The organism is Rhodococcus sp. T2V (assembly GCF_029269925.1).
GTDB classification, from domain to species: Bacteria; Actinomycetota; Actinomycetes; order Mycobacteriales; family Mycobacteriaceae; genus Rhodococcus_F; species Rhodococcus_F koreensis.
Genome location: NZ_JARJBD010000016.1, coordinates 1 through 57,671, shown reverse-complemented (window position 1 = coordinate 57,671; position 57,671 = coordinate 1). Strand labels below are relative to the sequence as shown.

The 57,671-nt window shown below is 68.9% G+C and carries 48 protein-coding genes and 1 pseudogene (1 of these 49 running past the window's edge); 30 read left to right on the top strand and 19 right to left on the bottom strand.

Translation table 11 applies throughout. The features are described 5' to 3' along the window. Positions 1-41, top strand: partial view of an SLC13 family permease gene (locus P3H15_RS15915; protein WP_346348782.1) — the end only. It extends 1,399 nt beyond the left edge of the window; the window shows 41 of its 1,440 coding nt (coding positions 1,400-1,440); its start codon lies beyond the left edge, outside the window; its stop codon occupies positions 39-41. Between the two features lie 187 nt (positions 42-228). After that, positions 229-570 carry an Lsr2 family protein gene (locus P3H15_RS15910; RefSeq protein WP_276138136.1) on the top strand — a complete coding sequence of 114 codons (342 nt, stop codon included), beginning with the start codon at positions 229-231 and terminating at the stop codon, positions 568-570. Between the two features lie 80 nt (positions 571-650). Here P3H15_RS15910 and P3H15_RS15905 read toward each other — a convergent pair whose 3' ends face one another. Further along, positions 651-1,055: a C40 family peptidase gene (locus P3H15_RS15905; RefSeq protein WP_276138135.1), complete on the bottom strand. Its 405-nt coding sequence runs from the start codon at positions 1,053-1,055 to the stop codon at positions 651-653. Positions 1,056-1,339: 284 nt separating this feature from the next. Between P3H15_RS15905 and P3H15_RS15900 the strand changes: the two genes are divergently transcribed. Further along, entirely contained in the window at positions 1,340-1,561 is a 222-nt protein-coding gene (locus tag P3H15_RS15900; protein WP_072943100.1) for a hypothetical protein, read from the top strand. On the opposite strand, the gene P3H15_RS15895 is transcribed toward P3H15_RS15900, so the two are convergent. Further along, positions 1,558-3,882, bottom strand: a complete 2,325-nt coding sequence (locus P3H15_RS15895) for an ATP-binding cassette domain-containing protein (protein ID WP_276138134.1) — start codon at positions 3,880-3,882, stop codon at positions 1,558-1,560. The genes P3H15_RS15900 and P3H15_RS15895 overlap by 4 nt on opposite strands. 130 nt (positions 3,883-4,012) lie before the next feature. Between P3H15_RS15895 and P3H15_RS15890 the strand changes: the two genes are divergently transcribed. Further along, on the top strand, positions 4,013-4,777 hold the full coding sequence (locus P3H15_RS15890; RefSeq protein ID WP_276138133.1) for an ABC transporter permease: 765 nt from the start codon (positions 4,013-4,015) through the stop codon (positions 4,775-4,777). 102 nt (positions 4,778-4,879) lie between these two features. Continuing rightward, positions 4,880-6,496, top strand: coding sequence for an FAD-dependent monooxygenase (locus P3H15_RS15885; RefSeq protein WP_276138132.1), 1,617 nt, complete (start codon positions 4,880-4,882; stop codon positions 6,494-6,496). Here P3H15_RS15885 and P3H15_RS15880 read toward each other — a convergent pair. The 3 genes from P3H15_RS15880 to P3H15_RS15870 form a co-directional block, all read right to left on the bottom strand. Further along, positions 6,465-8,489 carry an APC family permease gene (locus P3H15_RS15880; RefSeq protein WP_276138131.1) on the bottom strand — a complete coding sequence of 675 codons (2,025 nt, stop codon included), beginning with the start codon at positions 8,487-8,489 and terminating at the stop codon, positions 6,465-6,467. The genes P3H15_RS15885 and P3H15_RS15880 overlap by 32 nt on opposite strands. 74 nt (positions 8,490-8,563) lie before the next feature. Next, positions 8,564-9,829, bottom strand: a complete 1,266-nt coding sequence (locus P3H15_RS15875; protein ID WP_276138130.1) for an amidohydrolase — start codon at positions 9,827-9,829, stop codon at positions 8,564-8,566. Between the two features lie 28 nt (positions 9,830-9,857). Further along, complete coding sequence (locus P3H15_RS15870) at positions 9,858-11,333, bottom strand: MFS transporter (RefSeq protein WP_276138129.1); 1,476 nt, start codon at positions 11,331-11,333, stop codon at positions 9,858-9,860. A 141-nt stretch (positions 11,334-11,474) separates the two neighbouring features. On the opposite strand from P3H15_RS15870, the gene P3H15_RS15865 reads away from it, so the two are divergent. The 3 genes from P3H15_RS15865 to P3H15_RS15855 all read left to right on the top strand — a co-directional run bounded on the left by P3H15_RS15865 (position 11,475) and on the right by P3H15_RS15855 (position 16,107). Continuing rightward, on the top strand, positions 11,475-12,494 hold the full coding sequence (locus P3H15_RS15865) for an Lrp/AsnC family transcriptional regulator (RefSeq protein WP_276138128.1): 1,020 nt from the start codon (positions 11,475-11,477) through the stop codon (positions 12,492-12,494). A gap of 89 nt (positions 12,495-12,583) precedes the next feature. After that, entirely contained in the window at positions 12,584-15,037 is a 2,454-nt protein-coding gene (locus P3H15_RS15860) for an ATP-dependent Clp protease ATP-binding subunit (protein ID WP_276138127.1), read from the top strand. 284 nt (positions 15,038-15,321) lie between these two features. Further along, a complete protein-coding gene (locus tag P3H15_RS15855) occupies positions 15,322-16,107 on the top strand; it encodes an IclR family transcriptional regulator (protein ID WP_276138126.1) in 786 nt (261 codons plus the stop codon). A gap of 36 nt (positions 16,108-16,143) precedes the next feature. On the opposite strand, the gene P3H15_RS15850 is transcribed toward P3H15_RS15855, so the two are convergent. From P3H15_RS15850 to P3H15_RS15835, 4 genes are read right to left on the bottom strand one after another with little or no spacing between them, the layout of a single operon-like run. Next, entirely contained in the window at positions 16,144-17,139 is a 996-nt protein-coding gene (locus tag P3H15_RS15850) for a D-glycerate dehydrogenase (protein WP_276138125.1), read from the bottom strand. After that, positions 17,136-18,074 (bottom strand): hydroxymethylglutaryl-CoA lyase, encoded by a 939-nt coding sequence (locus P3H15_RS15845; protein ID WP_276138124.1) that lies wholly within the window; start codon positions 18,072-18,074, stop codon positions 17,136-17,138. The genes P3H15_RS15850 and P3H15_RS15845 overlap by 4 nt, the downstream gene beginning before the upstream one ends. Then, positions 18,071-19,324, bottom strand: a complete 1,254-nt coding sequence (locus P3H15_RS15840; RefSeq protein WP_276138123.1) for a CaiB/BaiF CoA-transferase family protein — start codon at positions 19,322-19,324, stop codon at positions 18,071-18,073. Before P3H15_RS15840 ends, P3H15_RS15845 begins: the two co-directional genes overlap by 4 nt. Positions 19,325-19,349: 25 nt before the next feature. Beyond that, the gene (locus P3H15_RS15835; protein WP_276138122.1) at positions 19,350-20,780 is read right to left on the bottom strand and encodes a GntP family permease; all 1,431 of its coding nucleotides are present in this window, start codon (positions 20,778-20,780) and stop codon (positions 19,350-19,352) included. Positions 20,781-20,927: 147 nt separating this feature from the next. On the opposite strand from P3H15_RS15835, the gene P3H15_RS15830 reads away from it, so the two are divergent. Together P3H15_RS15830 and P3H15_RS15825 are read left to right on the top strand one after the other, a co-directional pair. Beyond that, entirely contained in the window at positions 20,928-21,935 is a 1,008-nt protein-coding gene (locus P3H15_RS15830) for a helix-turn-helix transcriptional regulator (protein ID WP_276138121.1), read from the top strand. A gap of 272 nt (positions 21,936-22,207) precedes the next feature. Further along, positions 22,208-23,296 (top strand): 3-deoxy-7-phosphoheptulonate synthase, encoded by a 1,089-nt coding sequence (locus P3H15_RS15825; RefSeq protein WP_276138120.1) that lies wholly within the window; start codon positions 22,208-22,210, stop codon positions 23,294-23,296. On the opposite strand, the gene P3H15_RS15820 is transcribed toward P3H15_RS15825, so the two are convergent. The 3 genes from P3H15_RS15820 to thpD form a co-directional block, all read right to left on the bottom strand. After that, positions 23,297-23,944, bottom strand: a complete 648-nt coding sequence (locus P3H15_RS15820; protein WP_276138119.1) for an alpha-ketoglutarate-dependent dioxygenase AlkB — start codon at positions 23,942-23,944, stop codon at positions 23,297-23,299. Positions 23,945-24,001: 57 nt separating this feature from the next. After that, positions 24,002-26,152, bottom strand: a complete 2,151-nt coding sequence (locus P3H15_RS15815; protein ID WP_276138118.1) for an MMPL family transporter — start codon at positions 26,150-26,152, stop codon at positions 24,002-24,004. 172 nt (positions 26,153-26,324) lie between these two features. Then, complete coding sequence (gene thpD / locus P3H15_RS15810; protein ID WP_276138117.1) at positions 26,325-27,236, bottom strand: ectoine hydroxylase; 912 nt, start codon at positions 27,234-27,236, stop codon at positions 26,325-26,327. A 145-nt stretch (positions 27,237-27,381) separates the two neighbouring features. Between thpD and P3H15_RS15805 the strand changes: the two genes are divergently transcribed. From P3H15_RS15805 to P3H15_RS15795, 3 genes and pseudogenes are all read left to right on the top strand, one after another. Continuing rightward, on the top strand, positions 27,382-28,029 hold the full coding sequence (locus tag P3H15_RS15805) for a LysE family translocator (protein ID WP_276138116.1): 648 nt from the start codon (positions 27,382-27,384) through the stop codon (positions 28,027-28,029). An 87-nt stretch (positions 28,030-28,116) separates the two neighbouring features. Next, positions 28,117-28,245: pseudogene (locus P3H15_RS15800) on the top strand (zinc-binding dehydrogenase); the annotation flags it as partial. A 77-nt stretch (positions 28,246-28,322) separates the two neighbouring features. Further along, a complete protein-coding gene (locus tag P3H15_RS15795; RefSeq protein ID WP_124392660.1) occupies positions 28,323-28,748 on the top strand; it encodes a VOC family protein in 426 nt (141 codons plus the stop codon). Positions 28,749-28,760: 12 nt separating this feature from the next. Here P3H15_RS15795 and P3H15_RS15790 read toward each other — a convergent pair whose 3' ends face one another. Both P3H15_RS15790 and P3H15_RS15785 read right to left on the bottom strand, forming a co-directional pair. Beyond that, the gene (locus tag P3H15_RS15790) at positions 28,761-29,792 is read right to left on the bottom strand and encodes an AraC family transcriptional regulator (protein ID WP_276138115.1); all 1,032 of its coding nucleotides are present in this window, start codon (positions 29,790-29,792) and stop codon (positions 28,761-28,763) included. After that, positions 29,789-30,976 (bottom strand): pyridoxal phosphate-dependent aminotransferase, encoded by a 1,188-nt coding sequence (locus P3H15_RS15785; RefSeq protein ID WP_276138114.1) that lies wholly within the window; start codon positions 30,974-30,976, stop codon positions 29,789-29,791. The genes P3H15_RS15790 and P3H15_RS15785 overlap by 4 nt, the downstream gene beginning before the upstream one ends. Positions 30,977-31,096: 120 nt before the next feature. On the opposite strand from P3H15_RS15785, the gene P3H15_RS15780 reads away from it, so the two are divergent. Beyond that, positions 31,097-31,696, top strand: coding sequence for a carboxymuconolactone decarboxylase family protein (locus P3H15_RS15780; RefSeq protein ID WP_276138113.1), 600 nt, complete (start codon positions 31,097-31,099; stop codon positions 31,694-31,696). On the opposite strand, the gene P3H15_RS15775 is transcribed toward P3H15_RS15780, so the two are convergent. Beyond that, positions 31,671-32,591: a sigma-70 family RNA polymerase sigma factor gene (locus P3H15_RS15775; RefSeq protein WP_276138112.1), complete on the bottom strand. Its 921-nt coding sequence runs from the start codon at positions 32,589-32,591 to the stop codon at positions 31,671-31,673. The genes P3H15_RS15780 and P3H15_RS15775 overlap by 26 nt on opposite strands. A gap of 277 nt (positions 32,592-32,868) precedes the next feature. On the opposite strand from P3H15_RS15775, the gene P3H15_RS15770 reads away from it, so the two are divergent. From P3H15_RS15770 to P3H15_RS15735, 8 genes are read left to right on the top strand one after another with little or no spacing between them, the layout of a single operon-like run. After that, positions 32,869-33,939, top strand: a complete 1,071-nt coding sequence (locus P3H15_RS15770) for an ABC transporter substrate-binding protein (RefSeq protein WP_072944870.1) — start codon at positions 32,869-32,871, stop codon at positions 33,937-33,939. Between the two features lie 38 nt (positions 33,940-33,977). Beyond that, the gene (locus tag P3H15_RS15765; RefSeq protein WP_276138111.1) at positions 33,978-35,066 is read left to right on the top strand and encodes an ABC transporter substrate-binding protein; all 1,089 of its coding nucleotides are present in this window, start codon (positions 33,978-33,980) and stop codon (positions 35,064-35,066) included. Further along, a complete protein-coding gene (locus tag P3H15_RS15760; protein ID WP_005244194.1) occupies positions 35,063-35,899 on the top strand; it encodes an ABC transporter ATP-binding protein in 837 nt (278 codons plus the stop codon). Before P3H15_RS15765 ends, P3H15_RS15760 begins: the two co-directional genes overlap by 4 nt. Further along, the gene (locus P3H15_RS15755) at positions 35,892-36,767 is read left to right on the top strand and encodes an ABC transporter permease (RefSeq protein WP_276138110.1); all 876 of its coding nucleotides are present in this window, start codon (positions 35,892-35,894) and stop codon (positions 36,765-36,767) included. Before P3H15_RS15760 ends, P3H15_RS15755 begins: the two co-directional genes overlap by 8 nt. A 24-nt stretch (positions 36,768-36,791) precedes the next feature. Then, positions 36,792-38,135 carry an LLM class flavin-dependent oxidoreductase gene (locus P3H15_RS15750; RefSeq protein WP_276138109.1) on the top strand — a complete coding sequence of 448 codons (1,344 nt, stop codon included), beginning with the start codon at positions 36,792-36,794 and terminating at the stop codon, positions 38,133-38,135. Beyond that, positions 38,132-39,358: an MFS transporter gene (locus tag P3H15_RS15745; RefSeq protein ID WP_276138108.1), complete on the top strand. Its 1,227-nt coding sequence runs from the start codon at positions 38,132-38,134 to the stop codon at positions 39,356-39,358. Before P3H15_RS15750 ends, P3H15_RS15745 begins: the two co-directional genes overlap by 4 nt. Before the next feature lie 13 nt (positions 39,359-39,371). Beyond that, positions 39,372-40,361 (top strand): LLM class F420-dependent oxidoreductase, encoded by a 990-nt coding sequence (locus P3H15_RS15740; RefSeq protein ID WP_276138107.1) that lies wholly within the window; start codon positions 39,372-39,374, stop codon positions 40,359-40,361. Positions 40,362-40,392: 31 nt separating this feature from the next. Then, entirely contained in the window at positions 40,393-40,956 is a 564-nt protein-coding gene (locus P3H15_RS15735) for a GNAT family N-acetyltransferase (protein ID WP_276138106.1), read from the top strand. A gap of 7 nt (positions 40,957-40,963) precedes the next feature. On the opposite strand, the gene P3H15_RS15730 is transcribed toward P3H15_RS15735, so the two are convergent. Beyond that, complete coding sequence (locus P3H15_RS15730; protein ID WP_276138105.1) at positions 40,964-41,632, bottom strand: DUF3239 domain-containing protein; 669 nt, start codon at positions 41,630-41,632, stop codon at positions 40,964-40,966. Between the two features lie 37 nt (positions 41,633-41,669). Then, the gene (locus tag P3H15_RS15725; protein ID WP_276138104.1) at positions 41,670-43,349 is read right to left on the bottom strand and encodes a DNA repair helicase XPB; all 1,680 of its coding nucleotides are present in this window, start codon (positions 43,347-43,349) and stop codon (positions 41,670-41,672) included. A 172-nt stretch (positions 43,350-43,521) separates the two neighbouring features. Between P3H15_RS15725 and P3H15_RS15720 the strand changes: the two genes are divergently transcribed. The 7 genes from P3H15_RS15720 (at position 43,522) to P3H15_RS15690 (ending at position 53,703) form a co-directional block, all read left to right on the top strand. Continuing rightward, a complete protein-coding gene (locus P3H15_RS15720) occupies positions 43,522-44,283 on the top strand; it encodes a hypothetical protein (RefSeq protein ID WP_276138103.1) in 762 nt (253 codons plus the stop codon). 147 nt (positions 44,284-44,430) lie between these two features. Further along, positions 44,431-45,642, top strand: coding sequence for an ROK family transcriptional regulator (locus P3H15_RS15715; RefSeq protein WP_276138102.1), 1,212 nt, complete (start codon positions 44,431-44,433; stop codon positions 45,640-45,642). A gap of 292 nt (positions 45,643-45,934) precedes the next feature. Continuing rightward, positions 45,935-47,002 (top strand): PhnD/SsuA/transferrin family substrate-binding protein, encoded by a 1,068-nt coding sequence (locus P3H15_RS15710; protein ID WP_276138101.1) that lies wholly within the window; start codon positions 45,935-45,937, stop codon positions 47,000-47,002. Then, positions 46,999-47,868: an ABC transporter permease gene (locus tag P3H15_RS15705; protein ID WP_276138100.1), complete on the top strand. Its 870-nt coding sequence runs from the start codon at positions 46,999-47,001 to the stop codon at positions 47,866-47,868. The genes P3H15_RS15710 and P3H15_RS15705 overlap by 4 nt, the downstream gene beginning before the upstream one ends. Beyond that, the gene (locus tag P3H15_RS15700; protein ID WP_276138099.1) at positions 47,844-48,578 is read left to right on the top strand and encodes an ABC transporter ATP-binding protein; all 735 of its coding nucleotides are present in this window, start codon (positions 47,844-47,846) and stop codon (positions 48,576-48,578) included. The genes P3H15_RS15705 and P3H15_RS15700 overlap by 25 nt, the downstream gene beginning before the upstream one ends. An 11-nt stretch (positions 48,579-48,589) precedes the next feature. Then, entirely contained in the window at positions 48,590-49,951 is a 1,362-nt protein-coding gene (locus P3H15_RS15695) for an LLM class flavin-dependent oxidoreductase (RefSeq protein ID WP_276138098.1), read from the top strand. Further along, positions 49,948-53,703 carry an ABC transporter ATP-binding protein gene (locus P3H15_RS15690; protein ID WP_276138097.1) on the top strand — a complete coding sequence of 1,252 codons (3,756 nt, stop codon included), beginning with the start codon at positions 49,948-49,950 and terminating at the stop codon, positions 53,701-53,703. The genes P3H15_RS15695 and P3H15_RS15690 overlap by 4 nt, the downstream gene beginning before the upstream one ends. Positions 53,704-53,745: 42 nt before the next feature. Here the strand turns inward: P3H15_RS15690 and P3H15_RS15685 are convergent, their stop codons facing one another. Further along, positions 53,746-54,729: an alpha/beta hydrolase family protein gene (locus P3H15_RS15685; protein WP_276138096.1), complete on the bottom strand. Its 984-nt coding sequence runs from the start codon at positions 54,727-54,729 to the stop codon at positions 53,746-53,748. 147 nt (positions 54,730-54,876) lie between these two features. Continuing rightward, positions 54,877-57,195 (bottom strand): helicase-associated domain-containing protein, encoded by a 2,319-nt coding sequence (locus tag P3H15_RS15680; RefSeq protein ID WP_276138095.1) that lies wholly within the window; start codon positions 57,193-57,195, stop codon positions 54,877-54,879. Between the two features lie 60 nt (positions 57,196-57,255). On the opposite strand from P3H15_RS15680, the gene P3H15_RS15675 reads away from it, so the two are divergent. Beyond that, the gene (locus P3H15_RS15675) at positions 57,256-57,444 is read left to right on the top strand and encodes a hypothetical protein (RefSeq protein ID WP_015888783.1); all 189 of its coding nucleotides are present in this window, start codon (positions 57,256-57,258) and stop codon (positions 57,442-57,444) included. Positions 57,445-57,671: the final 227 nt, after the last annotated feature.

The window sequence follows — 57,671 nt, the reverse complement described above, 5'->3', positions numbered from 1 at the left end:
TGCTGGTGGTCGGTGTGGTCCTCGGGCAGATCCCCTGGTGACCTAGTCCTCCCCCGGTGACCTGATCGCCGGAGTCGGCGTCGGTGGCGGGCCCCTCGGGGGTTGCGCCACCTTCGCCGCTCCGGTCGGCGCCGGAACCCGCAGTTCGAAAACTCTGTCGGGGATTGGCAGGTGAACAATACTTCGACGTAGTGTTCCCCGGGTTATCGACGATGAAGGAGTGGAACTGTGGCGCGCAAAGTTGTTGTCGAACGCATCGACGACATCGACGGAACTCCGATCAAGAGCGGTAAGGGGGAGACCATTCCGTTCTCAGTCGACGGCGTCGACTACGAGATCGATCTGAAGCTCAAGAACGCCAGGGAATTCCACAAGACTCTCGAGTTCTACATCGAGCATGCGACCCGGGTCGGGGGAAGGAAGCGCCGGTCGACCACTGCGGTGGATCCGTCGCAGGGGCGGGGGCAGGCGAAGGAAATCCGGGAATGGGCGACGGCGCAGGGCTATGAGTTGTCCGCGCGCGGACGTATTCCCGCCCAGATCGAGGAAGCGTACAACGCGGCGCACTGAGACCGCGTCGTCGCTTGGTGGTCGAACGCCCCCAGCCGCCCCCGACCGGGCCGGCTGGGGGCGGTCTTCGGACGCAGCCGTCAGTACCGTCGCGCTGCGTGAAACGTCATGGAGTTCAAGGCTACTCGCGTGACCGGTCGCCCCGGGGCGGGAGCGTGGACGACGGTGTCGTTACCCGCGTAGATCCCGGCGTGGCCGCCCCCGTAGAAGAGGACGACGTCACCGGGCTGCAGGTCGTCCCGGTCGACGGCGGTTCCGTGCAGGAGTTGCTCGTGGGTGGTGCGCGGAACCGATATGCCCGCCTGTTTGTACGCCCACTGGACGAGGCCGGAGCTGTCGAAGGCGCTGTGGTCGCCGGCGCCGCGGGTGCAGGCGATGCCGATTCTGGTGGTGGCGGCGCGCAGGGCGTGGCGTCCCGGCCGTACCGGATCGGCGCGAAACGTCTGAACCAGGTGAAGTCCGTGGTTTCCGGTGTGGGGGTTCATGCCGTCGGTACTCCCGTGCGCTCGGTGTGGTGTCGCGTCTGCGGGGCGCGCTCTGATTACAGGGTGGCCCCGACACGGGCCGGACGCACCGGCCGAATTACCTGGATATGTGCCTGTCTTCCTGTCATGTGTCGCCGGGTTCGCGGTCCGGCGACAAAATTATGCGATCTGGTCGGTTTGGTACTCGCGAGTAGTGCATGCCCCAATTAACGTCGACAGGTAATAATTAAGCAAAGAGGAGTGGTCCGCTGCGTCCTGTGGGCTGGGATGGAGGAAGGCGGACGATGACGATCCGACAAACCGCGAACTGTGCCCTCGGCGTCGCGCGGCTGGCGTTCGACGCTGGAGCCGCCCTCCTGTCCGTTGCCGTGGCCGTACCGGTCGCCTTCGTCGCGGGCGAGGCGAGAACGATGGCTCACACAGCGCGCGGCGACATCACGCCGGACCCCGAACATTCGGACCGGGAGCACGTGCACGACCTGGGGACAGTCGTCGAACTGAGCTAGCCGGCACGGCGGGAACGGCGCAGCCGCAGCCGGGCGTAGGTGACGACCCCGAGCACGCAGCTGATGAGCACCAGCATGGCGATGCTGAGCAGCCACCACGACGCGGCGTGCTGCCACAGTGTGTCGGGCTCGGTGCCGGTGGCGTTGGTGCGCAGGTCCACCGTCGAGGCGGCGGCCGCGAACCCCCAGCGGGACGGGAAGAGCCACGACAGCTGTTCGAGGACTTTGCGTCCGGTGATGGTGATCAATCCTCCGCACATCACCAGCTGCACCATGATCGTGACCACCAGCATCGGCATCACCTGCTCGTTGGAGCGCGCCACCGAAGACAACGCCAAACCGACGAGGACGCAGGAGCAGGTGGTGACGGCGATGTCCACGATCAGTTCGACGGAGCCGGAGGGAATCAGGCTGCCCCGGCCCGGAAAACCCTTGCCCACGAACACGATCACCACCATGATCACCGACTGCACGATCGCGGCGGCGCAGAACACGACGATCTTCGCCGTCAGGTAGGCGGACGGGAGCAGCCCGGCGGCACGTTCGCGGTGATAGATCATGCGCTCGCCGACCAGGTCACGGATGGTCAGTGAGCATCCCATGAAGGCGGCGCCGAGGATCAGCACGACCAGGATCTGGGTGAGTTCGCCGGATTCGTCGAGGCCGGACGGGCCGAACCCGGTGTCGCCGGGCACGAGCACGGCCAGCCCGCCGAGCACGAACGGCAGCAGGGACAGGAAGATCAGGTACCCGCGGTCGGCGCGGATCAGCCGCGCCTGGCGGCGGGCGACGGTGCTCAATTGCTTGCGCCGCGAGGTGTGCGCCGGACTGCCGAGCGGTCCCGGCGGGCTCGGGGCCGGCGCCTCCACCGACGGGCGGGTGGCGCGGTAGTCGGCGAACACCCCGTCGGGGTCGGCCGCGACCCGGGCGAAGATGTCGGCCCAGTCGGTGCTGCCGAGCGCCGCCCCGACCCGGTCCGGCGGGCCCACGTACGCGGTCTTGCCGCCCGGTGCGAGGAGCAGCACCTGATCGCACATCTCGAGGTACGACAGCGAATGGGTGACGATGACGACGACGCGGCCCGAGTCGGCCAGCCGGCGCAACGTCGCCATGATCTGCCGGTCGAGCGCGGGGTCGAGGCCCGACGTCGGCTCGTCGAGGATCAGCAGGGACGGGCCGGTGAGCAACTCCATCGCGACGGACGCGCGTTTGCGTTGTCCGCCGGACAGCCGGTCGACTCTCGTGTCGGCGTGTTCGGTCAGTTGCAGTTCGTCGAGGACCGTCGCGATCACCTCCTCGCGGTCCTCTCGGCTGGTGTCCGGCGGCAGTCTCAGCTCCGCCGCGTAGCCGAGTGCCTGACGGATGGTCAGCTGGCGGTGCACGACGTCGTCCTGGGGAACCATCCCGATGCGGGAGCGCAGCACCTGGTATTCGGCGTGCACGCTGCGTCCCTCGAATTCGACCACACCCTCCGTCGGACGCTCCGACCCGGAGATGATGGTGGCCACCGTGGTCTTGCCCGCGCCGGAGGGGCCGATCACGGCGGTGAGACTGCCCGGCTGGGCGGTGAACGTGACGTCCTCGAGCAGGCGTCGCCCGCCTTCGATGGTGAGTCCGACGCCGTCCACGCGCAGACCGCCCGCGGTCGGGGCGACCACCCGGCGGGGAACGAGTTGCCCGTCCCGGACGCCGAAATCGGTGTTGCCGATCGTGACGACGTCGCCGTCGGTCAAGTACGCGCGCGACACCCGGGCGCCGCCGACGAACGTTCCGTTGACGCTCCCCAGGTCGTCGATCTCGAGGCCGGACGGCACGTGGTGGACGATGGCGTGATGGCGTGAGGCCAGCACGTCCCGGACGACGATGTCGTTGTCGGGTGACCGCCCCACCGTGAGTGATCCCGCCGGAGTCTCCTCGTGCGGTGGCTCGGCCGGGGGGCGGGGTGTCCCGACGCTGATCGTCGACTCGTCCCATCGGGCGCCCACGTCCTGTCGCGTCGCGTCCGGATCCTCGACCGAGATCCGGACTACCGGGCCCTCGGTCGCGTCACCCAGGCGGACGCGGACGGGACTCGTGACGGGGACGTTCTCGCGGCGCTCACCGTCGACATAGATCCCGTTCTTGCTGCCGGAGTCGACGAGCTGCCAGCCGTCGTCCCAGGTGAGCTGCGCATGTTCGCGCGACACCACGGGGTCGACGATCGTGACCTCCAGCTGCGGATCCCGGCCGATGCGTACGGTTTTGCCCGCGCTGTGGCTCGTGCGGCCGTGTTGGGTCTCGACCACGACCCGCGGGTGAGCTGTGTTCGCCCGGTCGTCCATCGCCACGGCCTCCGGTCAGCGTCATCGGGCGTAGAGCGTCGACTCCTCCATGGTCGCACGCACTCCCCGGGCCGCGTGGGCAGAACGGGTACTCCCGAACCGGGGCCGTGAGTGAGGAACACTGGGCCGGGTGAGTACGTCCCTGGCGAATCCCGGTGTCGGACTGGCCGTGCTGTGCACGGTGATGGTCGTGTGCGCGGCCGTGGTCTACCGCTTCACCCGACTCGGTAGTCCCCTGACCGTGCCCGCCGCGGCGATCCGGGGCGCCGCCCAGCTCGCCGCGGTGTCCCTGATCCTGGCCGCCGCTCTCGCTCAGCTGTGGTCCTCGGTCCTCGTGCTGGTCGTCATGTTCGCGGCGGCGGTGGCGACGTCCGCTCGTCGCGCGAAGGCCGGGCGGTCCGCCTGGTGGCTGGCGCTGTCGCTCGCGGCGGGAGTGGGCACCGTTCTGCCGTTGATGCTGGTGAGCGGGGTGGTTCCGCTCGAGGGTGTCGCTCTCGTTCCGGTCGGCGGGATCGTGCTCGGCGGCGCGATGACGGCCACCTCCCTCGCGGCGCGGCGCGGGCTCGATGCGGTCGAACAGCGGTGGGGTGAGGTGGAGGCGGGGCTCAGTCTCGGACTCAGCGTCCGCGACGCCCGCCTGGAAGTGGTCCGGTCCGCCGCCTCGGACGCGTTGCTTCCGGGGCTGGACCAGACCCGGACCGTCGGGCTGGTCACCCTGCCGGGGGCGTTCGTCGGGGTGCTGCTCGCGAGCGGGTCCGCCGTTCAGGCCGGCGCCGTCCAGATCCTCGTACTGGTGGGGCTGCTGCTCGCGCAGACCTGCGCGGTGGCCGTGACGATCGAACTGGTGGCCAGGGAGGCCGTCCGCCGGCCGCGAGCGCACGCCGTGCCCACCTGAAATCTCCGGCTACTGCCTCGGTCTGGCCCGAACCCCGGTCGATCCCGTGGCCGGTCCCGCATACTGGGCGGTGGTCGGTCCCTGCTGACGAGGCGGTGTCGCGTGGTGCTTCCCGAGGTATTGGTGGTCGGAGCGGGTCCTGTCGGTCTGACGGCGGCGATCGAACTGCGCAGGCGCGGCGTCGCCTGCCGCATCATCGATCCGCTGCTCGAGCCGCCGCAGTACGCGAAGGCGGTGGGAATCCAGCCGCGCACCCTCGAGGTGTTCGAGAGCATGGGTGTGCTCCGGAACATCCTGGACGCGTCGATCGAGATGCTCGGGCAGATCGTGTACGTCAACGGCGACGAGGTCGCCCGAATGGACCTGTCGCTCCCGGCGGACATCCCGTTCGAATTCATCGGGCTGCCCCAGTACGAGACCGAACGCATCCTCACCGGGCACCTGGCCACGTTCGGCACCACGATCGAACGCGGAAGGAGACTGACGGCGTTCGAGCAGGACGATGACGGCGTCGTCGCCACGGTCACCGGGGCGGACGGCGACGAAACCGTCCGAACCCAGTACCTTTTCGGCTGCGACGGCGCCCACAGCGTGGTCCGCAAGGGCCTCGGCCTCACCTTCGAGGGCGGTGCGTTCGTCGAGCAGTACATGCTCGGCGACGTCGAGGTCGACTGGGCGATGCCGCGCGGCTACGGAATCCGGTCGATGCATCAGACCGACGGCGAGACCGACGACCTGCTCGTGTGCATCCCGCTGCCCGGGCGCCGCCGCTACCGGATGTCGATGCTGGTGCCCAGCGACCTCGCCGGCACCGGAACTCCCGCGGCCGACAAGATCGCGCACGGATTCGAGGCCGGACCGGCACCCGAGCTGAGCCACATCCAGGCCGTGCTCGACCGGCTGTCGCCCCAGCCGACGCGGGCGTCGAACCTTCGCTGGTCGTCCGTCTTCCGAATCAGCCACCGCATCGTCGACTCGTACGGTCGCGGACGGGTGTTCGTCGCGGGCGACGCGGCGCACATCCATCCGCCGACCGGTGCGCAGGGCATGAACACCGGCATCCAGGACGCCCACAACCTGGCGTGGAAGGTCGCGCTGGCGGTGTCCGGTGCCGCGGCCCCCGATCTGCTGGACAGCTACGACGCCGAACGGCGTCCGGTCGGGGAGGAGGTGGTGGGACGCACCGTGCGCAGCGCCCGGGAGGGGATCGGGGCGGGGTCTTCGGATCCCGACTACGTGATCCGCCGCGAGGCGCAACTGCTCATCAGCTACGCGGACAGTCCGATCGTCGGCCGACCGGCGTCGAATGCGGGCCTTGCGCCCGGCAGCCGGGCGCCGGACGCCCGCGGGCTGACCCGCACCACCGTCGCGTTTCCCCTCCGGCTGTTCACGCTCCTCGCGGGACCGAACCACACGCTGCTCCTGTACGCCGACGACTCGGTCGACGCGCGCGGGCTCGAACTGCTCGAGGCCGCCGCGACGTCGGTGGACGCGGCGACCGGCGGACTCGTCGACACGTATCTCGTCGCGTCGCCCGCCGCCGAGGTCGGAGAAACGGTGCTGCCGTTGATCCGGGATCGCGACGGCGAGTTCGCCCGCGCCTACGGCGCCGAGGGTTCCGCCGCGTTCGTCGTCCGTCCGGACGGCTATCTGGGATTCCGGCAGAGTCCGGTCGCCGTCGACGGCCTCACCGAGTATCTGAAGCCGACTTTCCGCTGAGTTCGACGGTCGTGGGCAGGCCGCGCCGGATGTCACCCGGCGCGGGCTTGCCGAGCGGTGCCCCGGCCCGGGTCGCCGAATCGAGCAGCCACGGCACGCTCGTGACCATCACCCCGGACGTGAACAGCAACCGGCCCTTGAGGCGTAGCGCATTCTGGTTGTGCAGCAGGTGTTCCCACCAGCGACCGACCACGTACTCGGGGATGAAGATGGTGACGACTCCGCCGGGAATCCGTTTCCGGACGGATTTCACGTATCCCACGATGGGGCCGGTGACTTCCCGGTAGGGCGATTCGAGGACCTTCAGCGGCACCGGAATCTCGTATTTCTCCCACTCCCGCTGCAGTGTCGTGGTGTCGGCGCCCAGCACGGTGACGGCCTCGAGCGTCGTCGGATGGGTGGCGCGGGCGTACGCCAGGGCGCGTGCGGTGGGTTTGTTGAGCACGGACACCAGCACGATGGTGTGCACCGCGGAGGGGAGGGTGAAGCTGTCCTCGTCGACGACGAGGAGCGCCGCGGTCCGGTCGTAGTGCCGGCGCACCCCGCGCATCAGGAAGAACAGGATCGGCATCGCGATGACCACCAGGTAGGCGCCCTGGGTGAATTTCGTGATCGTGACGATGACCAGGACGGTGCCGGTGAGGAGGGCGCCGGTGCCGTTGAGCGCCCGCCTGCCGTGGATGCGTCGCCGTTCGCGGGAGTCGGATTCGGTTGCCAGCACACCGTTCCAGTGCCGGACCATGCCCGCCTGGCTGAGGGTGAAGGACGTGAACACGCCGAGGATGTACAGCTGGATGAGGTGGGTGACGGACGCGTGGAACAGGACGATCAGTCCGCCCGCCGTCACCGCGAGGAGCACGATGCCGTTGCTGAACGCCAACCGGTCGCCGCGGGTGTTGAGCTGGACGGGAAGGTAACGGTCGCGGCCGAGCACCGACGCGAGCAGCGGGAAGCCGTTGTACGCGGTGTTCGCGGCGAGCACGAGGATCAGCACGGTCGCGGCCTGCACGTAGAAGAAGCCGAAGTTGGTGGTGCCGCCGAACACCGCGGCCGCGATCTGGGCGATGACGGTGCGCTGCGGGTCGGTCTCGCAGTTTCCGGCGAACCCGATCAGATCGCACGGGTTCACCGCGACGTGCACCTTGGTGACGATGGCCAGCGCGGTGATTCCCGCGAACATCACGATGGCCGTCGCCGCCATCGCCATGAGGGTCTTCGCGGCGTTGGCGCTCTTCGGTTTACGGAACGCGGGCACCCCGTTGGAGATGGCCTCGACCCCCGTCAGCGCGGTACATCCGGACGAGAACGCGCGCAGCGCGAAGAACACGAGGGCCAGACCGGTCAGCCCGGACAGTTCCGGTTCGATGGTGTAGCCGGCGCTTTCGGCGACGGGCGTCGAACCGGCCGCGACGCGGATGAACCCCGTCACGATCAGGATCATCACACCGGCGATGAACCCGTACGTCGGGAAGGCGAACGTGGTCCCCGATTCGCGGATCCCGCGCAGGTTCATCACCGTCAGCAGCACCACGAACGCCACGGCCAGCGCCACCCGGTGCGTGTTCAGCGCGGGCACCGCCGAGATCAGATTGTCGACGCCCGCCGAGACCGACACCGCCACCGTCATCACGTAATCGATGAGCAGCGCGGACGCCACCGTCAGGCCCGCGGACGGGCCGAGGTTCTTGGTGGCCACCTCGTACGAGCCGCCGCCGCTGGGATAGGCATACACCACCTGGCGGTACGACAGGGCGACGACCGCGAGAAGCACCACCACCCCGACCGCCAGATACGGTGTGAGATAGAAATACGCGAGACCGCCCAGGGACAGGATCAGCAGGATCTCCTGCGTCGCATACGCGACGGACGACAGCGGGTCGGACGCGAAGATCGGCAGCGCCAGACGCTTGGTCAGCAACTGCTCGCCGAGATCGTCACTGCGCAGCGGGCGTCCCAGAGCCAGCCGCCGGACCGCTCGAACGAGAGCCACCACCAGTTCAGCGTAGAACCGCGGCGGGGTGCAGCGCGGGTTTTCGCTCTCAGGCCGCGCCGCACCCCGCCGGAGGGCTACACGTACGCAGGCCGGCGTGTGGCGCCGGGTGCCCGGGTGCGCTGCCGCTCCAGAACCTCGGCCCGCGCCTCGTCGTCGGTGGCGAGGTCGACGATCGCCGCGGCCAGGGCGTAGGCCCCGTCGACGATGGCGTCGTCGGCGCCCGGCGAGATCGCGTCGGCCGCGAAAGCCGCTGTGTGCGGCGCGGCCGTCGAGCCCATCACCCCGATCAACGGGTGGATCGACGGGAGGGCCTGGGAGACGTTGCCCATGTCGGTCGATCCGCCGCCGAGTACGCCGCCGTTGCGTGGTGTCATCACCCGGCCCCGATGCCCGAGGGCGGCGTCGAAACGGTCGGCGAGGAACGGGTGCTGGACGAGGGGCTCGTAGATCGGGTCGACGGGGGTGACGGCGTAGCTGCATCCGGTGGCCGTCGCGGCGCCGTCCACGCAGGCAAGCACCTTCTTCTTCAGTTCGGCGGTCTCCGCGAGGTCGAAGGATCGCACCTCGGCCTCGACGACCGCGGTCGCCGGAATGATGTTGGAGACGTCGCCACCGGACAGCGTGACGGCGCTGACGCGCACGGTGTCGGGCAGGTGCTGCCGCAGCAGTCCCACGGCCACCTGCATGACCGTGGCCGCGTCGCCCGCGTTGATCCCCATGCTCGGTGCGGCTGCCGCGTGCGACGCCCGCCCGGTGAACTCGACCCGGAACCGGTCGCGGGACTGCGACGTGCTCCCCGCCGTGGGGACCACGACGCCGGGACCGGGGTGGACCATCAGCGACACCGTCGCGTCCTCCCAGGCGCCGGCCTCGAGCATGTGGGCCTTGCCCGCGCCCTTCTCCTCGGCCGGCGTCCCGAGAAGCTTGACCCGGATGCCGAGTTCGTCCGCCACCCGGGACAACGCGATCGCCGCCCCCGCTCCGGCAGTCGCGATGATGTTGTGACCGCACGCGTGCCCGATGCCGGGGAGGGCGTCGTACTCGGCGCACACCACGACCGTCAGCTCACCGCTGCCGTACACGGCCTCGAGTGCGGTGTCCTGCCCCCACACGCCTACTTCCACCGCGAAACCGGCATCGCGGAGCAGGTCGGCGACGAGCGCCGCCGAACGATGTTCCTCGAACGCGAGTTCCGGATGGGCGTGCAGGTCGTGGCTCGTGGCGACGAGGCGGTCGCGCCATTCGAGGACGGTGTCCTCGACACGTCGCTTCAATTCCTCGGCTACTGCGTTCGGGCCGCCGGAGACGTCGGTGTCGCCGGCAATTGCGGTGTCGGTCATGAACTTTCCTTTCTGGAGGGAACGGTCGTCACGCCTCGGCGGGCGCGACGGCGGTGACGGTGGGCGCAGGGTGGTCGGCGGCGGGTCCGCGGGTCACCACCGCGAGGCCGGCGACGGCGAGCGAGAGCAGCCCGCAGATCACCCACACCGCTTGGTACCCCGCCTCACTCGTGATCACGGAACCGCTGTCGAGCGTCGCCGTGAACCCGGACATCACCGCCGTGAAGCTGGCGCCGGCGATGGCACCGGCGACGGTGCGGGCACTGTTGTAGAGGCCCGATGCGATGCCGACCGAGTCCCGCGGCGCCCGTGCCACCACCACGTTGGGGAGCGCGGAGATGATGATGCCGTTGCCGAGACCGGACACGACGAGCCACGCGAGGACGCTGACGGTGTCCGAGTGCAGCACCGTGAGCAGGGCGTACCCCAGTGCGGCGGTGACAGCGCCGACGATGACGGCCGTGACATCGCCGACCCGCGCACCGAGCCGCGGTCCGACGAACGTGCCGGCGAACGCCGCGATCGACGCGAACACGAGAACCAGCCCGATCAGCGACGACGACAAGCCGAGCCCGAATCCGGCCGCTGCCGGGTCGGTGCCGACGAAGAGCGCGATCGGGGTCTGGCTGCCGAACAACTGGGCACCGAACAGGGCCGCGAGCAGGATCGGCAGCCCGACACCGGCACGGCCGGAGAGCATCGCGAAATCCACCAGCGGCGAGGACACCCGCCGCTCGAGCACCACCCACAGGGCGAGAAGCGTGCCGCCGAGCAGGAGCCCGCCCAGCACCGGCCCCGACGTCCACCCGAACCTGTTGCCCGTGCTGATCGCGAACAACGCGAACGCCAGTCCCGCCCCCAGGAGAATCGCCCCGGCCCAGTCGAGGCGGCCCGACGTGCGCGCCGTCGTTTCGGGGACGAAGAACACCACGACGACGAGCGCGATCGCCATGAGTGCCGCCGGAACGAGAAGCAGCACAGTGAGATTCAGGAACGATGCGAGGACCCCGGACAGGACGACGCCGACGCTGGCACCGAGCGTGAGCCCGCCGACCAGCAACCCGATCGCTTTCCCGGACTGCTCCCCGGCGCGCTCACGCACGATCGCGAACTCGAGCGGCAGGAACGCCGCGAGTGCGCCGGTGATCGCCCGGCCCAGGATGAAGATGCCGTACGTCGGGGCGAGCGCCGACACGACGCTGCCGACCGTGACCATCGCCGTCGCGACGACGAGCATTCGCTTGTGTCCGTACTGGTCGCCCATCTTGGCGAGCAACGGCACGAGGACCGCGGTCGCGAGCAGATAGCTCGTCTGCACCCAGTTCAGGTCGGCGGGACCGACCGAGTACTTCTCGCCGATCGCCGAGAGGACCGGACTGAACCAGGCCTGGAGGAATCCGCTCGACAGTTCCATGGCGAAGAGGAACCCGACGAAGCCGGCCGCGGCGCCGAGACGCCGGTCGGAACCGGCGCCGGTGGGGATGGGGGATCGGAGTGCTCCCATGTGTGACCTCCAATGTTGCAGGTCGCCCCGCGAGGCGACATGACAATATGAGCGAAACGACCGAGTCGATGCGTCCGAGTGTTGGGTGAGTGAGTTTCTGCGGTGTAAATGCGCAGAAATTGACGCTGAGGAGGTGCTGATATGCAGGAGAAGACGCCCACGGAGGACGAACTTCGACTAATCCACGCGTTGCAGGTGTGGCCGCGGGTGCCGTGGTCGCAACTCGGGCCGATCCTCGGGGCCGACCCGGTGACTCTCGCGCGACGGTGGTCCGGGCTGAGCGAACGGGGCATGGCCTGGGTGACGGCCCAGCCGCCGATGTCCGATGCCGCGCGCGGCGCGATCGTCGAGGTCGAGTGCGTCGCCGGGTCGATCGACGCGGTGATCACCGAGTTGTCCCAGGACACCGAGTGCATGTCCGTCGACGTCGCCTCGGGTGGTCGCGACCTGATCCTCACCGTCGGCTGCCCCGACCCGACAGCGTTCAACCGGTACGTCGTGTCCCGCGTTTCGGGCATCCCCGACGTCCGCACCGTTCGCACGCACCCGGTGATCACCGCGATCTCGGGGGCATCGCAGTGGCGTCTGCGCGCCCTCGACGCCGACGAGTCGAGCGCGATCGACGCTGCCCGGCGCCGGGACGCCGCCCGGCTCTCGGCGATGTTCGCCCGTCCGCCGGTCGCCGAACGCGACATCATCTCCATCCTGTCCCGCGACGGTCGTGCGAACACACGGACCGTCGCGGAGGCCCTCGGGACCTCCACACGGCGGGCGCGCGAACGGCTGAGCGCGACACTCGCGTCGGGCGCGTTCGAATTCCGCACGGACATGCCGCGCTGGGCCTCGGGGTATCCCGTCTGCGCGTGGTACTTCCTCCGGGTTCCCGCCGCCCAGATGGTCAGGGTCGGCGCCAACCTGAGCGGGCTGCCCGCGGTGCGGACGGTGTTGTCGGTGGCCGGGCCTGCCAATCTTCTGGTGTCGGTGTGGTTGCGCGCACTCTCCGACGTGGAAGGGCTCGAAGCCGTTGTCGAGCAGAAACTGCCCGCGGTCAGCATCCTCGACCGCTGCCTCGTTCTCGGCGTCCGCAAACGCATGGGCCGGGTGTTCGACGAGGACGAGTTGCCCATGCAGATCGTGCCGTGGCCGGGAACGTCTACATGATCGAGCTCACATCCGTTGTCGTTGGGAATTGATCGCAGGGTTGGCACGTTAGTTGAGTGAGTAACGCTCAACTTATAGGAGGCTGAGGAATGCCAGCATTCTTCGGGCCGGAGGGCCCAGGTCGCATCGACATCAGTCGGCTCATGAGCCGCTCCACCCAGGAGCTCATGGCTGCTGCTGCCCGTTTCGCCGCAGGTCGTGGCGACGCGGAACTCGATGCACTCCACGTTCTGCGCGTCATGACAGAACACGACCCCGTCAGCTCTCTGATGCGCCGCGCAGGCGCCGACACGTCGGCCGTCGCCGATGCCGTCGAACTGCGACTGCCTCAGGGCCGCGACACGTCAGGCTTTGCAACACCCGCACTGAGCGGCGCGCTGAAGACGGCGCTGCTCGAGGCGCACCAGCTCGCGCGCGCTCTCGGTTCCACCTACATCGATCCCGAGCACCTCTTCCTGGCGCTCGCCGCCGATCAGGACCACGCCGCCGGCCGCCTGCTCGCGTCCGAGGGCATCACCCCGGAACGCCTGCAGACTGCGGTGCAGGGCGGGTCGGTGGAGGAGTCCCCGGACTCCGAGACCCCCACGCTCGACAAGTACGGCTTCGACCTCACCGAACGCGCACGCGGCGGCGGAGTCGACCCGGTGATCGGGCGCGCCGATGAGATCGAGCAGACCATCGAGATCCTGTCGCGCCGCACCAAGAACAACCCGGTACTGGTCGGTGAGGCCGGCGTCGGTAAGACGGCGGTCGTCGAGGGCCTGGCTCAGCGGATCGTCGACGGCGACGTACCCGACCGCCTGACGGGTAAGCGCATCGTGCAACTCGACCTGTCGAGCATGGTGTCGGGCACCCGGTACCGCGGTGACTTCGAGGAACGCCTGGGCAAGGTGATCGACGAGATCTCGGCGCACTCGGACGAGCTGATCGTCTTCATCGACGAGGTCCACTCCATCGCCGGTGCCGGTGGCGGCGCCGATGGTGCGATGGACGCGGGCAACATCCTCAAGCCGAAGCTGGCCCGCGGTGAGCTGCACATCGTCGGTGCGACGACGCTCGACGAGTACCGCAAGCACATCGAGAAGGACCCGGCGCTCGAACGTCGCTTCCAGCCGGTGACGGTCGCGGAGCCGAGCATAGAAGATGCGGTGGCGATCCTGTCCGGTCTGCGTGACCGGTACGAGGAGCATCACGGTGTCCGCTACACCGACGAGGCGATCACGGCCGCCGTCGAACTGTCGGCCCGCTACATCGGCGACCGCTTCCTGCCGGACAAGGCTATCGACCTGATCGATCAGGCCGGTGCCCGGTTGCGGCTGCGGATGCCGAGCGTCGACGTCGAGGCCCTGCGGGCGAAGCTCGCCGAACTCGAACAGGCCAAGGAGCAGGCCGTCGCCGATGAGCAGTACGAGAAGGCCTCGAGCCTGCGCGACGAGGCGACGGAGGTCCAGGCGCGGATCGACGGGAAGGCCGTCGGAGTCTCCGACGTCCGCGGCTCGGCCGCGGCTCAACTGCACGCCGCGCCCGAGGTGACGGCCGAGCAGATCGCGGAGGTCGTGTCGCGGGCCACCGGGATCCCGGCCAGCCAGATGACGGAGGAGGAGAAGGAACGTCTCCGCCGGCTCGAGGACGAACTGCACCGCCGGGTCGTCGGCCAGGACGACGCCGTGAAGGCCATCGCCCGGGCCGTGCGCCGCAGCCGCACCGGCATGAACGATCCGGACCGTCCCGTGGGCAGCTTCCTGTTCCTCGGACCGACGGGTGTCGGCAAGACCGAACTGGCGAAGGCGCTGGCCGCCACGCTGTTCGGTGACGAGAACAAGATGCTGCGGCTCGATATGAGCGAGTTCGGTGAACGTCACACGGTCAGCCGGCTCGTCGGTGCTCCTCCCGGCTACGTCGGGTACGGGGAGGCGGGGCAGCTCACCGAGCAGGTTCGCCGGAACCCGTACTCGGTGATCCTGCTCGACGAGATCGAGAAGGCGCACCCCGACGTGTTCAACACGCTGCTGCAGGTGCTCGACGACGGTCGGCTCACCGACGGTCAGGGCCGGACGGTGGACTTCAAGAACACCGTGCTGATCATGACCAGTAACCTGGGGTCCGACATCATCTCCAGCAAGTCGGGTGCGCTGGGCTTCAGCACCGGTGACGCGGAGGCGTCGGAGAAGCCGCTGCGGGATCGGGTGATGGGCCGACTGCGCGAGTCGATGCGTCCCGAGTTCCTGAACCGGATCGACGAGATCGTGATCTTCCGCAAGCTCGACACCGATCAGCTGCACCGGATCACCGACCTGCTGCTGGACGACAGCCGGAAGCGACTGCAGTCCAAGGGCATCGAGATCTCGTTCAGCGACGCCGCAGTCGACTGGATCGCCGAGCACGGACACCAGCCCGAGTTCGGGGCGCGCCCGTTGCGCCGGTCGATCCAGCGGGCCGTCGATGATCGGATCGCCGATCTGCTGCTCGACGACGTCCTCGTCGAGGGTGGCAGCATCGCAGTCGGCGTGACCGGCGACGAGCTGGACCTCGTAGTCGGCTGATCCCCGACGTGAGTGGCAAAGTGTGCTCCGGCACGCTTTGCCGCTCACGTGTGTGGGTAGCCCCTTACCCGCCCTCGCCGTTCCCGATCGGCACCCGGTGACGAGGTGTGCGCCGTGCACCTGTAACCAATTCTCCTTCTGCACTTGCAGATCGATGTCCCGGATCCGCCGCGCGAGATCCCCGCACGTGTGGCGACCGTCGGTTCACCCCCACGTGAGTGCCGAAGTGTGTTCCGCCCTCCTTCGGCGCTCACGTGCTGGTGGGGGCGACTATCGTCGTGGGTATGCGAGCGGAAGACGGCGAATTGACCTCCAAACACCAGCCGTTGCTGGTGCTGAGCAAGATCACGGAGATCCTCGATGCCTTCAGCCTGTCGCGTCCGTCGATGACGCTGGGCGAGATCCACCAGGCCACGGGCCTGCCGACGTCGACGGTCCAACGGCTGGTCAGCAACCTGGTGGCGCAGGAATTCCTCGACCGGTCCGGCGACCAGATCCGGATCGGCGTGAAGATGGCGTTCTGGGCGGCGACGGCCACCAAGGGGCTCGACGTGCTGGCCGTCGTCACGCCGGTGCTGAAGGAGATCCGCGACGCCACCGGTGAGACCGCCAGCTTCTTCCGGGTCGAGCAGGGCTACCGGGTGTGCGTGGCCATCGCGGAGACCGAGCACGCGCTACGCCGGAACATGTACGTCGGAAAGATCGTCCCCTTGCCCGCCGGGTCGGCGGGCCGGGTGCTGCTCGCCTGGAACCCGGACCTCACCGAGCAGGTCCTCGCCGGCCCCATCGAACCGATGACGGAGGGCACCGTCACCGACACCGACGTGCTGCGCGAACTGATCCACCAGGCGCGCGCCGACGGGTACGCCATCACGGCGGGGGAGCGGGAGGACAGCGCGTCGGGATTGGCTGCGCCCGTGTTCGATTCGTCCGGTGATGTGCTCGGCGCACTGGCGATCAGCGGGCCGACCCTCCGCATGCCCCGCGAGCAGTGCGAGAAGTGGGTGGATCTGCTCGTCGGCAGCGCCGAGCAGGTCACCAGGACGCTGGGCGGCCGCTACCCGTCCTGAGGCCTGCTCGCTTCAGGACGGGTCGCGCGGCGTCCGTCACGACGTCCACGCCTCCGGGTTGACCGGGTGCGGCGGGATCCGATTCTCCGCCATGGCCACCGCGTTTTCGGCACACAGCCGCGCCATCTCGGACCGTACGGCGACGGTAGCGCTGCCGACGTGGGGGAGCAGCATGGTGTTCGGCAGTTCCGCCAGCCCCGGTGCGAGCGCGGGCTCGTCCTCGTAGACGTCCAGTCCGGCCCCGGCGATCTCCCCGGATTTCAGGGCGGCGACGAGGGCAGTCTCGTCGACGACGGGTCCGCGCGCGGTGTTGACGAGGATCGCCGTCGGCTTCATCGCGTGCAGCACGTCCGCGTCCACCAGGTGCCGGGTCTGCTCGTTCAGCGGAACGTGGAGCGACAGGAAGTCGCTGCTGGTGACGAGGGTGTCCCAGTCGGTGTGGGTGACGAGTCCGGCGAACTCGCCGAGTTCGGCGTCCGGCACCGGCCGGTCGCCGGGAGGCCGCGGGCAGAACAGCACCTGCATGCCGAAGGCCAGTGCCCGGCGGGCGGTGGCGCGGGCGATCCGCCCGAACCCGGCGAGCCCGAGGGTGCTCCCCGAGACGTCTTGGCCGAGAAGCAGGTTCGGTTCCCAACCAGTGAACTTCCCGGAGCGGACGAAACTGTCGGCCTCCACCGCCCGGCGCGCGGTGGCCATGATCAGCAGCATCGCGACGTCGGCGGTGGCGTCGGTGAGCACTCCCGGGGTGTTGCCGACGAGGATCTTGTTGGCGGTGGCCGCACCGATGTCGACGTTGTTGAACCCGACCGCGTAGTTGGAGATCCCGCGGATCTTCGCGGCGGCGAGGAGGTCGGCGTCGAACGTGTCGCGGAGCTGCGACACCACCACGTCGTAGTCGCCGGACACGCAGACCTCCCGCAGCCGGGCGGCGTCCGGAAGCTCTTCGGGCACGTCGACGCTGCCCGCGGCGCGCAGCAGCGTGAGGGCGGGTTCGGGGATCGGGGTGGTGACGTAGAACCGGGCGCCGCTCATCGGCCGCCGCCGATGACCCACTCGAACGCGGACGCGTTGGAGCGTGCGCCCTGCGCGGCCTTGGACCGATTGGCTTCGCCGAGCTCGGCGAGGGTTTTCTCGGACAGTTCCACCAGCGAGCCGAACGTGGCGGGGTTCAGCCAGTCCGGGCGGGTGGCGAACAGCAGGTCCTCGCTGGCGGTGTTGCCGCTGGCGCCGGGCGCGAACGGGCAGCCGCCGAGCCCGCCGAGGGCGCCGTCGACGGTCATCGCGCCTGCCGCGACCGCGGCGAGGCTGTTCGCGACCCCCAGGCCCCACGTGTCGTGGCCGTGGAAGACGATGCCGCGTTGCGGGGTCTCGAGCCGCACCCGGGAGACGAGCGAGTACACCTCGGCGGGGACGGCCTGGCCGAGGGTGTCGCAGACGACGACGTCGACGGCGCCGTGCGCGCGCGGGTCGTTGGCGATGTCGATCACCCGCTGCTCCGGGACCCGGCCCTCGAACGGGCAGGTGAACGACGTCGCGATGCACAGTTGGATGCTGCCCCCGACGTCCTGCGCGAGTTCGATCGCGGCGGGCATCGCGGCGAGGCTGTCCTCGGTGGACCTGCCGATGTTCGCCTGGTTGTGGGAATCGGACGCGGAGAAGCAGTACTGGAAATGGCGCGCGCCGGCGGCGGCGGCCTTCTCCACGTGCCGGGGCGTCGCGACCCACACCCAGCAGTGCTCCAGTTCCTCCGGGGTCAGCTCCGAGATCACCTCGACGGTGTTCGCCATCGGCGGGACGAGGTCGGGGCGGGCCATCGACCCGATCTCGAGCGCGGGCACACCGAGTTCGAGAAGCCGCCGGGCGATCTCGAGTTTCCGGGCGGTGGGCAGCATCTTGCCGGTCAGCTGCAATCCGTCGCGCAGGGTGACGTCGCGGAGCAGGGCGCGTGATTCGAAGGATTGCGTCATGAGAGGTCACCTACCGTGTCGTTGACGAGGGAGTCGATCTGTTCCGGGGTCTTGCCGAGCAGCGTCTCGAGGACCTCCCGGGTGTGCTCGCCGAGGTCCGGTCCGACGTTGCGGATGGGCAGCGACTGTCCGCCGATCACCGGGACGATGCCAGGGAACCCGACCTCCTTCGGTTCGGCCTCACCGGTGTCGACGGTGAACTGCTGGATCATGTTGCGGGCCGCGTATTGTTCGTCGCTGCAGATGTCGGCGGCGGTGTTGATCGGACCCGACGGCACCCCGGCGGTGTCGAGGATCTTCAGCGCGTCGTCACGGGAGTACTGGATCGTCCAGGCGCCGATCGCGGCGTCGAGTTCGTCGCGGCGCGCCCACCGTCCGGCGTTCGTGGACAGGTCCGGGTCGGCGCCGAGGTCGGGGCGGCCGATGGTGTCCATGTAGCGCTGGAAGATGGCGTCCCCGTTGCCGGCGATGATGATGCTGTTGCCGTCGTTGCAGGTGTAGGCGTTCGACGGGGCGATGCCCTCCATCCGGCCGCCGACGCGTTCGCGTTTGATGCCGTACGCCAGGTAGTCGGGGATCAGCGACTCCATCATCGACAGGATCGATTCGTTGAGCGCAACGTCGATGATCCGATGCGGCAGGGCCGGAGCCTGCGTCCCGGCGACCTTCGCCGCCTCGCGTTGGAACAGCGCCATCACCGCCCCGAACGCCGCGTAGAGGCCGGCGATCGAATCGCCGATCGACACCCCCACCCGCACCGGCGGCCGGTCCGGGTCGCCGACGAGTTCACGGAACCCGCCTGCTGCCTCCGCGACCGCGGCGAACCCCGGCCGCTGCGACATCGGCCCGGTCTGGCCGAACGCCGAGATCCTCGTGATCACCAGGTCCGGATTGGCCTCGTTCAACGCGTCCGGTCCGATACCCCACTTCTCCAGGGTGCCGGGCCGGAAGTTCTCCAGCAGGATGTCGCAGTGGGCGGCGAGGTCGAGGACGAGTTGGCGGCCCTCCTCGGTGCGCAGGTCCAGCACGATCGACTTCTTGTTCCGGTTGATCGTGCGGTACAGCATCGAGGTGTCGCCGGAGTACAGGCGCCAGTTGCGCAGTTCGTCGCCGGTCTTCGGGCGCTCCACCTTGATGACCTCGGCACCGAAGTCGGCGAGCATCCGGCCCGCCGTCGGTGCGGCGATGTAGTTACCCAGCTCGAGTACCCGAACGCCGTCGAGTGGCCGAATGGTGTTGTCGGAGAACATGGTGATCCTTAACTGATAGTGACGCTCAGAGAACGAGGCTCATGGGCAGGACGAGCAGTATTGCGACGACCGATGCCACCGATACTCCCACCGAACACGTCTTCAGCGTGCCTCGTGTGGTCTGACCCATCAAGGACTGCAGCAACCAGAAGGTGTTGCTCGTCACGTGGACCGCGAACAGGGAGCCGGCGCCGGCCGCGAGAGCGATGAGGACCGGGTCGAGACCGAGTGTGGGGGCGATGGGTGCGAGGACGCCCGCCGCGGTGATGGCGGAGATCGTCACCGAACCGACGGCGATGTGCAGGACGGCGGCGATCACCCACACCATCAGCAGCGGAGCCGCGTGATTGGCGGTGAAGTACTTGCCGAGGATGTCGCCGAGGCCGGCCGCGGCGATGGTCGCGGCGAGGGACCCGCCGACACCGGTGAGGATGAGGATCTGGCCGCTCTCGCTGAAACCGCTGGCGATCGCCTTCTGCACGCGATGCTGCCCGACGGTGATCCGTCCGACGAAGCTGGTGCCGATCAGTCCGATCAGCAACGCGATGAGCGGTTCCGACACGAACGAGACGACCGGATTGCTGATCTCGGCGATGTCCAGGATCGCGCCAGTCGCGATGAGCAGGAGGGAGAGGAGCAGCGGAGCGAGGAGCAGGATCAGCGGCCGGTCGTGCTCGGTGCGCTCGGTGGTGACGGTCGCGGCGCGTTGCGCCTGGGCGACACCTCCGCCTGCGTCCGGCCGAGGGGCGCTGCCACCGCTGCCGCCGTCGGTCCAGTCCTCTTCTTCGTCGTCGACGACCGTCTGATGGAAGTGCTCCTCGTCCTTCTCCGGGTTCCACCAACCGCGGGTGAACAGGAACGACATGATCGCGACCGAGATCGCGACGGTCGGGATCACCAGGATCAGCCCGAAGATCAGCATCTTGCCGAGCGGCACACCGAGCAGTCCGGCCAGGGCGAGGGCGCCGACGCCGGGAACCATGAGGACGATGCCGCACTCCAGGCCGATCGCGAGGGCGGTGGCCATGCGGGCCGTCCCGACCCGGCCGACCTTCGGTGCGAGGTTGCGGGCGAGCGGAGCCGAGATGACGAGCAGGACGTCCAGGAAGATGGACTGCAGCAACGTCGCGATCGTCAGCGACATCGCATAGGGCATTCGCTTCGGTCCGAACACCCGGAGAAGCGTTCCGACCAGGCGCTGGATGGCGCCCATTTCTTTCAGCATGGCGCCCATCAGGACGCCGAAGGCGATCAGCAGTCCCACTTCGGCCATGATGTCGCCGAAACCGGTGCTGATGACCTTCACCGTCTCGGCCGTGCCGAGTCCCGTCGTGAGTCCGAGGTATGCGGATCCGACGACCAGCGACACCACGGGGTTGAACTTGAAACGCACGATCATCAGCACGACCGCCGCGACGGCGACCGTGGTGTTGATCAGGATTCCTACGTCTGACATGTGCGCGTCCTTCGAGGAGGCGGGCAGTGACTGCTGTCACAGGTACACCCATATTATGAGCACACACTCACGATATAAGCAATGCCACCCTGTGCGCCTTTCTGGTTGTTCCCGCTACCGAAAAGGCGCACAGGGCATACTCGACGCATGGTCGCGCTGGATCCGTTTGCGGTGGGACGACCACCGGCCGCCGAGCGCAGGACGTCGGACGACTGGGACGAGATCCGGCACTGGTCCGACCGCGTGTACATGCCGTATGTCGTGCGTTCGCTCGGGGTCGGGCTGGCGCCGAGGTCGAGCATGTACTCCACGAAGATCGGCGACATCACGGTCACCCGGTTCTCCTACGGCATCCCCGTCTCGGTCGGCGACTTCTCACCCGACGCCGGAAACGCGCTCGTCCTCACGACCATCCGCGGGAACGCCCGGCACCACGTCGAGCACGACGCCACGGCGGACACACCGACCGGGGACACGTTCGTCGCCGACTGCAGCCGAGTCGACTACCTCGTCGAGTTCTCCCCGGACCACGTGCAACTCAATCTCACGATTCCGCACCGGGTGCTCGCCGACACGGCGGTGCGCTGGTGGGGATTCGATCCGGGAGACGTTCTCTGGCAACGTAAATGCGCCATCGGGGGCGGTGGGTCCGGCTGGCAGGCGCTGCTCGGATACGCGATGCGGACGACGGGGGAGTTACCGGGGCACGCCGCGGACGGGCGCATCGGGCTCAACCTGCAGGAGTTGCTTGTCGGCCATCTGCTCACCGAATGGGCGGCACGCGCCGGGGTCGACCCCGACAGGACCACCGGACCGGCGGCGCCGGGTTACGTGCGGCACGCGGTCCAGTACATCCGGGAGTGCGCCCGCGACCTGCCGACGGCCTCCGGCATCGCCGACGTGGTGGGGGTCAGCGTCCGGACCTTGTCCGGATCGTTCCGGAAATACCTGGACACCACCCCGGCCGAGTACGTGCGTGAGCAGCGGCTTCGGGGCATTAGGGAGGAACTGCTCACCGCACCTCCCGGGGAGACCGTCGCCTCGATCGCCGGCGCGTGGGGATACGTCAACCTCGGCCTGTTCGCGGCGTCCTACCGGCGGCGGTTCGGTGAGAATCCGTCGCAGACCAGGGCCTCCGGCCCCGTGAGTGGCTGACGAGTCCAGAGACTCCCTAACCACTCACGGGCGCGGAGCGCCTACCTCACCGTGACAAATGTCAAGGAGGGGGTCGGTGTGGCGCCGATCCGGGCCAGCCGCTACTGTGGCCGTCATGCAGCGCGCATATTTCTGGTTTAGCAGGCCGGCCCCGGGTGGGCCGGTCGGCGTAACCACGCGCTGACCTCCTCCACCCCAGAGCCGGATTACAGACCGGCTCGCGGGAATCTCCACAGTCTTCGAGGGCCGGCCTGAGAACAGGAACCCGAACCATGACTGTCACTCTCGACACCACGACCAGCAGTGATCGCCTGGACGCCCAGCGCACCGTCAGCATCAGCCCGCTGGTGGCGCCGTCCGTCGTGCGCCGCGAACACGCCCCCGACGACGTCGCGTCCGCGACCGTCCGCTCGGGCCGCGCCGACACGGTGAACGTGCTGAACGGCGACGACGACCGCCTGCTCGTCGTGGTCGGCCCGTGCTCCGTGCACGATCCCGTCGCCGCCATGGACTACGCCCGCCGGCTCGCCGCCAAGGCCGAGGAACTGCGCGACGACCTGCACATCGTGATGCGGGTCTACTTCGAGAAGCCGCGCACCACGCTGGGCTGGAAGGGTCTGCTCAACGACCCCCACCTGGACGGCACGTTCGACATCGACACCGGAATCCGCATGGGCCGCAAGCTGCTGCTCGACGTGTCCTCGCTCGGCCTGCCGGTCGGCTGCGAGTTCCTCGACCCGATCATGCCGCAGTACATCGCCGACCTCGTCACCTACGGCGCGATCGGTGCCCGCACCGCCGCCAGCCAGGTGCACCGGCAGCTGTGCAGCGCACTGTCGATGCCCGTCGGAATCAAGAACTCGACGGAAGGCGACGTGCAGGTGGCCGTGGACGGCACCCGCGCCGCCGCGGCGAGCCACGTGTTCCCCGGCACCGACCTCGACGGGCAGGCCGCGCTGATCCGCACGGTCGGCAACCCCGACTGCCACGTCATCCTCCGCGGCGGCAGCGACGGACCGAACTACGACGCCGAGACGGTCGCGGACACCCTCGCCCGGCTGAACAAGTCAGGTCTGCCGGAGCGGGTCGTCATCGACGCCAGCCACGGCAACAGCAGCAAGAACCACGAGAAGCAGGTCGACGTGCTGGATGACATCGCCGCCCGTCTCGAGGCAGGCGAGAAGGGGATCGTCGGTGTGATGGTGGAGAGCTTCATCGAGGCCGGACGCCAAGACCTCACCCTCGGAAAGTCGGAGGAGCTCACGTACGGCCAGTCGATCACCGACGCCTGCATCGACTGGAACACGACGGCCGCGCAACTCGACCGGTTGGCGCAGGCTGTCGCGGCCCGGCGCGGATAATCACCGCACGCCCCGCGTCCGGAACTGGACGCTGATCCGCGGTCCGAGCGGGCGGGCACTCTTCGGTACGCAATGCTCCCAGGTGCGCTGGCAGGAACCACCCATCACCAGCAGGTCACCGTGGCCGAGGGAGTACCGGATCGAGTGCCCGCCGCCGCGCGGACGCAGCAGCAGCGGACGCGCGGCGCCGAGCGAGAGGATGGCGACCATCGTGTCTTCGGTGCGGCTGCGACCGGTGTCGTCGCCGTGCCAGGCGACGCTGTCGGACCCGTCGCGGTAGAAGCACAGTCCGGACGTCGCGAATTCCTCGCCGAGTTCGGGCCGGTAATGCCGGCTCAGGGCGTCTCGCGCGGTGACCAACAGTGGGTCGGGGAGCGGCTCGTCCTCGCGGTAGAACCGGACGAGCCGAGGCACGTCCACCACCCGGTCGTACATCTGGCGCCGCTCCGCCTTCCACGGCACCGTCTCCGCGAGCGCCGTGAACAGCTCGTCGGTACCGGTCATCCAGCCCGGTCGCACGTCGACCCACGCCCCGGCCGTCAGCGTGCGGCGCTGCACCGCCGGCCCGAGCTCGCCCAGCTCCACACCGAACGACGCGTCGTCGAACAGCGAAGCCTGGAGCGCACACCGCGCATCCGCGGATGTCATGCGGCCATACTACCTCGATATTCGAACGTATGTTCCCATGTTTTCCGACGGCGTCGATTACCGCGGCACCGCAGGCTCGCGGTCGTCGCCGGTATCGACGACCGCCTTCTGCCTGCTCGGCCACCAGAAGGCGCGACCTTCGAGTGCCGACAGGCTCGGCACGAGCATCGGGGCCATGGCGAAGGCGGCGATCGCGACACCGATCGCGACGCCGAAACCGAGTTCGGCGAGGTTGGCCAGTCCGGTGAGGGTCAGGGACGCGAACGTCAGCGCCAGGATCAGCCCGGCGGCGGCGACGGTGGGGGCGTCGTTGGCGACGGCGATCCGTGCCGCGTCGCGAGGCGCATAGCCGTTGCGGAATTCCTCGCGCAGTCGCGAGGCGAGCAGGATGTTGTAGTCGGTGCCGATCGCGACGACGAACAGGTAGAGCACGATCGGAATCGAGAAGTCGATGCCGTCGTAGCCGAGGCCGTGCAGGAACAGGAGCACGACGGCGCCGAGGGTGGCGACGAACGTGAGTGCCACGCACACCAGCAGGTTGAGCGGGGCGAGGACGGCGAGCAGGAGCACGGCGAGAATCAGTGCGATCGCGACCGCGGCGACGGGGAACACCCGGCGGGTGTCCGCCGCGAGTTGCGCGCGAACATCGACGAACGTGGACGTCTGCCCTCCCACAACGACTTCCGATCCGGGGACGGCACCGTGGGCCGCATCGTGGATCGGGCCCTCGACGAGATCCAGGGACGCGTTCGAGTAGGGGTCGTCGGCGAGCACGACGTTGACGAGCGCGGCGCGACCGTCCTGGCTCGGTCGCGGCGGCGCGACGGAGGACACGCCCTGCACTTGCGTGAGGGCCGTGACGAGCGGGGTCAGCGACGCGGGATCGAGTGGTCCCGGCGCCACGACGTATACCTGGGTGGGGCTGAGCGCGCCCGCGGGGAAGGATTGGTCGAGGGTGTCGAATGCCTGCTGCGACGGCGTGTCGGAGGGCAGTTCGCCCAGTGTGTTGTACGTCGACTTGTAGCCGGACGCGAAGGACGCGAGTGCGACGAGGACGACACCGATCACGACCGCGAACACAGCGGGGCGACGGCCGATCGCGGCGCCGATCGACGCGAACGGTGTGTGCGGGCTGTCGTGCCCCGGGCCGAGCGGCCAGAACAGGTGGCGGCCCAGGATGGTGAACACGGCGGGAATGAGCGTCAACGCCGTCACCAGCATGACGGCCACCGCGACGATGAGACCGGGCGCGAGCGTGGTGAGCGACCCGAGTTTCGCCAGCAGCAGTGCGGCGAACGCGACGATGACGGTGAGCGCGGACGACGCGACGACGCGCCCGACGACATCGGTGGAGAAGACGAGCGCTTCGCGATGCGTGTCGGTGGTGGACCCCGCGGCGGCCTGTTGCCGCAGCCGTTCGCGATAGCGGAACAGCAGGAAGACGATGTAGTCGGTGCCGACGCCGAACAGGACGACCACGAGTATCGATTGCAGCGACGTGCTGACCTGGAAGTCGAACAGGTCGGCGAGCACGGCGGTGAGGCCGGTGACGACGGCGAGCACCACGCCGATCACGGCGACCGGCAGGACGGCGATGACGGGACTGCGGAAGATCAGGCCGAGCAGGGCGAGGATGACGATGACGGTGGCGATCGTGATGATCTTGTCGGCGTTGTCGTATGCGGCGGTCGTGTCGACCTGAATGGCGGCGTTACCGGTCAGCCCGCTCACCAGTCCGGTGCCGTTCAGTTGCTGCTCGGCGTCGCCGCGGATGACCGGTACGGCGGCGTTGACCTGGTCGTCGCCGGGTTGTCCGTCGAAGATCACCTGCAGCGCGGCGGCTTTCCCGTCGGCGGACAGCGACGCAGGCGACCCCTGCACGCTCACCACACCCGGGATCGCCGAATTCTGCAGCGACGTCGCGAGATTCAGCGCCGTCTGCTGGTCGGCGGGTGACAGCGGGGCGGCGTCGGCGCGGACGACCACCAGGCTGCCGGTGGCGCCCGACAGGCTGGGGAAATACTGGTTGCCGGCGGCCTGCGCCTCGGAGGATTCGAATGAACTGGGCAGGAACGTCTGCTGATTGCCGGTGGTGTAGTCGTCGAGGCTGGGTGCGAACAGAATGACGGCAACGGCCGCGACCACCCAGGCCGCGATGACCTGCCACGGGTGTGCGACGACGGTGCGCGCGATGTAGGCAAACATCATTCCCCGTTCCGGGAGATGAAGGTTCGGCCGGCGCCCGGGGCCGGGCGGTCGAACCGTTGCCAAGCCATCGTCGCATGCACGGCGTTGCGAAGGCTACGGGTTTCGCGGTATCGACAGACCGCGGCCCCGCTCCGACGTCAGGGAGCGGGGCCGCAGTACGTCGTGGTGCTCGTTACCGCAAGGGGGTGAAATCCCGGCTACCGAGGTAGTCGGGGCGCGGGGCGGGCGCCGAGAACGGATCCGTCAGGGTGTTCTCCACACTGTTGAACACGATGAAGAGGTTGGACCGCGCGAACGGCGTGATGTTGCCGTTCGAGCCGTGCATGCAGTTGGAATCGAACACGGTGGCGGAGCCTGCCGATCCGGTCATCGTGTCGATGCCGTATTCGTTGGCCATCCGGGTCAGTGTCGGCTGATCGGGCGACCCGGTGGGCGGAACGTAGCTGACCAGCGATTCCTTGTAGTAGTCCTCGGGCGTCTCGCCCGCGCACGAGACGAACGCGCGGTGCGACCCCGGCATGATCATCAACCCGCCGTTGTGCCCGTAGTTCTCGGTGAGCGCGATCGAGATGCTCGCGGCGCGCGGGGTGGGCATGCCGTCCTCGGCGTGCCAGGTCTCGAAGTCGGAGTGCCAGTAGAACGGGCCGCCGGTGAAACCGGGCTTGAAGTTGAGGCGCGACTGGTGGACGTAGACGTCCGAACCGAGGATCTGGCGGGCGATACCCACCACCTCGGGGCGCCGGATGATCTCGTCGACGACGTCGCTGAGACGGTGCACGTCGAACACGGAACGGACGGCGCCGTCGCCGTTCTCCCGCACGATGCGGCTGTCGCCGCGGAGAGTGTCGGTGTCGGCGAGGCGGGTCATCTCGTCGACCAGGTCGAACACGTCGCGCGGCGGGATGATCGCGTCGGCGCAGTGGTATCCGCGGGCGTCGTAGTCGGCAATCTGACTCGCTGTGAGCGGACCGGACCGGGCATCACCCCGTTTCGGATCGAACCAGGTGACCGGATCCTGACGGACGGTCATCGTGCACTCGTTGCGGTCCCTCGTGGGGTAGTTGTCGGCTACGGCCGTACGCATAACTCGTGTTTCACCCTTTCGGATTGGACAACGCTTTACTCTTCCGACGTTCTCACTGGTCGTCGACGAATGCAACCCGGACACAGGTCCACCGAGGCTGGACTGGACCGCGACGGCGCGTCGCCGCGGTGGGATCGTCACGAACATGATCGATTCGGTGGCGGTACTCGGGGTGGCGGCGATCGCGCTCGGCATGGTTCTCACGCCGGGACCCAACATGCTGTATCTGGTCTCGCGCAGCATCACTCAGGGCAGGGCGGCGGGCCTGGTCTCGCTGGCCGGTGTCGCTCTCGGGTTCCTGTGCTATCTCGCCGCTGCGGCACTGGGCATTTCGGCGGTATTCTCCGCCGTCCCGCAGGCGTACACCGCACTGAAGCTGGCGGGCGCGTGCTACCTGGGATGGCTGGCGTGGCAGGCGTTGCGGCCCGGTGGCAGTGCGCCGTTCGCTCCGTCACGCGTCCTGCCGCGGGATTCGTCCGCCCGGCTGTTCCTGATGGGTCTCACGACGAATCTGCTCAATCCGAAGATCGCGGTGATGTACCTGGCGCTGATCCCGCAGTTCGTGCACCCCGGCGCCGGGCCGGTCTGGTTGCAGAGCCTGCTGCTGGGCAGTGTGCAGATCGTGGTCGCGCTCACCGTGAACGCGCTGATCGTCTGCGTCGCAGGAAGTGTCGCGACATTCCTGTCGGGACGCCCGGTGTGGCTGCGGGCGCAGAAGTTCGTGATGGGAAGCGTCCTCGGCGGTCTCGCCGTCCACCTCGCGCTGGACCGGGCCCGGCCCGCGGTCGTCTGAGCCTGCCGCGGCCCGAGTGGCCTGAATCATGCACACCCGGGCATCCTTCGCGGTTACGTCGAGGCAACGACGACGAAGGGGCGGGCGATGGCCGGGACCGTGCGGGCGCAGCGATTCCACGCCGGCACGTTCCCCGCGCTGCTGCCCGAGGTGACCCAGGGGCACGAGGCACCGGGAACCATCGCGAAAGTCGGTGCCGGAGTGACCGGGAGATCCCATCCGGATCCTGGTCGAACCCTGACGGGTGACGCGGCTCACCGGGACCTGTCGGTGCCCCGCTGTACCGTCGGGCCATGGGATATGAATTTCAAGTCACAGTGGACTCGGAGAACCCGCATACCCTGGCCAAATGGTGGGCCCAGACGCTCGGCTGGGAGGTGGAGCCGAGCGATGAGGAGTTCATCCGCGGGCTCGTGCAGGCCGGCCACGCGCAGGAGTCCGACACCATCGAATTCGAGGGTGTCCTGGTCTGGAGGGAGGGCCAGGCCATCCGCGACCCGGAACACCCCGAGCGCCCGCGCGTGCTGTTCCAGCTGGTTCCCGAACGGAAGACGGTGAAGAACCGGCTCCACCTGGACATCAGGGTCGGGGACGCCCGCTACGAGGTCGCCGAGAAGCTCGAGCAGGCCGGCGCCACGGTGCTCCACCGGGGCCGTCAGGGGCCGAGCGAGTGGGTCACGATGACCGACCCGGAGGGCAACGAGTTCTGCGTCAGCTGACGCGCCGGCCACTCAGCGGTAGGAACTCGGGGTGCTGCCGGTCCAGCGCTTGAAGGCGCGACGGAACGCGCTGGGCTCGGAGAAGCCGAGCCGCGCCGACAGGTCCTCCACGGACTCGCCGCGCCGGAGCCCGGCGACGGCGGCGTCGCGGAGCACTTCCTCCCGCAGCTGGTTCAGCGACGTCCCCTCCTGCCGGAGCAGCCGGCGCAGGTGGGGGACGCTGATCGACAGCATCTCCGCGATGTCCTCGGCCGTCGAGGTGCGGCCCTTCATGCCGTGCTCGAGAACCCGGCGTACCTGCGCGGACGCCGTGCTGTCGTAGTCGCGTTCCGACATCAGCAGCGTCGGTGACTCCCGGAGATAGTCCGCGAGCGTCTCCTCGGTCTGGATGATGGGCGCCCGCATCACGGAGTTGTCGAATTCGATTGCGGGAATGTCGGAATCGAATGTCACGGGGACACCGAAGATCTGATCGTAGTTCTCGGCGAGCTGCGGCAGCGGCGCCGGATACGGAAGTTCCACCGCGAGCAACCGGACTCTCTTGCCCACGAGCCACGCTGCGAAACGATGAAGCAGGATCAGCAGGAAGTCCGTGACGACCCGCGTCACCTCGACGGAAATCTGCACTTCCTCGGTGGACCGTTCGGCCGCGGCCGGGCGGATGTCGATGGTCATCCGGGTTCCGCCGTGGACACCGGGGCCGATGTGCAGGGCGGGCAGTGACGGCAGGGCGCGCAGGATGTCGGCCATCCGCTCGAGGGCGGCGGACAGATCCGCGGTGTGGATCAGCGCGAGGCACACGAGCCGAAACGTGCCGCGGGGGACCGGGGCCGGCCCGAGGCCGAACAATTCGTCGCCCGTGATCTGCCAGACCGTCTGGGTGAACGCGGTGACCTGGGCCGGCGTCAACCGGGCCAGCGGATCCCCCAGCGACGCCGTCGTGATTCCCGCCGCCGACAGCGCGGGGGAGAGGTCCACCCCACTACGCGCCGACAGGTCGAGCGCCCGCCGCACGAAGTCGGCGGGGATGGTGCGGGCAGTCACGATCCGGGCTCCCCGAGGGTCCGTAGCCGCCGCGCGGCCTCCTCGAGCACGTGATCCTGTTTGCAGAAAGCGAACCGCACCAGCGGGTTCCACGGCCGCGGATGGTCGGTGAACACGCTGACCGGCACCGCGGCCACACCGATGCGCTCCGGCAGCGTGCGGCAGAAGTCGATGCCGTCGCGTTCGCCGATCGCGGTGATGTCGGCGCACAGGTAGTACGTGCCGCCGCCCGAATGGACCTCGAGACCGGACGCGACGAGCGCGTCGTACAGCACGTCCCGCTTGGCCTGGAGACTGTCCCGCAGTTCCTTCACCCACTGCTGCTCGTGGCTCAGCGCGTGCGCCACCGCGGGCTGGAACGGTCCGCCGCCGACGAACGACATGTACTGCTTCGCGGTGCGGACCGCGTCGATCAGTTCCGCCGGACCGCACGCCCAGCCGATCTTCCACCCGGTGACGTTGAACGTCTTGGCGGCACTCGACACCGAGACGGTCCGTTCGTACATTCCCGGCAGGGTGGCCAGGGCGGTGTGCGTGCGGCCGTCGAAGACCAGGTGCTCGTACACCTCGTCGCTCAGCACCAGCAGATCGTGCTCGCAGGCCAGCTCCGCGACGGCGGCGACCTCGTCCGGGGTGAACACGGTGCCCGTCGGATTGTGCGGGGTGTTGATCACCAGCATCCGGGTCTTCGGTGTGATCGCGGCCCGCAGCGCGTCGAGGTCGACGACGAAGTCCTGGCCGGAGCGGGCGAGCGGCACGCTGCGCCGCACCGCGCCCGCCAGCGCGACCGAGGCGGCGTAGGAGTCGTAGTACGGCTCGATCAGCACCACCTCCTCACCCGGTTCGACCAGACCCAGAATGGCGGCGCTGATGGCCTCGGTGGCGCCGACGGTGATCAGCACCTCCGAGTCGGGGTCCTGGTCGAGCCCGTACCGCGCCAGACGGTCGGCGGCGACCGCCTGCCGGAGCACGGGCATGCCGGGGCCGGGTGGGTACTGGTTGAGCCCGTCCGCGATCGCTTGCCGCGCGGTGTCGAGCATGGACGCGGGACCGTCGGTGTCGGGGAAACCCTGACCGAGGTTGATTGCGTCGTGACGCACGGCGAGCGCGGTCATCTCGGCAAAGATGGTGGACGCGAACGGCTGCAAGCGCTGGACGGTGCGGTTGCGCGGCGTTGCGGGCATTACTGCAGCGTAGTCGGTGTGACGGCGCCGGTTGCACAGGGCCGCGTCACGTTCTGCGGGGCTGTCTCGTCTTCTCAGTAGACGGCGCGCGAAGGGCGCGCGGTGACGATGGAGGACGCAATGCCCCGCATTCCCGCAGTGGCCCCCGCGGACGCGAGCCCGCTGGTGAAGGTCGCCTACAAATATGCTGCCCACAAGTTCGACGAGGTGCCCGAGCCGTTCGCCGTGCTCGCCCATCACCGCAAACTGTTCGTCGCCTCGGCGCGGCACGAGTTGGCGGTGCAGAAGGCGTCGACCGTCCTCCCGGCGAACGTGCGGGAGATCGCCGTCTTCCGCGTGGCCTGGACGATCGGCTGCTCGTGGTGCGTCGACTTCGGCACGATGCTGCAACGCCTCGACGGCCTGGACGTGGAGCGGCTGAAGCACATCGCCGACTACGCCGACTCGCCCGCGTACAGCGACGACGAACGCGCGGCCATCGCGTACGCCGACGCGATGACGGCGACGCCCACCACCGTCACCGACGAGCAGGTGGCGGACCTCGAGCGGCGGTTCGGCCGGGCCGGCGTCGTCGAACTGTCCTATCAGATCGGTATCGAGAACATGCGCGCCCGGATGTACTCGGCGCTGGGCATCACCGAACAGGGGTTCGGCACCGATTCGTGCCGGGTGCCGTGGGCCGACGACGCCGCCGTCACGACGGACGGTCCGGGAGCATGATCCCGGCGAACTTCTCCGGGTTGGCGATGTCGTACGCCGCGTAGACGAGACCGTCGCGGACGGTGAACCCACCCACTCGCGCAGGCGAGCTGCGGTGGGCATCGTCTCCGGTGAATCCGGCGGTGAAGTAGCCGAGCTGACCGTTGACCAGAACCAGCTCCATGGCGGTGAACACCTCCGGCCCGTACCGCTGGACGAGGCCGAGGAAGAAGCGGGCGAACTTGTCGGCGCCGCGGATGACGTTGACGGCGGTGCTCGTGGTGCCGTTGGCGTCGCCGATGACGAGGGCGTCCGGGTGCAGGGCGGCGACCACCGCGTCGAGGTCGCCGCCGGCGAGTGCCTCGAGCAGCCGCTGCACGGCGAGAGCATGTTCCTCGTCGGGAACCGCGGGTGTCGTTGCGGCAGCCGCCTTGCGGGCTCTCGACGCGAGCTGGCGCGCCGCGGGTGTCTCGATACCGAGAATCGCCGCCACCTCGTCGAACGGCACCCCGAATCCGTCGTGCAGCACGAACGCGACCCGTTGCGCCGGGGTGAGGGTGTCGAGCACGATCAGCGCCGCGAGGCGGTTGTCCTCGTCCCGGACGACCGCTTCCAAGGGGTCCGGCTCCGCGGACGGTGACAGCCCGGTGACGACCGGTTCCGGAAGCCATTGGCCGACATACTGTTCCCGCCGCACCGCGGCCGAACGCAACCGGTCGAGGCAGATCCGCCCGACCACCGTGGTCAGCCAGGCCCCGAGGTCGCGGATGGTCGCGGCGTTCGCGTCGTCGAGTCGCAGCCACGACTCCTGCACGGCGTCCTCGGCGTCGCTGACACTTCCGGTCAGCCGGTACGCTACCGAGAGCAGATGCCGCCGGTGGGACTCGAATTCGTCTACCAGCGTCGCGGTGGGCATGCCGATATCCTACGTGCGGTCCAGACATAAAATCCGTCGTGTGCGTAACCGTTGACCCTGGTGGTGGGTCCGGACGTATGGTGTGGCGACCACACCACGTCCAGGGAGTCTGCCATGTTCCAGTGTTTCGGCTGTCGTAGCTGACCTGGCTTTTCCGCACCCCTTTTCTTCTGCACGTCCTGCCAACCCCCTCCGGCGACCGCCGGGCCGGCCGGAGTGCGCTCGCACGGCCCGCTGCTTCGTCGTTCGCGGGCATCACACACTAGGAAGACCTTCGATGATTCGTCCCCGTTTCGCGCGGACTCTGGCGGCCGCTGCCGCCCTCCTCTCCCTTACCAGTCTCGCTGTTGCCTGCTCCAAATCCGAAACCACCACGACCGCCGACGGCAAGACCGTGCTGCGCTACGAGGGCACCACGGGCCAGGTCTCGTTCCCGGAACTCGCGGCCGACCTGGGCTACTACCAGAAGGTCGAACTGAACTGGATCGGCGACACCACCAGTGGGCCACAGAGCATTCAGAACGCCGCCACGGGCCAGACCGACTTCGGTGGGGCGTTCAACGGAGCGGTCCTGAAGCTCGCCGCGGCCGATTCTCCGATCACGTCCGTCATCGGCTACTACGGCTCCGACAAGGAGACGTTCAACGGGTACTACGTACTCGACGGAAGCCCGATCACGTCGGCACGTGACCTGATCGGCAAGAAGGTCGGCATGAACACGCTCGGCGCGCACCACGAGTTCCTGGTCCGTGAGTGGCTGGCGCGGGAAGGCCTGACCCCGGACGAGATCAAGCAGGTCGAGCTGACCGTCGTGCCGCCGGTGAACACCGAGCAGGCGCTGCGGCAGGGGCAGATCGACGTCGGCACGCTCGGAAGCGTGTTCCGCGACAAGGCCGTCGAGCGCGGCGGCATCCGTCCGCTGTTCACCGACGAATCCATCTTCGGTTCCTTCACCTACGGTTCGCTGATCTTCCGCGACGACTTCATCGCGAAGAACAAGGACGCCGTCGCCGACTTCGTGCAGGGCACGGCCCGCGCCATCCGCTGGACGCAGGTGACGCCCCGCGACGAGGTGATCGCGAAGTACAAGGAGATCATCACTGGGCGCGGTCGCAACGAGACCACCGATCTCGTCGGCTACTGGAAGTCGCCGGGTGTCGCAGGCCCCGGTGGCGTGCTCACCGACCAGGAGATCCAGACCTGGATCGACTGGCTCGTGCGCAACGGGGAACTCGAGGACGGCAAGCTCACGCCCGCCGACGTCTACACCAACGAGTACAACCCGTATGCCAACGGCACCTACCCCGCCGACAGCGGCCCCGACGGACAGGCGCTGGCCGCCAAGTGAATTCCACCCCAGGTCCTCACGAGAAGAAAGTGAAGTCGATGTCCCACTCCCGGTTCCGGCGAGGCGCCGTGCGCGCACTCGCGGCAACCGCAGCACTGTTCACGTTGGCCTCGGGAGTGGCGGGATGTGCCGGCTCGTCGGACACCGCCACCACCGAGGACGGAAAGACGGTTCTGCGATACCAGGGGTGGGCCGGAGACGTGGGATTCCACGAACTCGCCGAGGACCTGGGGTACTACGACAAGGTAAAACTCGAATGGGTCGGCGACACCACCAGCGGCCCGCAGGACATCCAGTCCGCGGCCACCGGTGACGTCGAATTCGGTTCGGCCTTCAACGGGGCCGTCGTCAAACTCAACGCCGCGGGGGCGCCGATCACGTCGGTGCTGAGTTCCTACGGCGCGGATGCCGGCGAGTTCACCGGATACTTCGTGCTGGACGGCAGCCCCATTCGCTCGGCGCGTGACCTGATCGGCAAGAAGGTCGGGATGAACACGCTCGGCGCGCACCACGAGTTCCTCGTCCGGGAGTGGCTGGCCCAGCAGGGCCTGACCCCGGACGAGATCCAGCAGGTGGAACTGATCGTCGTGCCGCCGGTGAACAACGAACAGGCGCTACGCGAAGGCCAGATCGACGTGGCCGCGATCAACGGCATCTACCGTGAAACAGCCCAGGAGCGTGGCGGAATCCGGCCGCTGTTCACGGACCGGGATCTCTTCGGCGCGTTCAGCTACGGCACGTACGTGGTGCGGGACGACTTCCTGGCGAAGAACGAGGACGCCGTCGCGGACTTCGTGCAGGGCACGGCCCGGGCCATCCGCTGGACCCAGGTGACCCCGCGCGAGGAGGTGGTCGCACGGCTGAAGAACATCATCGACAGGCGCGGCCGCAACGAGAGCGACGAGGCCATCGACTACTGGCGCAGCTCCGGAATTCCCATCGCCGGGGCCGTGATCCAGGAGAAGGAGCTGCAGACCTGGATCGACTGGCTCGTCCGGAACGGTGAGCTCGACGAGGGCAAGCTGACCGCGACCGACCTGTACACCAACGAATTCAACCCGTACGCCAACGGCACGTTCCCCGCCGAGAGCGGGCCCGACGGAGAAGTACTGGAAGGACAGAAATGAGCACCACCGCCTCGAATCCCGACCGGGTTCAGACGCCCAAGCTCCGCCTCGAGCACGTCACCAAGCAGTTCGACGTGCGCGGGTCGAAGGACAAGTTCACCGCGATCGAAGACATCGACATCGATCTCGCGGACGGCGAATTCCTCGTCCTCGTCGGGCCGAGCGGGTGCGGGAAGTCCACGCTGCTCGACCTGCTCGGCGGGCTCAGCACCCCCACGTCGGGCCGGATCCTGCTCGACGGGCAGCCGGTGACCGGGCCGGGGCTCGACCGCGGCATCGTCTTCCAGCAGTACGCGCTCCTGCCGTGGCGGACGGCCCGGCACAACATCGAGTTCGGGCTCGAGGCCAAGGGACTACCGAAGAAGGAACGGCGCGAACTCGCCGAGCACTACCTCGAACTCGTCGGCCTGAAGGGGTTCGGCGACCGCTACCCGCACGAGTTGTCGGGAGGCATGAAGCAGCGCGTCGCGATCGCCCGGAGCCTGGCGTTCGACCCCGAGGTGCTGCTGATGGACGAGCCGTTCGCCGCGCTCGACGCGCAGACCCGCGAGTCGCTGCAGGACGAACTGCTGCGCATCTGGAAGGCCACCGGCAAGACGATCCTGTTCATCACCCACGGCATCGACGAGGCCATCTACCTCGGGCAGCGGGTCGCCGTCCTGACGTCACGCCCCGGCCGGGTGAAGACGTTCGTGGACATCGACATCGACCGCAGCGGCGAGGACGTCCGATCCAACGAGCAGTTCCGGCACTACCGACACCGCATCTGGACGCTGCTGCACGGCGAAGTGGAGCGTGCACAGGTAATCGAGAAGGAGGAAGCACATGTCTAGCGCACTCGCGACACCGGAAGTTCCTGTCGCCGCCGATCCGACCCGGACCGCGGCTCCGACGCCCGCTTCCACCCCGCCCGAGCCGGGTGCCGTCCAGCGTGCCGGCGCGGCGCTGCGTCCGCTCGCGTGGCGGATCCTGAAGCCGTCCGTCGCGATCGTCGCGTTCCTGGCGCTGTGGGAGATCGCCCCCCGCCTCGGTCTCGTCGACGAGGTGTTCCTGCCCCCGTTCAGCACGGTGATCGAGGCGTTCTTCGACCTGCTTCAGAGCGGTGAGCTGTGGCAGCACGTGTCCGCCAGCCTCTCCCGCGCACTGATCGGCTTCTTCGTGGCCGTCGTGATCGCGATCCCGCTGGGCATCGCCATCGCCTGGTACCGGCCCGTGTCGGACTTCCTGAACCCGATCCTGGAACTGTTCCGCAACACGGCGGCGCTGGCACTGCTCCCCGTGTTCATCCTCATCCTCGGCATCGGCGAGGAGTCCAAGATCGCCCTGGTGATCTACGCGTGCACCTTCCCGATCCTGCTGAACACGATCTCCGGCGTCCGCACCGTCGACCCGCTGCTGATCAAGTCGGCGTCCTCGCTGGGACTCTCGCCCGTGCGCCTGTTCCAGAAGGTCGTCCTGCCCGCCGCCGTTCCCACCATCTTCACCGGAATCCGCATGGCCGCCGCGTCGTCGATCCTCGTGCTGATCGCCGCCGAGATGGTCGGGGCCAAGGCCGGGCTCGGCTACCTGATCACGGCCTCCCAGTTCAACTTCCAGATCCCCAACATGTACGCGGGCATCGTCGCCATCTCGGTTCTCGGCCTGACGATCAACGCCGTTCTCGTACTGATCGAACGCAGGCTGTCCCGCTGGCGGGTCTAGTCCTTACCGGAAAAGAAGACCTACATGTCACAGGATTCACAGTTTCACCTCAACGCGTTTCTCATGGGCGTGGGACATCACGAGGCGGCGTGGCGCCACCCCCGCACCGAGGCGCACCGCGTCCTGGACGTCGCGCACTTCCAGGAACTCGGCCGGATCGCGGAGCGCGGCAAGCTCGATTCGGTGTTCTTCGCCGACGGTCTCGCCGTCGGACCGCGGATCAAGCACAACACGCAGGCGATCTTCGAACCCGTCACGCTGCTCTCGGCGATCGCCGTCGCCACCGAACACGTGGGGCTGATCGCCACGGCGTCCACGAGCTACTCCGACCCGTACACCCTGGCCCGCAAGTTCACGTCACTCGACCACATCAGCAGCGGCCGGGCCGGGTGGAACATCGTGACCTCGGCAGGCGCCGACGAGGCCGCCAACTTCGGCGTCGACGGCATCCCCGCGCACAGCGGACGATACGAGCGCGCAGAGGAATTCGTCGACGTCACGCTGGCCCTGTGGGACAGCTGGGAGGACGGCGCGGTGGTGCTCGACGCGGAAACCGGCGTGTTCGCCGACCCCGACAAGGTCCACACCGTCGACCACGACGGACCGCGGTTCCGGATCAAGGGCCCGCTCAACTCGCCGCGATCCGCTCAGGGGCGGCCGCTGCTGGTGCAGGCCGGATCGTCCGAGAGCGGCAAGGAGTTCGCGGCGCGGTACGCCGAGGCGGTGTTCACCGCGCAGCGCACCCTCGAGCAGGGGCAGGAGTTCTACCGCGACCTCAAGGCGCGGGTCTTGAAGCACGGCCGCACTGCCGGCGACCTGAAGGTGCTGCCCGGCATCGTGCCGTTCATCGCCGACACCGAGGAGGAGGCGAAGGCGCTCGAGCAGTCGTTCACCGATCTGATCTCGCCCGAGTACTCGCTGCGGCAGCTGTCGACGATGCTCGGTGTCGATCTCACGAAGCATTCCCTCGACGCGCCGCTGCCGCCGCTTCCCCCGCTCGACGAGATCCAGGGCAACAAGAGCCGGTACCAGCTGGTGAAGGATCTCGCGGCGGACGGATCGCTGACCGTCCGGCAGCTGATCGGGCTGCTCGGCGGCGGACGTGGGCACCGCACGTTCGCCGGCACCCCGGAACAGGTGGCGGACGAACTGCAGACGTGGTTCGAGGGGGGCGCGGCCGACGGTTTCAACATCATGCCGCCGTACCTGCCCGGCGGACTCGACGACTTCGTCGATCGTGTCGTCCCGATCCTGCAGCAGCGGGGACTGTTCCGCACGGAGTACACGGCGACCACCCTGCGTGGTCACTACGGTCTCGCGGACGTCGACAACCGGTTCGCGGGCGCGGTCGACGAAGCGAGCGCATGAGCGGCGAGACCAGTCTGAAACCTCTCGTCACCACCGTCTTCGTCCCCGCCGCGATCTTCGGCATCGGCCAGGGGGCCGCCGCCCCGGTCATGGCGCTGACGGCCCGCGAACTGGGTGCGTCGGTGGCCGTGTCCGGGCTGATCGTCGCGGTCGTCGGGCTCGGCGCCGTCCTCGGCGACCTGCCCGCGGGCCGGATCGTCGCGAGGTTCGGGGAGCGGCGGTCCATCATCGGCGGCAGTGCCGTCGGCGCCACCGGTGTGCTGGTCTGTCTCCTCGCGCAGTCACCCTGGATGCTCGGTGTCGGCGCACTGCTGACCGGGCTCGCGAACGCCGTGTGGGGGCTGGCCCGCCAGAGCTATCTGGCCGATGCCGTGCCGATCGGGCTGCGGGCCCGGGCGATGTCGTCGTTCGCGGCGATGTGGCGGCTCGGCTTCTTCGTGGGCCCGCTGCTCGGTGCCGCCGTGATCCTGGTGGCCGGCGCGCGGGGCGGGTTCATGGTGCAGTTCGTCGGCGTCGTGCTGTCCGGGTGGCTGATGTCGCGGGTTCCCGACCCGCCGCGCCGCGGCCCGGCCGCCGTGGGCGGGCACGCGACGCTGCCGTCGATCCTGCGTCGCCACCGGAAACTGCTGGCCACACTCGGGGCCGGGTCGCTCCTGATGGGCGCGGCCCGCGCCTCCCGAGAGGCGGTGCTCCCACTGTGGGCCGCCCACCTCGGACTCGACGCCGCCCAGGTCAGCCTCGTCTTCGGTGTCGGTGCCGCCGTCGACCTGCTGTGCTCGTATCCGGCCGGACATTTCATGGACCGCTACGGCCGCAGATTCATCGCGGTGCCGTCACTGCTGGTGATCGGCGCGTCCTACCTGGCGTTGCCGTTCTCGCACGACCTGTGGTCGATCGGGATCGTCGCCGTCGTGATGGGAATCGGCAACGGACTCGGCAACGGCGTCATCATGACGCTCGGCGCCGACATCGCCCCACCGGCCACCCGCGCCGAATTCCTCGCAGCGTGGCGGCTCACTCACGACACCGGCATGTTCGCCGGACCGTTTGGGGTCGGCGCGCTCGCCGCGGTGGTCCCGCTCGGCGCCGCAGTCGCCGCGATCGGGGGAGCGGCGCTGGTCGGCGCCGGACTCCTGTTCCGGTTCATCCCGATCTATTCCCCCTGGCCACCGCCGCCCGCGGCGGAGCCGGATTCCTCACCGCTCGAAAAACAGGAAGCATAGGTACATTCGTTTCATGCGCTTCGGATTGTTCGTTCCTCAAGGTTGGCGTCTGGATCTCGTCGGAATCGATCCCGCGGATCAATGGTCGGTGATGCGCGACTTCGCGTTGCGTGCCGACCAGGGTTCGTCCTGGGATTCACTGTGGGTCTACGACCACTTCCACACCGTCCCGGCACCGACCGAGGAGGCCACGCACGAGGCGTGGACCCTCATGTCCGCGTTCGCGGCCGTCACGTCGCGGGTGCGTCTCGGCCAGATGTGTACGGCGATGAGCTACCGCAACCCCGCCTACCTCGCGAAGGTCGCCGCCACCACCGACCTCATCTCCGGCGGACGCATCGAGATGGGCATCGGCGGCGGCTGGTACGAGCACGAATGGCAGGCATACGGGTACGGATTCCCCTCCGCCGGTACGCGTCTCGGCCGCCTCGACGAGGGCGTGCAGATCATGCGCCAGGCCTGGACCAACGGCACCGCGACCCTCGAAGGCAAGCACTACCAGGTCGACGGCGCCATCGTCCGCCCACTTCCGCTGCAGGACGGCGGCATTCCGCTGTGGATCGCCGGCGGCGGCGAGAAGGTGACGCTGAAGATCGCGGCAAAGTACGCGCAGTACACCAACTTCGACGGCACACCCGACGGATTCGCGCAGAAATCCGAGATCCTGCGCAAGCACTGCGACACCGTCGGCACCGACTTCGACGCCATCACCCGCTCGGCCAACTACAACGTCGCGATCGGCACCACCGAGGCGGAGGTCGAGCAGCGGTTGCTCACCCTGAAGGACCGGCTCACCCCGCACGTCGGCGCCGACGCCGCCGAGGGTGCGCTCGGAGCATTCCGCGGCATGCCCGGCGTGGGAACGCCGGAACAGATCGTCGAGAAACTGTCGGCGCTGAAGGAACTCGGCATGTCCTACGGCATCTTCTACTTCCCCGAGGCCGCCTACGACACCTCGGGCATCGAACTGTTCGAGAAGGAGGTCCTGCCGGCGCTGCAATGATGGCTCGTTCCCCAGGCATAGAGTGGCGGGCATGCTCGTCGTCACCCTCGCCGCCGACAACGTGTGGCTGACCCCGCCGGTCGTCACCGACATCGACGCGATCTGCTCGGCGTGCGGCGACGCGTCGATCGCCGAGTGGACGACGATGCCCGCCCCGTACGCACGCTCGGACGCCGAGCAGTTCGTCCGGCAGACGGTGCCGACCGGCTGGGCCGACCGCAGCCCCACCTGGGCGCTGCGCGAACGCGAGAACGGCCCGGTGCGGGGGATGATCGGCCTGATGGCGCGGGACATGACGGCAGCGGAGATCGGATACTGGCTGTCACCGTCCGCCCGCTCGCGGGGACTGATGACGACGGCGGTGAACCTGGTGTGCGATTTCGCGTTTCGGCCGGACGGGATGGGTCTCGAACGCATCGAATGGCGCGCGTTCGTCGGCAACCTGGACTCGGCGGCCGTCGCCCGCCGGGTGGGCTTCCGGTTCGAGGGACTCCAGCGCGCCGGACTGGTGCAGCGCGGCATCCGGCGCGATTCGTGGGCGGCCGCCCTGCTGGCCGGCGACCCGCGGGGACCGGCCGAGGGCTGGCCCGGCTAGCGGCCGGTCAGCGCAAACTCTCCGGAAGGTCGTGCTCGGACACCGCGGCCCGCTGGTCGTGGCTGGTCCGGATCTGCTCCGACTCGGCGATCCGGCTCTGCAGGAAATCCCACTCGACCTGATCGATCGCGTCCTCCGCGCGGGACCGCACGGCCGCGTCGCGGGTGCCCCACGCGATCGGCATCGGGCTGACCATCTCCCAGGTGTCGGACGTGCTGTGCGTGCTGCGGTCGTTCAGCAGTGCGACGGACGGCACCCGGTCACCCACCCGCTGCTTCTGGCCGGTGCGGATCGGAACGTTGCGGGTGACGAGCGCGTACGAGGGGCGGCCTGCGGACGGCTTCGCGACGTCGATCAGCGACAGCAGGGTCAGCGCGCGGGGATGGACCTCCGAGACGACGGCGGGCACCAGCGGGCTCTTCGCGTACAGGTCCTCGATGCTGCCGACCTTCTTCGGTACCCAGAACGCCACCCACACGGACGTCAGCGCGGCGATCGCCACGACGGCCCCCAGGATGATCGACCAGGGGTGGGCGAGCAGGATCAGGCCGACAGCGGCGGCCGCGAACAGCAGCGCCACCACGATCGCCGACACCTGCAGGCGTCGCATGTCGGCGAACGTCTGATTGACGGACTTCGCGTAGGGCCGGTCGACGGTGAACTCGAAATGTCGCACGGCCCCAGCTTAGAGGCCCGGCTCCGGCGGCAGGCGGTTACCCGATGGCCGGGCCCAGCAGGTCGTCGGCGTCGGTGATCCGGTACGCGTACCCCTGCTCGGCGAGGAACCGCTGCCGGTGGGCGGCGTACTCGGCGTCGAGCGTGTCCCGCGCCACCACCGAGTAGAAGTGGGCCTGGCCGCCGTCGTGCTTCGGTCGCAGCAGGCGGCCCAGCCGCTGAGCCTCCTCCTGGCGGGACCCGAACGTACCCGAAACCTGCACGGCGACAGACGCTTCCGGAAGGTCGATCGAGAAGTTCGCGACCTTGCTGACGACCAGCGTCTGGATTTCGCCCGCCCGGAAACGGTCGAACAGTTCCTCCCGCTCCTTGTTCTTGGTCGACCCCTTGATGACCGGGGCGTTCAACGCCTCACCCAGTTCGTCGAGCTGGTCGAGGTACGCGCCGATGATCAACGTCGGTGCGTCGGTGTGCCGCTCCAGAATCGACTTCACCACCGCGATCTTGGTGTGCGCGGTGGAACACAGCTTGTAGCGCTCGTCGGGTTCGGCGACGGCGTACGCCATGCGTTCGGCGTCCGTCAGCGTCACCCGCACCTCGACGCAGTCGGCGGGAGCGATCCACCCCTGCGCCTCGATGTCCTTCCACGGTGCGTCGTACCGCTTCGGCCCGATCAGCGAGAACACGTCGCCCTCGCGGCCGTCCTCGCGCACCAGGGTGGCGGTGAGGCCGAGGCGCCGGCGGGACTGCAGATCGGCGGTCATGCGGAACACCGGGGCGGGCAGCAGGTGCACCTCGTCGTAGATCACGAGACCCCAGTCGCGGGAATCGAACAGTTCGAGGTGCTTGTACTCGCCCTTCGTGCGCCTGGTGATCACCTGGTACGTCGCGATCGTGACCGGGCGGATCTCCTTGCGCTCGCCGGAGTACTCGCCGATCTCGTCCTCGGTGAGCGACGTGCGCGCGATCAGTTCACGCTTCCACTGCCGTCCCGCGACCGTGTTCGTCACCAGGATCAGCGTGGTGGCCTTCGCCTTGGCCATCGCAGCCGCACCGACCATCGTCTTGCCCGCACCGCAGGGCAGGACGACGACGCCGGACCCGCCGGCCCAGAACGAGTCGGCGGCCATCTCCTGATAGTCGCGCAGGTGCCACTGCCCGTCCGCGGACCCGGGGGACGTGCCCTCGAAGTCCAGATCGATGGCGTGCGCCTCGCCGTCGACGTACCCGGCGAGGTCCTCCGCCGGCCAGCCGACCTTGAGCAGCATCTGCTTGAGGCGGCCACGCTCGCTCGGGTGGACCACGACCGTGTCGTCGTCGACGCGGGCGCCGAGCATCGGGGCGATCTTCTTGTGCCGGGTCACCTCGGTGAGGACCGCGCGGTCCAGGCTGACCAGCGTCAGACCGTGGGCGGGATTCTTCACCAGCTGCAGGCGCCCGTACCGGGCCATCGTGTCGACGATGTCGACCAGCAGCGGCTGCGGCACCGCGTACCGGGAGAAGTTGACCAGCGCATCGACCACCTGCTCGGCGTCGTGCCCGGCGGCGCGCGCGTTCCACAGCGCCAACGGGGTGACGCGATAGGTGTGGACGTGTTCGGGTGCGCGCTCGAGTTCCGCAAACGGTGCGATCGCCTGACGCGCGTCGTTGGCGCGTTCGTGCTCGACCTCCAACAGCAGGGTCTTGTCGGATTGGACGATCAACGGTCCGTCGGTCACGGAAGCCTCCTCGAATTGCGGTGCCGGATGTAGCCAGCCTGTCCATTGTCCTGATCCGGGCGGCGGCGCGCCACGTCGCGGCCCCCGGCAGGGCCGATACCTGCACATCCGGGGCGGTCGGGGCCTAAATTGAGGGGCAGCCGGATGGATCGACCCAGAGACGAGGCTCGCGATGACCCAGCCCCCCGACGACCCGAACCGCCCCGATCCGAGCGTCCCCGGCGAACCGCCGAACAACCCGCAGCAACCGTACCCGCAGGGTGGGCCGCAGCAGCCGTACCAGCAGGGTCAGTACCCGCAGCAGCCCTACCAGCAGGGGCAGTACGCCCAGCAGCCCGGCCAGTATCCGCCGGGCCGGTACGGGCAGCAGCCCGGCCAGTACCCACCCGGTCAGTACCCACCGCAGCCGAAGAAGTCGCGGAAAGGGTTGTTCATCACTCTCGGCGTCCTCGCCGTCGTGATCCTCGCCGCTGTCGCCGCGTTCGGTGTGTACGCGGTGAAGAGCGCCGACGAGAACGCCCTCGACGTCGGCGACTGCCTGTTCTTCGAGTCCGCGTCGACCACCGCCGCCGACACCTCGCACGAGAAGCGGGACTGTTCCGACAGCGAGGCCACGTACGAGGTGGCGCAGAAGAACGACGGCGACGTCCAGTGCGGGGAGGACTACTTCTCCTACACCCTCGTCGGCGAGGACAAGGATGTGCAGACCACGCTGTGCCTCGTCCCGAACATGGTCGAGGACTCCTGCTACCTGCTCGAGGACGACGGCCGGATCGTGCCGTCCGACTGCTCCGACATGCAGACCGTCAAGGTCGTGAGACGCGCGGACGGCCAGGACGACGAAACCCTGTGCAACGAGTTCGACACCGCATTCCCCATCGCCTTCTCCGAACCCCAGCGCACGTACTGCATCGAGGTCAATCTGGGTGGCTAGCGCCCCGTGAGTACTTGTTAACCGCCGGACGTTGAGAAGTACTCACGGGGAGTTAAATTCACGGGAATCGAGTCCGTTGAACTGCACGTTCCCCTTCGCTAGCGTTCGAGGCCAGGCCACATCACTGCGCGCGGCGAAGGGGGAACGATGGCGCGAACGCAGCCCGTCACCCGGCGCGGCGCCGGACGTTCCGGCGCCAGCGCGGGCACGGTGCTGCGCACGGTCCTCGACAGAGGGCCGATCGCACGCAGCACCATCGCCCGCGTCACCGGGCTCTCACCCGCGACGGTGACCACGGCCGGCGCGCAGCTCGTCGACCACGGCCTGCTGCGGGAACTGCCGGAGATCGCCGGTCCCACCGGGCTGGGACGGCCACACGTGCCGGTGGACGTCGACGACAGCCGGTACGTCGTGTACGGCATCCATCTGGCGATCACGCACGTGACCACGGCGTTGCTCGACCTGCGCGGGCGGGTGCTGGCACGGTCCCGCGATCCGCACTACGGGCTGGGACCGGCCGAGATCCTGCGGAACGCGGTGACGACGCTGGAGGCGCTGGCCGTCCAGCACGGTGAGCCTTCGGTTCCGATCGGTGTCGGTTTCGCGGCGGGCGGCTGGATCGACTCCGAATCGGGTGTGGTGCGCGAGCATCCGATCCCGGGATGGAACGGGTACCCGGTCCGCGCGGACCTCGAGCACCGCACGGGTCTCGACGTCCGGATGGATTCGCACGCGCGCGCTCTCATCGACGCCGAGGTTCTGTTCGGGGAGCCGAGGGCGCGGGAGAGCGTGGTGCAACTCTTCGTCGGGAACGTGGTGGACGCCGCGTTCGCGACCGGCGGCGTGGTCCACCACGGCCCTCGCGCGGCGGCGGGCGCGGTGGCACACGTGCCCGTCGAAAACAGTGTCGAGGAGTGCGCCTGCGGGCGCACCGGATGTGTGCAGGCCACCCTGTCGGATCTTGTGCTGGTGCGCAGGGCGATGGAGCTGGGCATCATCGAGCGGCCGATCTTCCGCGACCTCCTCGACGCGGGCCGTAGCCGGCACCCGGAGGCGCTGGCACTGTTCACGGAACGCGCGCACGGCGTCGGGGTGGTGGCGGCGCGCCTGCTGGATCTGTTCAATCCGGAGGTCCTCATCGTCTGCGACCAGAGTGTGAGCGGGATTCCCGGGTGTCTGGACACGGTCCGGCGCGCGGTCGCGGAGTCGTCGGCGACGTGTGACGATCCGTCGTGGTCCGTGCTGTCCACCAGCTTTCCGGGGCGGGCACTGCCGGTGTCCGCCGGTTCCGTGATCCTCGCGGAGCTCTACCGGGCGCCGCTCACCAGCTTCGTGCGGCCGCTGGCCGGTATTTCGTGACGTGTATCACAGCATCGGAGTTAATTCGGTGGGAAGCAATGTTGACGGGGATTGCGCTGGATCGCAAGGATATTGGTGTGAACACCTCTACGGCGGACAGCGTGCGTACCACCTCGTGTCGCTCCGGGTCCTGTTGTCGCCGCACGCGACCGGGTCGCGTCTGACGTTTCCGGCCTGACGCCGGCGGACGCCCCGAAACACCGTTCCGTTCTTCCTTTCTCGCTCCTGCACGGCACCCGACCTTCTGCGTCCGGGGTGCCCATCGGAGACCATATCCTTCGAAGGATCAATCATGTCCAGTTCACTCGTGTCGTCCGCCGGGTACCGGCGCCTCACGCGCGCCGCTTTCGCCGGCGTCGTGGCGCTCGGGCTCGCATCCTGCTCCTCCGGTTCCTCCGGCGGGCTCGCGCTCGATGATGCTGTGCCCGATCAGGTTCCGGAGGGAACCTCGCTCAGTGTGTCGATCAAGACCACCCGGCTGCAGCTCGAGGCGACCGAACAGATCGCCGATCTCCCGTTCACCGTGTCGGACTGGCCGGACGTCAGTGCCGGTCCCGACGTGATCCAGGCCTTCCGCGGCAACGCGGTCGATCTGGCCACCAACGCCGCGATCCCGCCGATCCAGGCGCACGCCACGGGGCTCGACGCGAAGATCGTCGCGGTCCGGGAGAAGGAACAGCCGCAGTACGTGCTGGCCACCGCCCCCGGCACGGACATCGCGGCACTGCCGGACCTGCGGGGCAAGAAGATCGCGTTCTCGCCCGGGCAGGCGCAGGGTGTGGTGATCCTGCGAACACTGAAGGCGCAGGGCCTGACCACGAAGGACGTCCAGCTCGTCGAGCTGCCCAGCCCGCAGTTCCTCACCGCGCTGCAGTCGAAGCAGGTGGACGTCGCGCCGCTGTCGGAGCCGACGGTGACGAAGTACCTGAACCAGTACGGTCCGGACGGAGCGAAGGCGTTGCAGACCGACGCCGTGGATGCGCTCACCGTGCTCTGGGCGCCGGTGGAGGTCCTGCAAGATCCGGCCAAGGCGGCGGCGATCAAGGCGTTCATTCCGTTCTGGGCGCGCGGGGAGATCTGGGCGTGGGAGAACCAGGACGCGTGGATCCAGAAGTACTACGTGGAGAGCGAACAGGTGTCGGCCGAGGACGGCAAGCGCATCGTCGCCACGGTCGGGCAGCGGCCGTCGTACCCGGTCAATTGGGACGCGGCCGTCGAGTGGACGCAGGACACCGTCCAATTGCTCTCCGACGCCGGGTACTTCAGCGAGTTCGACGCCAACGAGCTGTTCGACCGCCGATTCGAAAACGTCGCCGCCGACGCCGTGCCGGCCGAGTACCGAGGCGGTGTGCAGCGATGACCAGTATTCTCTCCGCGCCCGCAGCCGTACCGGCGCGCACGACCGCCGCCGGCGCCGACAGGTCCGCGTCCGGCACCGCCGAGCGGCCGATCCGGCGACTCGGCCTGCGCAAGGGTTTCCCGTTCTCCCGGCTGGCCGGGGTGTTTCTCCTCCTCGCGGTGTGGGCGGTGGGCAGCGTGGCCGGCCTCATCGACCCGCGGAAGCTGTCCGCGCCGTGGACGGTGGTGACCACGGCCGTCGACCTGATCTCCACCGGCATCCTGCAGGAGCACATCGCCGCGTCGTTGAGCCGCGCCGCTGTCGGGTTCGCGTTCGGCGTGGTGATCGGGACGGCACTGGCCGTCGTCGCCGGACTGACGCGTTCCGGTGACGCCCTGATCGACGGGCCGATCCAGCTCAAGCGGGCCATCCCGACGCTCGGCCTGATCCCGCTGCTGATCCTGTGGCTCGGCATCGGCGAGACGTTCAAGATCGTGATCATCGCGCTCGGCGTCGTCGTCCACATGTACATCCAGACCCACAACTCGCTGACGTCGATCGACAACCGGTACGTCGAACTCGCCGAGGTCCTCGGGCTGTCCCGCGCCACGTTCATCCGCAAGGTGGTGCTGCCGGGTGCGATGCCGGGATTCTTTCTCGGACTGCGACTCTCGGTGACCGGTGCCTGGCTCACCCTCATCGTCGTCGAGGGCATCAACGCGGTGACCGGTCTGGGGAAAATGATGTACAACGCGCAGAACTACGGACAGTCCGACGTGATTCTCGTGGGGCTCGCCGTCTACGGCATCTTCGGTCTGCTGTCCGACGCCGTCCTCCGCTACATCGAAAGGCGGTCGCTGTCATGGCGCAAGACACTCGCAGGCTAGAACCCGCCGCCGTGCAGGTGCGGTCCCTCGTTCGCGGATTCGGGGACAAGACCGTCCTCGATCACCTGGACCTCGACATTCCCGAAGGCCAGTTCGTGGCCCTGCTCGGCAAGAGCGGGTCCGGCAAGAGCACACTGCTGCGCGCGCTCGCGGGCCTCGACTACGACGTCGAGGGCCGCGGCGGAACGCTCACCGTGCCCGCGGAAGTGTCGGTGGCGTTCCAGGACTCACGGCTGCTGCCGTGGCTGCGGGTGCTCGACAACGTGACGCTCGGGCTGGGCCGCACCGGCACGAGCAGGGGCGCCTCCGCCCTCGCGGAGGTGGGGCTCGCCGGCCGCGAGAAGGCATGGCCCAGTGAATTGTCCGGCGGTGAACAACAGCGGGTGGCGCTGGCGCGGGCGCTGGTCCGCGAGCCGCAGCTGTTCCTCGCCGACGAGCCGTTCGGCGCCCTCGACGCGCTGACCCGGATCAAGATGCACGCGCTGCTGCAGGAGTTGATCCGCCGTCACCGCCCGACCGTCCTGCTCGTCACCCACGACGTCGACGAGGCGATCGCGCTCGCCGACCGGGTGCTCGTCCTCGACCGCGGGCAGATCGTCGTCGACGAGATCGTCGACATTCCGAGGCCGAGAGCGCTCGGCGACAGCAAGTTCCACGAGTTTCGCAATACGCTGCTCGGCGCCCTCGGCGTCGAGGCAGCGGCACAGTGAGGAGTTACACCATGAGTTCGTCACCACAGCGCCGGCTGCATCTCAACGCATTCCTGATGGCGATCGGACACCACGAGGCGGCCTGGCGCCTGCCCGAGAGCGACCCGAACGCCAACCTCGACATCAAGCACTACATCTCGCTGGCGCAGACCGCCGAACGCGGAAAGTTCGACTCGGTGTTCCTCGCCGACAGCCCGGTGCTGTTCAGCAACCCGGAACGCAGGCCGAGCGGCAAGCTGGAGCCGACCATCATCCTCACCGCGATCTCCGCGGCCACCGAGAAGATCGGCCTGATCGCGACCGCGTCGACCAGCTACAACGAGCCGTACAACCTGGCGCGGCGGTTCGCGTCCCTCGACTTCGTCAGCAGCGGCCGCGCCGGCTGGAACATCGTCACCACCGCCGGCGCCGACGCGGCGCAGAACTTCGGGCTCGACGACACCCCCGCACACCGCAGCCGGTACGAGCGGGCCGCGGAATTCGTCGAGGTGTCCACCAAGTTGTGGGACAGCTGGGAGGACGACGCCATCGTCGCGGACAAGGACGTCGCGATCCACGCCGACTCCGCCAAGGTCCACGTCATCGAACACGAGGGCCGGTTCTTCAAGGTGCGGGGACCGCTCAACGTGCCGCGGTCGCCGCAGGGATACCCGCTGCTCGTGCAGGCGGGATCGTCCGAGGACGGAAAGGATTTCGCCGCCCGCTACTCGGAGGCCATCTTCACCGCCCAGCCCACCCTGGACGAGGGGAAGGCGTTCTACGCGGACGTCAAGGACCGCGTCGCGGCAGTGGGAAGGGACCCGGAACAGGTGCTGATCCTGCCCGGCATCGTGCCGGTCATCGCGGACACCGAGGAGGAGGCCCGCGAACTCGAGGCCGAATTGGAGCGACTGATCTCGCCGGAATACGCCCGGAAGCAGTTGGCGCAGCGGTTCAATCTCGAACCCGAGCAACTCCCGCTCGACGAGGAACTGCCCGACGAACTGCCGTCCGAGGACGAGATCGAGGGCGCGAAGAGCCGGTACACGCTGATCGTGGACCTCGCCCGCCGGGAGAAGCTCACCGTCCGGCAGCTGATCGGGCGACTCGGTGGCGGTCGCGGTCACCGCACGTTCGCGGGCACCCCGGTCCAGGTGGCCGACACGATCGAGCACTGGTTCCGCAACGGCGCCGCCGACGGGTTCAACATCATGCCCGCCGTCCTGCCGTCCGGGCTGGAGAAGTTCGTCGACTCCGTGGTCCCGATCCTGCAGGAACGCGGACTGTTCCGCACCGACTACACCGAGACCACGCTGCGGGGGCATTACGGTCTGCCGCGGCCCGCGAATCAGTTTGCGGTCGAAAAGGATTCCACGCTGGTGTCTGCGCAGTGACGACGGAAGCTCCGGAGAACACCGGCTGGCTGCGGTATCTGTTCGGTTACTGTCTGCGCCAGCGCCGCAATCTCGTTCTCGCGTACGGCGCGGCGGCGGTGGCGGCCGCGGCCACCGCCACCATCCCGCTGGCCGTCCGGCACGTGATCGACAACGCCGCGGTCGACACGAATCATGCGCTGGCGCCGTGGATCGCGGTGCTCGTCGCCCTCGCGGCCATCCGCTTCGCCGCCGCCTACACGCGGCGGTACCGCTCCGGGCAGCTGTCCCTCGGCGTGCAGTACGACCTGCGGGGCGACGCCTTCCGATCCCTGCTGCGGCTGGACGGCGTCAAACAGGACGGTCTGCAGACGGGACAGGTGGTGAGCCGGTCGATCTCGGACATCACGCTGATCCAGATGCTCCTGCAGTTGCTGCCGCACATGGCGGGGAACCTGCTGATGTTCGTGATTTCGCTGGCCGTGATGGCCGTGCTGTCGCCGATCCTCACCCTCGTCGCCCTCGCCGTGCTGCCCGCGCTGTGGTTCATCTCCCTGCGCAGCCGCGTCGACCTGTTCCCCGCCAACTGGCATGCGCAGGAACAGGCGGCCGTCGTGGCGGGCGGGGTGGAAGCCGCCGTCACCGGGGTGCGCGTCGTCAAGGGGTTCGGCCAGGAGCACCGCGAACTCGAAGACCTCGAGAAGCGGGCGGGCGAGCTGTTCCGGTCCAGGCTGCGCGTCGCGCGGCTGACCAGCCGGTACAACCCGGCACTGCAGGCGGTCCCGATGCTCGGGCAGGCCCTGGTGCTGGCCCTGGGCGGGTGGCTGGCGCTGCACGGCACACTATCGCTCGGCACGTTCGTCGCCTTCACCACGTACCTGGCGGCGTTCGCCTCGCCCGTCCGTCAACTCGCCACCCTGCTGACCGTGAGCCAGCAGGGGCGCGCGAGCGTCGAACGCGTCCGCGAGGTGATCGACAACGCGCCGGCCGTCACGACCGCGCCTGGCGCGGTGGACCTGCCGGACGGCCCCCTCGCGGTGGAATTCGACGACGTGGCCTTCGGCTACGACCCGTCGAACCGGCTGCTCGACGGACTGTCGCTGCGAATCGCCCCCGGCGAGACCGTGGCGGTGGTCGGTGCCGCCGGATCGGGCAAATCGACTCTGGCCATGCTCGTTCCGCGGCTCTACGACGTCGATGCGGGTGCGGTCACCGTCGGGGGGATCGACACCCGCAGGCTGTCGCTCGAATCGCTGCGCTCCGCGCTCGGCGTCGTCTTCGAGGACAGCTACCTGATGTCCGAGACCATTCGCGCGAACGTCTCGTACGGCAGGCCGGACGTCGACGAGGCAACGGTGCGTGAGGCGCTGCGCGTGGTGCAGGCGGAGGAATTCGTCGACGCGCTGCCGGACGGCCTCGACACCGTCGTGGGGGAGCAGGGGGTGACGTTGTCGGGTGGTCAGCGGCAGCGCATCGCCCTCGCCCGGGCACTGGTCACCGATCCGCGGATCCTGGTGCTCGACGACGCGACCTCGGCGGTCGACGCGCGGGTCGAGGCCGCCGTCCATCACGAACTGCGCGTCGCGACCCGCGAGCGGACCACGCTGATCATCGCGCACCGCCGGTCGACGCTCGCCCTGGCCGACCGCATCGCGGTGCTGGCGGACGGGCGCATCGTCGACGTGGGGACGAGCGCCGAACTCGACGAACGCTGCCCGCTGTTCCGCGCGCTGCTGTCGAGTGCGGACGACGTCGCTGCCCCGGACCCGTCGCCGCCGCTGCCGGACGTCGACGGCGTCACCGCCGACCTGTGGCGCCGGGAGGACGGTGACGAGGCGTCCGGGGTGTTCGACGCCAGGGCCGCAGCGGCTTTCGCGACCGCGGCGGCCGGTGCCAGCGGACCCTCGCGCGGAGGCGCAGCAGGGGGAATCCTGTCGTCGGCACCACCCGGACCCGACGTGATGGCCCGGCTCGACGACCTGCCACCGCTCACCGGAGACCCGGACGTCGCCGCCGACGAGGCCCGGGCCGCCGACCCCACGTTCGGGCTCGGCTCGCTGCTGCGGCCGCTCCTGCTGCCGCTGGTCGCGGGGCTGGCGCTGGTCGGATTGGACGCCGTCGCGCAGATCGCGGTGCCGGTCCTGGTACGCACCGGCGTGGATCGCGGAGTGCTGCAGGGTGCCCGAGACCTGCTGCTGCTCGCGGCGGCCGCGACCGTGGTCGTGGTGCTGCTCGACTGGGCGGTCAACGTCGCCCAGACCCGGGTGACCGGACGTACCGGCGAACGGCTCCTGTACACGTTGCGGGTCAAGACGTTCGCGCAACTGCAGCGGCTCGGTCTGCAGTACTACGAGCGGGAACTGGCCGGCCGGATCATGACCCGCATGACCACCGACGTCGACAGCCTGTCCAACTTCCTGCAGACAGGTCTGGCCACCGCCGTCGTCAGCGGGCTGACCATCTCCGGTGTGCTGGTGGCACTGCTGGTGATCGACGCGGAACTCGCCCTCGTGCTGGTACTCGTGGTGCCCGTCCTCGTCGCGGCCACCGTCGTGTTCCGCCGGAAGTCGGTGCCCGCCTATGCCGAGGCCCGCGACCGCGTCGGGATCGTCAACGCGTACCTGCAGGAGAACGTGACGAACATCCGAGTCACACAGGCATTTCGGCGCGAGGACTACAACGCGGCCCAGTTCGCGCGGCGGGCCTGGGACTTCCGGGAGTCGCGGCTCCGGGCCCAGCGGTACATGGCGCTGTACTTCCCGTTCGTGGAATTCCTGTCCGTGGTCGCGACCGGGCTCGTGCTCGCGGCGGGGACCGCGCGGATCCACACCGGCACCCTGACCGTCGGAACACTGATCGCGTTCGTGCTGTACGTCGAACTGTTCTTCGCTCCCGTGCAACAGCTTTCGCAGGTGTTCGACGGCTACCAGCAGGCGGTCATCGGGCTGGGACGGCTGCGGGGGCTGATGCGGACGCCGACCACGACACCGCAGGCCGGCGAACCGGTCGTCCTCGACCGCATCCGCGGTGGCATCGTGTTCGACGACGTCCACTTCGCGTACGAATCCGGCAAGGGTGAGGCGCTGCGAGGGGTGGAGCTTCACATCGAACCGGGCGAGACGATCGCCCTCGTCGGCCAGACCGGCGCGGGAAAGTCGACGGTGCTCAAGTTGCTCGCCCGCATCTACGACCCCACCGCAGGGGCGGTGCGCGTCGACGGCATCGACACCCGCACGCTGGACCTCGCGTCGTTCCGGCAGCGACTCGGCGTCGTCCCGCAGGAGCCGCACCTGTTCGGCGCCACCGTCCGCGACGCCGTCGCCTACGGGCGGCCCGACGCGACGGACGCGGAGGTCGAGGCCGCCAGCAGGGCCGTCGGCGCCCACGACATGGTGTCCGGGCTGGCCCTCGGATACCTGCAACCGATCGGGGAACACGGGCGCAACCTGTCGGCCGGACAGCGACAGTTGCTGGCACTGGCCCGCGCGGAACTGGTGGACCCCGACATCCTGCTGCTCGACGAGGCCACCGCGTCACTGGACCTGGCCACGGAGGACCGGGTGCGCCGCGCGACCGAGAACCTGTCCCGGCGGCGCACCACCGTCGTCGTGGCGCACCGGCTGAGCACCGCCGCGCGAGCCGACCGGGTGGTGGTCCTCGACGGCGGCCGGGTCGCGGAAGTCGGAACGCACGACGAGTTGCTGGACCGAGGCGGCGTCTACCGGGAACTCTGGGAGGCCTATGCGGCTTCGCCACCCGTGAGTACTTGTTAACCGCGGGACGTTAATAAGTACTCACGGGGCCGAAGGCCATGGTCAGGCGCCGATCGACGCCTTCATCATCGGCAGCATGGCCCACAGCTGGTCCTGCCAGTAGCCCCAGCTGTGGGTCCCTGTCGCCGGGAAGTCGTAGTGCGCGCCGATGCCGAGGGTGTCGAGCCGCACCTGGAACGCACGGTTCTGGGCCAGCGCGATGGCCTCCAGACCCATGCCCGTGCCGACGTTGAAGACGTCGATCGCGGATTGCGGCTGATCGTGCGGTCCGGGGAGGCCTGCGCCCGCCGAGATCCACATCGGCAGCCCGCGCATGAGGGGCGCCGCGACGAACGGGTCGTTCCGCAACCAGGCGGGATCCCACGGCGGGCCCCACATGCAGTCGGCGTTGTAGCCGCCGGCGTCGAGCATCGCGATACGGATCGCCTCGCGCATGCCCGGTGCCGACAGGTTCAGATACCCGGACATCGACCCGGCGAACGTGAACTGGTCGCGGTGGTAGGCCGCGAGGATCAGCGACGCGTTGCCGCCCATCGACAGTCCGGCGATGGCGTTGCTGGTGCGGCTGATGCCGTAATTGGTCGCGAGGAAGTCGGGCAGGTTCTGCGTGAGGAACGACTCCCACTTGTACGTGTACGGCTGGTTGTTGGTGTTGCTGGGCGCGTACCAGTCGGTGTAGAAACTGGACTGCCCGCCGACCGGCTCGACCACGGTGATCCCGTGATCGGACAGCCACGCGGCGTTCGTCTCGTGTTCCCACCCGCTGACGTCGTCGGTCGCGCGGAGGCCGTCGAGGAGATAGAGGGCTTTGTTGCTGCCGTTGTTCGCGAGCCACATGCGGATCTTGATCTGTCCCACCCCGCCGGGGGCGTCGACCCAGTGTTCGCGCAGCCGGCTGTACGGGTCCGCGGACGCCGTCCCGCCGCCGACGAGGACGAACGCGAGAGGCAGGACCACCACCGCAATCATCAGCCGGACGACGCCTCGTAACCAACCGTGTAACGGCTTCGTTGCTGTGACACTCATGGTTCTGCCTCCTGGTAAGTCGTCCCCGGCCAGGTACATACCAGCAACACGGTATTGCGCGGCCCGGAATTCCTCGGCGTTTGCGCAGAATCGTTATGCGACCTGTGAGTACTTGTTAACGTCCCGCGGTTAACAAGTACTCACGGGTCAGTCGACGCGGGCGACCGACGTGATGCGGTGGAGGGTGAACCGGCGGACCGCGCCGCTCGCCGGGTCGAAGGCGTCGAGTTGGCCGCCGCCGACGCTGACGGGATCGACGATGCGGTGCGTAGCCACACCCTGCGCGTCGACGTAACCGATCGTCACGCTGGAGTGTTCGCGCGCCGCGGCGTTGAGCAGGGCGATGGTCGCGGCGCTGCTGGCTCGCGACCCGTCGGACCGGATGCTGCCGGAACCCTTGGCCGACGCCGCCAGATCACCGGCGCGCAGCGTCCGGACGACCGCATCGAGTTGGGCGTCCGTCGCGACGGCCGGGGTGCGGCTCGCGGGGGCCTTGCGCCGGGTCAGGACGCGGGCGCCGCGCGGGCGCAGATCGACGAGGGCACCGGACGAGTCCTCGCCCGCCGGCGCGAACCCGGCCGCCCGCAGTTCGCCCAGCACTTCCCGCAGCGGCGCCTGCGACACCGCCACCGTCGGCGCCAGCGCGCGCAGGGCCAGGGCGGCGGCCACCGGCGACGCCAGGACCTCCGCGAGCAGCGTCGGATCCTCGCAGCGGACGAACGACGCCGCGACACCGGCCCGGAGCCGGCCGTGCCGCCGCGCGACGTCGTCGATCAGATACGACAGCGACTGCGGGACGGGCGTGCGCGACCGCGTCGCGAAGAGGCTGTGCAGTTCCGCCGCCGTCATCCCGACGTCGAGAGCGCGCCGGACGCTGTCCTCGCTGATCCGGTACATCGACGCCGCGCCGGCGGACTCGATGTCGGCGACGAGCGTGATCTGCTCCAGCAGGTCCGGGGTCAGCGGTCCCGGGGCGACGACGGTGAGGTCGGCCTGAACGAGGACGTGGTCGACGGGTTCGGGCAGCGACGCGTGCATCTCGGCCTCGGCGTCGCCGCCGTGGAGCAGCGCACGTCCGGGGGAGCTGAGTGCGCCGCGGGCGACGAGTCCGAGTGTCGCGGCCTCCTCGAGGGTGCGTTCCACCGCGTGGACCCGCAGCCGGGCACCCCAGCGGGGTCGGCGCCAGGCGAGGAGGCGACTGACCTCGGCGGGGTCGGCCGAGTGCCCGCTGCCCAGTTCGGCCAGCAGCCCGAGGATCGCCTGCCGGTCCCGCGGCGCGGACGGCGCGCGCACTTCCTCGGACAGCGCGGCGACCGGTTTGTCGTTGGCGTCGCGCATGCCGATGAACCACGCCATGCGCGGCAGTTCCAGCCACGCCGCGGCCAGTGCGTGCCACCGCCGGGCGACCGGGGAGGTCAGCCAGTTGTCGACCGCGGTGGTCGGGGCCCAGTAGTTCTCCCCGGTGTCGGACGTCGGGGCCGGGTCCGGGGTGCCGCTCGCGATCAGTCCCGCGGCCGACAGCAGTTCGACGAGCAGGCTCAGCCGGTTCTCGTCGATGCCGGACGTCTTGGCGATCCGCCGCAGTTCCCGGACCCCGAGACCACCCGCCCGCAGCGCCGGTGCCGGGATCTCGCCGAGCGCCTTGACGACGTCCTCGCAGTGGCGGACCAGTTCGAGAGCCTCACCGGCGGCGGCGGCGTTGATGTCGGCCGGCTTGTGTTTGCGGCCCGTCACACCGGGCGCGGCCAGCGAGGTGGGGTCGAAGACGGCCTCCCCGCGCAGGACCTGCCGCACCTGGAACGGCAATTCGACGGTCTCGTCGTCGATCCACCGCAGCAGCCCGGCGGCGAGGAGCCGCTGAACAGGACGGTCGGGGGGTGTCCCGGGAGCCGCGTCCCGGGTCCGTCCGATCGAACTCGACTTCGCGAGCGTCTCGAGGATGTCCCGTTCGGCGGTCTGCAGTCCCGCCAGCGCCGCCGTGATTCCGGCCTCGTCGAGCGTCTCGACGGGTTCGGCGCTGCGTCCGACGCGCCACGGGATGGTGGCCACGACCGCGGGAACGATCCGCAGCGACGTCTTGTCGCCCCAGACGATCCCGACGGACCGCAGGCCGTCGAGGGTGGCGTCGACGGTCTTCTTCGTCGCCCGCGACCCCACCGCCTCCTGCAGGGTGGCCCGGGGCACGGGCACCTCGTCGGCGCGCTCGAGCGCCAGGAGTTCGAGGACACCGAAGTCCAGGGACGTGAGGTTGTCGGCCGCACGGGCGACCGAGGCCCGTTGCTCGGCGCGGCCGGCGAGGACGACGATCGTGGCCGGCGGCGGGACCGCGAGATCGGGGCGCCTGCGGAGCAGATCCGTCAATTCTGCGTCGCTGCGCGCGGCCAGCCAGTCCGCGAGCGTCGCGGCGCCGCGGGGGGAGACTGCGGTGCCGTTGGTGCTCGCGGTGGTGTCGTCGGTGTCGGTCATCGACTATCAGATTAGAGACCTGGGCTGTACGTCGCCGAATGCTCCTGTCAAAATGGCACCGTGGCTAACAATTCGAAGAAGCAGTATGTGGATCCAGGGTGGCCCGAAACCGCCGATGGAGATCACGCCGTGACCGAACTGTCGTCGACCCGTGCGGGCGGATTGTCCCCGTTCGGCGAGGACACCGAGTTCCCGTTGCCGGCGGAGTCGTTGCCGTACGCGCACCCGCACACGGTGATCAACCGCTGACCATGCGACAGAAGAGGGGCCCTGCACCGGATCGGTGCAGGGCCCCTCTTCTGTGAGTTGCGGGGATTACCGCGGGAGCAGTCCCTTGTTCGCGTCGATGAGCTGCAGGATCTGGGGATCGATCGCGATGCCCTGGGCCTTGACGGCCTCGATCGCGCTGTCGACGACACCGGCGTACTGCGAGGTGCCGCCGTTGGTGCTGGGGATGCCGCCCGTGATGTCGGGGA

Bases quoted from the DNA above. Each gene is read 5' to 3' on its own strand.
- P3H15_RS15755 (WP_276138110.1), top strand. From the start codon at position 35,892: ATGTCTAGCGCACTCGCGACACCGGAAGTTCCTGTCGCCGCCGATCCG.
- P3H15_RS15720 (WP_276138103.1), top strand. From the start codon at position 43,522: ATGACCCAGCCCCCCGACGACCCGAACCGCCCCGATCCGAGCGTCCCC.
- P3H15_RS15900 (WP_072943100.1), top strand. From the start codon at position 1,340: ATGACGATCCGACAAACCGCGAACTGTGCCCTCGGCGTCGCGCGGCTG.
- P3H15_RS15680 (WP_276138095.1), bottom strand. From the start codon at position 57,195: ATGACCGACACCGACGACACCACCGCGAGCACCAACGGCACCGCAGTC.
- P3H15_RS15805 (WP_276138116.1), top strand. From the start codon at position 27,382: ATGATCGATTCGGTGGCGGTACTCGGGGTGGCGGCGATCGCGCTCGGC.
- P3H15_RS15795 (WP_124392660.1), top strand. From the start codon at position 28,323: ATGGGATATGAATTTCAAGTCACAGTGGACTCGGAGAACCCGCATACC.
- P3H15_RS15760 (WP_005244194.1), top strand. From the start codon at position 35,063: ATGAGCACCACCGCCTCGAATCCCGACCGGGTTCAGACGCCCAAGCTC.
- P3H15_RS15710 (WP_276138101.1), top strand. From the start codon at position 45,935: ATGTCCAGTTCACTCGTGTCGTCCGCCGGGTACCGGCGCCTCACGCGC.
- P3H15_RS15850 (WP_276138125.1), bottom strand. From the start codon at position 17,139: ATGAGCGGCGCCCGGTTCTACGTCACCACCCCGATCCCCGAACCCGCC.
- P3H15_RS15825 (WP_276138120.1), top strand. From the start codon at position 22,208: ATGACTGTCACTCTCGACACCACGACCAGCAGTGATCGCCTGGACGCC.
- P3H15_RS15865 (WP_276138128.1), top strand. From the start codon at position 11,475: ATGCAGGAGAAGACGCCCACGGAGGACGAACTTCGACTAATCCACGCG.
- P3H15_RS15815 (WP_276138118.1), bottom strand. From the start codon at position 26,152: ATGATGTTTGCCTACATCGCGCGCACCGTCGTCGCACACCCGTGGCAG.
- P3H15_RS15785 (WP_276138114.1), bottom strand. From the start codon at position 30,976: ATGCCCGCAACGCCGCGCAACCGCACCGTCCAGCGCTTGCAGCCGTTC.
- P3H15_RS15750 (WP_276138109.1), top strand. From the start codon at position 36,792: ATGTCACAGGATTCACAGTTTCACCTCAACGCGTTTCTCATGGGCGTG.
- P3H15_RS15905 (WP_276138135.1), bottom strand. From the start codon at position 1,055: ATGAACCCCCACACCGGAAACCACGGACTTCACCTGGTTCAGACGTTT.
- P3H15_RS15895 (WP_276138134.1), bottom strand. From the start codon at position 3,882: ATGGACGACCGGGCGAACACAGCTCACCCGCGGGTCGTGGTCGAGACC.
- P3H15_RS15820 (WP_276138119.1), bottom strand. From the start codon at position 23,944: ATGACATCCGCGGATGCGCGGTGTGCGCTCCAGGCTTCGCTGTTCGAC.
- P3H15_RS15835 (WP_276138122.1), bottom strand. From the start codon at position 20,780: ATGTCAGACGTAGGAATCCTGATCAACACCACGGTCGCCGTCGCGGCG.
- P3H15_RS15765 (WP_276138111.1), top strand. From the start codon at position 33,978: ATGTCCCACTCCCGGTTCCGGCGAGGCGCCGTGCGCGCACTCGCGGCA.
- P3H15_RS15735 (WP_276138106.1), top strand. From the start codon at position 40,393: ATGCTCGTCGTCACCCTCGCCGCCGACAACGTGTGGCTGACCCCGCCG.
- P3H15_RS15855 (WP_276138126.1), top strand. From the start codon at position 15,322: ATGCGAGCGGAAGACGGCGAATTGACCTCCAAACACCAGCCGTTGCTG.
- P3H15_RS15770 (WP_072944870.1), top strand. From the start codon at position 32,869: ATGATTCGTCCCCGTTTCGCGCGGACTCTGGCGGCCGCTGCCGCCCTC.
- P3H15_RS15700 (WP_276138099.1), top strand. From the start codon at position 47,844: ATGGCGCAAGACACTCGCAGGCTAGAACCCGCCGCCGTGCAGGTGCGG.
- P3H15_RS15870 (WP_276138129.1), bottom strand. From the start codon at position 11,333: ATGGGAGCACTCCGATCCCCCATCCCCACCGGCGCCGGTTCCGACCGG.
- P3H15_RS15695 (WP_276138098.1), top strand. From the start codon at position 48,590: ATGAGTTCGTCACCACAGCGCCGGCTGCATCTCAACGCATTCCTGATG.
- P3H15_RS15715 (WP_276138102.1), top strand. From the start codon at position 44,431: ATGGCGCGAACGCAGCCCGTCACCCGGCGCGGCGCCGGACGTTCCGGC.
- P3H15_RS15830 (WP_276138121.1), top strand. From the start codon at position 20,928: ATGGTCGCGCTGGATCCGTTTGCGGTGGGACGACCACCGGCCGCCGAG.
- P3H15_RS15875 (WP_276138130.1), bottom strand. From the start codon at position 9,829: ATGACCGACACCGCAATTGCCGGCGACACCGACGTCTCCGGCGGCCCG.
- P3H15_RS15775 (WP_276138112.1), bottom strand. From the start codon at position 32,591: ATGCCCACCGCGACGCTGGTAGACGAATTCGAGTCCCACCGGCGGCAT.
- P3H15_RS15840 (WP_276138123.1), bottom strand. From the start codon at position 19,324: ATGTTCTCCGACAACACCATTCGGCCACTCGACGGCGTTCGGGTACTC.
- thpD (WP_276138117.1), bottom strand. From the start codon at position 27,236: ATGCGTACGGCCGTAGCCGACAACTACCCCACGAGGGACCGCAACGAG.
- P3H15_RS15705 (WP_276138100.1), top strand. From the start codon at position 46,999: ATGACCAGTATTCTCTCCGCGCCCGCAGCCGTACCGGCGCGCACGACC.
- P3H15_RS15780 (WP_276138113.1), top strand. From the start codon at position 31,097: ATGCCCCGCATTCCCGCAGTGGCCCCCGCGGACGCGAGCCCGCTGGTG.
- P3H15_RS15860 (WP_276138127.1), top strand. From the start codon at position 12,584: ATGCCAGCATTCTTCGGGCCGGAGGGCCCAGGTCGCATCGACATCAGT.
- P3H15_RS15740 (WP_276138107.1), top strand. From the start codon at position 39,372: ATGCGCTTCGGATTGTTCGTTCCTCAAGGTTGGCGTCTGGATCTCGTC.
- P3H15_RS15745 (WP_276138108.1), top strand. From the start codon at position 38,132: ATGAGCGGCGAGACCAGTCTGAAACCTCTCGTCACCACCGTCTTCGTC.
- P3H15_RS15685 (WP_276138096.1), bottom strand. From the start codon at position 54,729: ATGAGTGTCACAGCAACGAAGCCGTTACACGGTTGGTTACGAGGCGTC.
- P3H15_RS15845 (WP_276138124.1), bottom strand. From the start codon at position 18,074: ATGACGCAATCCTTCGAATCACGCGCCCTGCTCCGCGACGTCACCCTG.